The 57,472-nt window shown below is 62.0% G+C and carries 55 protein-coding genes and 1 tRNA gene (2 of these 56 cut by a window edge); 35 read left to right on the top strand and 21 right to left on the bottom strand.

Annotated features, from left to right (window positions below; genetic code table 11):
• From QM716_RS02825 to QM716_RS02795, 7 genes are all read left to right on the top strand, one after another.
• Positions 1 to 531, top strand: the end of a protein-coding gene (locus QM716_RS02825) for a sensor histidine kinase (RefSeq protein ID WP_283302245.1). 687 nt of this gene lie to the left of the window's left edge; only the last 531 of its 1,218 coding nucleotides appear in the window; the start codon falls outside the window, past its left edge; it ends in the stop codon at positions 529 to 531.
• 12 nt (positions 532 to 543) lie between these two features.
• Positions 544 to 1,374, top strand: a complete 831-nt coding sequence (locus QM716_RS02820) for a LytR/AlgR family response regulator transcription factor (protein ID WP_283302243.1) — start codon at positions 544 to 546, stop codon at positions 1,372 to 1,374.
• Entirely contained in the window at positions 1,371 to 1,742 is a 372-nt protein-coding gene (locus QM716_RS02815) for a hypothetical protein (RefSeq protein WP_283302241.1), read from the top strand. The genes QM716_RS02820 and QM716_RS02815 overlap by 4 nt, the downstream gene beginning before the upstream one ends.
• A 10-nt stretch (positions 1,743 to 1,752) precedes the next feature.
• Positions 1,753 to 3,504, top strand: coding sequence for a sodium/solute symporter (locus tag QM716_RS02810; RefSeq protein ID WP_283302239.1), 1,752 nt, complete (start codon positions 1,753 to 1,755; stop codon positions 3,502 to 3,504).
• A 162-nt stretch (positions 3,505 to 3,666) separates the two neighbouring features.
• Positions 3,667 to 4,029: a DUF485 domain-containing protein gene (locus tag QM716_RS02805; protein ID WP_283302237.1), complete on the top strand. Its 363-nt coding sequence runs from the start codon at positions 3,667 to 3,669 to the stop codon at positions 4,027 to 4,029.
• Positions 4,026 to 5,663, top strand: coding sequence for a monocarboxylic acid transporter (locus QM716_RS02800; RefSeq protein ID WP_283302235.1), 1,638 nt, complete (start codon positions 4,026 to 4,028; stop codon positions 5,661 to 5,663). The genes QM716_RS02805 and QM716_RS02800 overlap by 4 nt, the downstream gene beginning before the upstream one ends.
• A 73-nt stretch (positions 5,664 to 5,736) precedes the next feature.
• Positions 5,737 to 6,168, top strand: coding sequence for a type II toxin-antitoxin system Rv0910 family toxin (locus QM716_RS02795; RefSeq protein ID WP_283302234.1), 432 nt, complete (start codon positions 5,737 to 5,739; stop codon positions 6,166 to 6,168).
• A gap of 20 nt (positions 6,169 to 6,188) precedes the next feature.
• On the opposite strand, the gene QM716_RS02790 is transcribed toward QM716_RS02795, so the two are convergent.
• A complete protein-coding gene (locus tag QM716_RS02790) occupies positions 6,189 to 7,094 on the bottom strand; it encodes an ABC transporter substrate-binding protein (protein ID WP_283302233.1) in 906 nt (301 codons plus the stop codon).
• Between the two features lie 65 nt (positions 7,095 to 7,159).
• Positions 7,160 to 7,432 (bottom strand): WhiB family transcriptional regulator, encoded by a 273-nt coding sequence (locus tag QM716_RS02785; protein ID WP_283302232.1) that lies wholly within the window; start codon positions 7,430 to 7,432, stop codon positions 7,160 to 7,162.
• A 131-nt stretch (positions 7,433 to 7,563) separates the two neighbouring features.
• Here QM716_RS02785 and QM716_RS02780 point away from each other — a divergent pair, with 131 nt between their 5' ends.
• Positions 7,564 to 9,846: an ATP-dependent DNA ligase gene (locus QM716_RS02780; RefSeq protein ID WP_283302231.1), complete on the top strand. Its 2,283-nt coding sequence runs from the start codon at positions 7,564 to 7,566 to the stop codon at positions 9,844 to 9,846.
• On the opposite strand, the gene QM716_RS02775 is transcribed toward QM716_RS02780, so the two are convergent.
• Positions 9,746 to 11,284, bottom strand: coding sequence for an MFS transporter (locus tag QM716_RS02775; protein ID WP_283302230.1), 1,539 nt, complete (start codon positions 11,282 to 11,284; stop codon positions 9,746 to 9,748). The two genes, QM716_RS02780 and QM716_RS02775, sit on opposite strands and share 101 nt — an antisense overlap.
• Before the next feature lie 80 nt (positions 11,285 to 11,364).
• Here QM716_RS02775 and QM716_RS02770 point away from each other — a divergent pair, with 80 nt between their 5' ends.
• Positions 11,365 to 12,012 (top strand): TetR/AcrR family transcriptional regulator, encoded by a 648-nt coding sequence (locus QM716_RS02770; protein WP_283302229.1) that lies wholly within the window; start codon positions 11,365 to 11,367, stop codon positions 12,010 to 12,012.
• A gap of 31 nt (positions 12,013 to 12,043) precedes the next feature.
• On the opposite strand, the gene QM716_RS02765 is transcribed toward QM716_RS02770, so the two are convergent.
• On the bottom strand, positions 12,044 to 12,739 hold the full coding sequence (locus tag QM716_RS02765) for a MerR family transcriptional regulator (RefSeq protein WP_283302228.1): 696 nt from the start codon (positions 12,737 to 12,739) through the stop codon (positions 12,044 to 12,046).
• A gap of 113 nt (positions 12,740 to 12,852) precedes the next feature.
• Here QM716_RS02765 and QM716_RS02760 point away from each other — a divergent pair, with 113 nt between their 5' ends.
• Complete coding sequence (locus QM716_RS02760; RefSeq protein ID WP_283302227.1) at positions 12,853 to 14,070, top strand: erythromycin esterase family protein; 1,218 nt, start codon at positions 12,853 to 12,855, stop codon at positions 14,068 to 14,070.
• Between the two features lie 5 nt (positions 14,071 to 14,075).
• Here the strand turns inward: QM716_RS02760 and QM716_RS02755 are convergent, their stop codons facing one another.
• On the bottom strand, positions 14,076 to 15,170 hold the full coding sequence (locus tag QM716_RS02755) for a serine hydrolase domain-containing protein (protein WP_283302226.1): 1,095 nt from the start codon (positions 15,168 to 15,170) through the stop codon (positions 14,076 to 14,078).
• A gap of 251 nt (positions 15,171 to 15,421) precedes the next feature.
• Between QM716_RS02755 and QM716_RS02750 the strand changes: the two genes are divergently transcribed.
• From QM716_RS02750 to QM716_RS02735, 4 genes are all read left to right on the top strand, one after another.
• Positions 15,422 to 15,955, top strand: a complete 534-nt coding sequence (locus QM716_RS02750) for an NlpC/P60 family protein (RefSeq protein ID WP_283302225.1) — start codon at positions 15,422 to 15,424, stop codon at positions 15,953 to 15,955.
• Positions 15,956 to 16,020: 65 nt separating this feature from the next.
• Entirely contained in the window at positions 16,021 to 16,707 is a 687-nt protein-coding gene (locus QM716_RS02745) for a response regulator transcription factor (protein ID WP_058037854.1), read from the top strand.
• Positions 16,704 to 17,699, top strand: coding sequence for a HAMP domain-containing sensor histidine kinase (locus tag QM716_RS02740; protein ID WP_283302224.1), 996 nt, complete (start codon positions 16,704 to 16,706; stop codon positions 17,697 to 17,699). Before QM716_RS02745 ends, QM716_RS02740 begins: the two co-directional genes overlap by 4 nt.
• A gap of 108 nt (positions 17,700 to 17,807) precedes the next feature.
• Entirely contained in the window at positions 17,808 to 19,310 is a 1,503-nt protein-coding gene (locus QM716_RS02735) for a DUF4153 domain-containing protein (protein WP_349307340.1), read from the top strand.
• A gap of 73 nt (positions 19,311 to 19,383) precedes the next feature.
• Here the strand turns inward: QM716_RS02735 and QM716_RS02730 are convergent, their stop codons facing one another.
• A complete protein-coding gene (locus QM716_RS02730) occupies positions 19,384 to 21,720 on the bottom strand; it encodes an arylsulfatase (protein WP_283302223.1) in 2,337 nt (778 codons plus the stop codon).
• A gap of 204 nt (positions 21,721 to 21,924) precedes the next feature.
• Between QM716_RS02730 and QM716_RS02725 the strand changes: the two genes are divergently transcribed.
• The gene (locus QM716_RS02725; RefSeq protein WP_283302222.1) at positions 21,925 to 22,593 is read left to right on the top strand and encodes a TetR family transcriptional regulator; all 669 of its coding nucleotides are present in this window, start codon (positions 21,925 to 21,927) and stop codon (positions 22,591 to 22,593) included.
• 32 nt (positions 22,594 to 22,625) lie between these two features.
• Entirely contained in the window at positions 22,626 to 23,543 is a 918-nt protein-coding gene (locus QM716_RS02720) for a TauD/TfdA dioxygenase family protein (protein ID WP_283302221.1), read from the top strand.
• 53 nt (positions 23,544 to 23,596) lie between these two features.
• Here the strand turns inward: QM716_RS02720 and QM716_RS02715 are convergent, their stop codons facing one another.
• Entirely contained in the window at positions 23,597 to 24,499 is a 903-nt protein-coding gene (locus QM716_RS02715; RefSeq protein ID WP_283302220.1) for a proline iminopeptidase-family hydrolase, read from the bottom strand.
• Between the two features lie 361 nt (positions 24,500 to 24,860).
• On the opposite strand from QM716_RS02715, the gene QM716_RS02710 reads away from it, so the two are divergent.
• The 7 genes from QM716_RS02710 (at position 24,861) to QM716_RS02680 (ending at position 31,260) form a co-directional block, all read left to right on the top strand.
• A complete protein-coding gene (locus QM716_RS02710) occupies positions 24,861 to 25,520 on the top strand; it encodes an RraA family protein (RefSeq protein ID WP_283302219.1) in 660 nt (219 codons plus the stop codon).
• Entirely contained in the window at positions 25,517 to 26,359 is an 843-nt protein-coding gene (locus QM716_RS02705) for a carbon-nitrogen hydrolase family protein (RefSeq protein ID WP_283302218.1), read from the top strand. Before QM716_RS02710 ends, QM716_RS02705 begins: the two co-directional genes overlap by 4 nt.
• Positions 26,360 to 26,361: 2 nt before the next feature.
• The gene (locus QM716_RS02700) at positions 26,362 to 27,288 is read left to right on the top strand and encodes a transporter substrate-binding domain-containing protein (protein ID WP_283302217.1); all 927 of its coding nucleotides are present in this window, start codon (positions 26,362 to 26,364) and stop codon (positions 27,286 to 27,288) included.
• A gap of 1 nt (position 27,289) precedes the next feature.
• Positions 27,290 to 28,258, top strand: coding sequence for an amino acid ABC transporter permease (locus QM716_RS02695; protein ID WP_283302216.1), 969 nt, complete (start codon positions 27,290 to 27,292; stop codon positions 28,256 to 28,258).
• A complete protein-coding gene (locus QM716_RS02690) occupies positions 28,255 to 29,046 on the top strand; it encodes an amino acid ABC transporter ATP-binding protein (protein ID WP_283302215.1) in 792 nt (263 codons plus the stop codon). Before QM716_RS02695 ends, QM716_RS02690 begins: the two co-directional genes overlap by 4 nt.
• A gap of 64 nt (positions 29,047 to 29,110) precedes the next feature.
• Positions 29,111 to 30,436 (top strand): aminotransferase class I/II-fold pyridoxal phosphate-dependent enzyme, encoded by a 1,326-nt coding sequence (locus QM716_RS02685; protein WP_283302214.1) that lies wholly within the window; start codon positions 29,111 to 29,113, stop codon positions 30,434 to 30,436.
• A gap of 212 nt (positions 30,437 to 30,648) precedes the next feature.
• On the top strand, positions 30,649 to 31,260 hold the full coding sequence (locus QM716_RS02680; RefSeq protein WP_283302212.1) for a hypothetical protein: 612 nt from the start codon (positions 30,649 to 30,651) through the stop codon (positions 31,258 to 31,260).
• 9 nt (positions 31,261 to 31,269) lie between these two features.
• Here the strand turns inward: QM716_RS02680 and QM716_RS02675 are convergent, their stop codons facing one another.
• Positions 31,270 to 32,229 (bottom strand): formylglycine-generating enzyme family protein, encoded by a 960-nt coding sequence (locus tag QM716_RS02675; protein ID WP_283302211.1) that lies wholly within the window; start codon positions 32,227 to 32,229, stop codon positions 31,270 to 31,272.
• Between the two features lie 49 nt (positions 32,230 to 32,278).
• Positions 32,279 to 32,354, bottom strand: a tRNA-Arg gene (locus QM716_RS02670).
• A 243-nt stretch (positions 32,355 to 32,597) separates the two neighbouring features.
• Here QM716_RS02670 and QM716_RS02665 point away from each other — a divergent pair.
• A complete protein-coding gene (locus tag QM716_RS02665; RefSeq protein WP_283302210.1) occupies positions 32,598 to 33,977 on the top strand; it encodes an LLM class flavin-dependent oxidoreductase in 1,380 nt (459 codons plus the stop codon).
• A gap of 7 nt (positions 33,978 to 33,984) precedes the next feature.
• Here QM716_RS02665 and QM716_RS02660 read toward each other — a convergent pair whose 3' ends face one another.
• The 5 genes from QM716_RS02660 to QM716_RS02640 form a co-directional block, all read right to left on the bottom strand.
• The gene (locus QM716_RS02660; RefSeq protein WP_283302209.1) at positions 33,985 to 35,010 is read right to left on the bottom strand and encodes a winged helix-turn-helix transcriptional regulator; all 1,026 of its coding nucleotides are present in this window, start codon (positions 35,008 to 35,010) and stop codon (positions 33,985 to 33,987) included.
• An 81-nt stretch (positions 35,011 to 35,091) separates the two neighbouring features.
• Positions 35,092 to 35,958: an acyl-CoA thioesterase gene (locus QM716_RS02655; protein ID WP_283302208.1), complete on the bottom strand. Its 867-nt coding sequence runs from the start codon at positions 35,956 to 35,958 to the stop codon at positions 35,092 to 35,094.
• Positions 35,955 to 36,779 (bottom strand): DUF1295 domain-containing protein, encoded by an 825-nt coding sequence (locus QM716_RS02650; protein WP_283302207.1) that lies wholly within the window; start codon positions 36,777 to 36,779, stop codon positions 35,955 to 35,957. The genes QM716_RS02655 and QM716_RS02650 overlap by 4 nt, the downstream gene beginning before the upstream one ends.
• Positions 36,776 to 37,699 (bottom strand): SDR family NAD(P)-dependent oxidoreductase, encoded by a 924-nt coding sequence (locus QM716_RS02645; protein ID WP_283302206.1) that lies wholly within the window; start codon positions 37,697 to 37,699, stop codon positions 36,776 to 36,778. The genes QM716_RS02650 and QM716_RS02645 overlap by 4 nt, the downstream gene beginning before the upstream one ends.
• Positions 37,696 to 38,907 (bottom strand): acetyl-CoA C-acyltransferase, encoded by a 1,212-nt coding sequence (locus QM716_RS02640; RefSeq protein ID WP_283302205.1) that lies wholly within the window; start codon positions 38,905 to 38,907, stop codon positions 37,696 to 37,698. The genes QM716_RS02645 and QM716_RS02640 overlap by 4 nt, the downstream gene beginning before the upstream one ends.
• A gap of 124 nt (positions 38,908 to 39,031) precedes the next feature.
• Here QM716_RS02640 and QM716_RS02635 point away from each other — a divergent pair, with 124 nt between their 5' ends.
• From QM716_RS02635 to QM716_RS02625, 3 genes are read left to right on the top strand one after another with little or no spacing between them, the layout of a single operon-like run.
• Entirely contained in the window at positions 39,032 to 40,264 is a 1,233-nt protein-coding gene (locus QM716_RS02635) for an acetyl-CoA acetyltransferase (protein WP_283302204.1), read from the top strand.
• A gap of 42 nt (positions 40,265 to 40,306) precedes the next feature.
• Entirely contained in the window at positions 40,307 to 41,824 is a 1,518-nt protein-coding gene (locus QM716_RS02630; protein WP_283302202.1) for a carotenoid oxygenase family protein, read from the top strand.
• Complete coding sequence (locus tag QM716_RS02625; protein WP_283302201.1) at positions 41,821 to 42,552, top strand: VOC family protein; 732 nt, start codon at positions 41,821 to 41,823, stop codon at positions 42,550 to 42,552. The genes QM716_RS02630 and QM716_RS02625 overlap by 4 nt, the downstream gene beginning before the upstream one ends.
• Before the next feature lie 76 nt (positions 42,553 to 42,628).
• On the opposite strand, the gene gap is transcribed toward QM716_RS02625, so the two are convergent.
• The 7 genes from gap to QM716_RS02590 all read right to left on the bottom strand — a co-directional run bounded on the left by gap (position 42,629) and on the right by QM716_RS02590 (position 49,518).
• Complete coding sequence (gene gap, locus QM716_RS02620) at positions 42,629 to 43,624, bottom strand: type I glyceraldehyde-3-phosphate dehydrogenase (RefSeq protein ID WP_283302200.1); 996 nt, start codon at positions 43,622 to 43,624, stop codon at positions 42,629 to 42,631.
• A gap of 22 nt (positions 43,625 to 43,646) precedes the next feature.
• Entirely contained in the window at positions 43,647 to 44,225 is a 579-nt protein-coding gene (locus QM716_RS02615) for a TetR/AcrR family transcriptional regulator (RefSeq protein ID WP_283302199.1), read from the bottom strand.
• A gap of 145 nt (positions 44,226 to 44,370) precedes the next feature.
• The gene (locus tag QM716_RS02610; RefSeq protein WP_283302198.1) at positions 44,371 to 44,544 is read right to left on the bottom strand and encodes a hypothetical protein; all 174 of its coding nucleotides are present in this window, start codon (positions 44,542 to 44,544) and stop codon (positions 44,371 to 44,373) included.
• A gap of 921 nt (positions 44,545 to 45,465) precedes the next feature.
• Positions 45,466 to 47,097 carry an AMP-binding protein gene (locus QM716_RS02605; RefSeq protein WP_283302197.1) on the bottom strand — a complete coding sequence of 544 codons (1,632 nt, stop codon included), beginning with the start codon at positions 47,095 to 47,097 and terminating at the stop codon, positions 45,466 to 45,468.
• Positions 47,094 to 48,149, bottom strand: a complete 1,056-nt coding sequence (locus tag QM716_RS02600; RefSeq protein ID WP_283302196.1) for an NAD(P)H-dependent amine dehydrogenase family protein — start codon at positions 48,147 to 48,149, stop codon at positions 47,094 to 47,096. The genes QM716_RS02605 and QM716_RS02600 overlap by 4 nt, the downstream gene beginning before the upstream one ends.
• Entirely contained in the window at positions 48,146 to 48,916 is a 771-nt protein-coding gene (locus tag QM716_RS02595) for an SDR family oxidoreductase (protein ID WP_283302195.1), read from the bottom strand. Before QM716_RS02595 ends, QM716_RS02600 begins: the two co-directional genes overlap by 4 nt.
• Positions 48,913 to 49,518 carry a nuclear transport factor 2 family protein gene (locus tag QM716_RS02590; protein ID WP_283302194.1) on the bottom strand — a complete coding sequence of 202 codons (606 nt, stop codon included), beginning with the start codon at positions 49,516 to 49,518 and terminating at the stop codon, positions 48,913 to 48,915. The genes QM716_RS02595 and QM716_RS02590 overlap by 4 nt, the downstream gene beginning before the upstream one ends.
• 112 nt (positions 49,519 to 49,630) lie before the next feature.
• Between QM716_RS02590 and QM716_RS02585 the strand changes: the two genes are divergently transcribed.
• From QM716_RS02585 to QM716_RS02550, 8 genes are all read left to right on the top strand, one after another.
• Positions 49,631 to 50,434 (top strand): ABC transporter ATP-binding protein, encoded by an 804-nt coding sequence (locus QM716_RS02585; protein ID WP_283302193.1) that lies wholly within the window; start codon positions 49,631 to 49,633, stop codon positions 50,432 to 50,434.
• Positions 50,431 to 51,144, top strand: coding sequence for an ABC transporter ATP-binding protein (locus QM716_RS02580; RefSeq protein WP_283302192.1), 714 nt, complete (start codon positions 50,431 to 50,433; stop codon positions 51,142 to 51,144). Before QM716_RS02585 ends, QM716_RS02580 begins: the two co-directional genes overlap by 4 nt.
• Positions 51,145 to 51,147: 3 nt before the next feature.
• A complete protein-coding gene (locus tag QM716_RS02575) occupies positions 51,148 to 52,044 on the top strand; it encodes a branched-chain amino acid ABC transporter permease (RefSeq protein WP_230814402.1) in 897 nt (298 codons plus the stop codon).
• The gene (locus QM716_RS02570) at positions 52,041 to 53,129 is read left to right on the top strand and encodes a branched-chain amino acid ABC transporter permease (protein ID WP_283302190.1); all 1,089 of its coding nucleotides are present in this window, start codon (positions 52,041 to 52,043) and stop codon (positions 53,127 to 53,129) included. The genes QM716_RS02575 and QM716_RS02570 overlap by 4 nt, the downstream gene beginning before the upstream one ends.
• A 58-nt stretch (positions 53,130 to 53,187) precedes the next feature.
• Positions 53,188 to 54,471, top strand: a complete 1,284-nt coding sequence (locus tag QM716_RS02565; RefSeq protein ID WP_283302189.1) for an ABC transporter substrate-binding protein — start codon at positions 53,188 to 53,190, stop codon at positions 54,469 to 54,471.
• Between the two features lie 13 nt (positions 54,472 to 54,484).
• On the top strand, positions 54,485 to 56,203 hold the full coding sequence (locus QM716_RS02560) for a class I adenylate-forming enzyme family protein (protein WP_283302187.1): 1,719 nt from the start codon (positions 54,485 to 54,487) through the stop codon (positions 56,201 to 56,203).
• Positions 56,200 to 56,601, top strand: a complete 402-nt coding sequence (locus QM716_RS02555) for a nuclear transport factor 2 family protein (RefSeq protein WP_283302186.1) — start codon at positions 56,200 to 56,202, stop codon at positions 56,599 to 56,601. The genes QM716_RS02560 and QM716_RS02555 overlap by 4 nt, the downstream gene beginning before the upstream one ends.
• 64 nt (positions 56,602 to 56,665) lie before the next feature.
• A protein-coding gene (locus QM716_RS02550; RefSeq protein WP_283302185.1) for an LLM class F420-dependent oxidoreductase crosses the window boundary here: on the top strand, positions 56,666 to 57,472 show its 5' portion. 174 nt of this gene lie beyond the right edge of the window; only the first 807 of its 981 coding nucleotides appear in the window; its start codon is at positions 56,666 to 56,668; its stop codon lies off the right edge, out of view.

The raw sequence follows: 57,472 nt of genomic DNA, 5'->3' as shown, positions 1-57,472 counted from the left end.
GAGTTCGCGGACTTCACCCGGTACTCGTTCCGATCTGCGGGTGAATTCACTCTGCTCGCCGACGAGCTACGCAACATCGATCGGTATCTGACTCTCGAACGCGCGCGCTTCGGGGAGGCTCTGAACGTCCGCCTTCAGGTCGCACCCGAAGTGCTCAACGTGGTCCTTCCCTTCCTGGCTCTCCAGCCGCTGGTCGAGAACGCGGTTCGTCACGGCATTTCGAGTAAGCCGGAGGGCGGCACTGTCAGCATCGTGGCCGCGGACGAGGGACCGGACTGCATCATCAGCGTCGAGGACGACGGTGTGGGGATGGATCCCGAACTACTGCGTTCCGGTTCGCTCGACGCCATCGAGTCGGGATCGGGACGGCCCAGCGCGCGGGAAGCCGCTCACGTCGGCTTGGCCAACGTCGACGACAGGCTTCGCGCCGCGTTCGGAAACGACTACGGGCTGGTGGTGGAGACGGCGCCGGGTGCGGGAACGAAGGTCAGTATGCGTGTTCCCAAGTTCAAGCAGGGGATTCACGTCTGATTCTCGCCTTCGATGATCAGGCTGAAACCGTCGTGGGAACATGGACCTGTTGTGAACGAGACTGACACTGATGCCCAGCTGACCGTCCTTGCCGTCGACGACGAGAAACCAGCCCTCGACGAGCTGGCGTTCTTGCTGCGCGCAGAGGGCTCGGTCGCGCACGTGCACACTGCATCGGATGCGACGACCGCGTTGAGGATCCTGCGCGGTGGAAGCATCGACGCGGTATTTCTCGACATCAACATGCCCGGACTCGACGGTCTCGAACTGGCCGGCATTCTCTCCAACTTCGCCGCGCCGCCGCCCGTGGTGTTCGTGACAGCGCACGATGATCGAGCGGTTGCGGCATTCGATCTCGGCGCCGTCGACTACCTACTCAAACCGCTCCGGGAGGAGCGTCTCGCTCAGGCCGTTCAACGGATCGTGGGGTTGGCCGGGCGCACCAAGAGCGAGAGCAAGCCCGAAGCTGCGTCCACCGACGAGGTGATCCCGGTGGAACTGGGCGGTGTCACGACGCTCGTTCAGCGGTCCTCGGTGGAGTGGGTGGAAGCCGACGGGGACTACGCGCGTTTGCACACTGCAGGGAAGTCGCACCTCGTGCGCATCCCGATCTCGACGCTCGAATCACGCTGGGCGGACGCCGGCTTCCTACGCGTGCACCGCTCCTATTTGGTGTCTCTGGCGCTGGTGACCGGTATCCGCACGGTGGGCAGTGGCTTGGTTGTCTGTCTGCGCCCGCACGGTGACAAGCCGCCCGTCGAGCTTCCGGTCAGCCGTAGACACACCCGTGAACTCAAGGATCGTCTGGTTCGTGCGCCCAAGCAGAGTTGGTTGTCGCGGTGAACTCGCAGTCCGATCCTCCTCAGCGTCAGCGTGTGGTGTTGGCGCAACGCAGTGGCGCTCGGATCGTGCGGACACGGGTGGAGGTGCAGGAACAGACCGAAGTCGGTGACGCCATGATTCGGGGTCTCGTTCGCGCGCAGTTGGGGCTGGCGATCCGCCTTGCCGTCGTCGCAGCCGGGCTCCTGTGTGCAGTACCGCTTCTGACGCACCTCTTCCCGACGCTGTCGGAGGTCGCAGTCCTGGGAATCAGGTTGCCGTGGCTTGTGATGGGCGGCGCCGTGTATCCCTTGTTGTTGATCACCGGCTGGGTGTTCGTGCGTCGAGCGGAACGAAACGAGCAGGACTTCACCGACATCGTGGACGACTGAGCGCGGCGCTGTGGGAGGACAACCTATCCCGGTGTTGACGGTGCTCGGCATCGTGGCAGCGGCTGTGGCGACGGTGGCGATCGGTATCTACGGAGTTCGGCTCGCTCGCACCACCTCGGACTTTCTCGTTGCGTCCAGAACCGTCAGCGCGCGGTGGAATGCGGCGGCCATCTCCGGCGAGTACCTCTCTGCTGCTTCGTTTCTCGGCGTGGCCGGGCTGGTCGCGAAATACGGCGCCGACGCGCTCTGGTATCCCATCGGATTCACCGCCGGATACCTCGCACTGCTGCTGTTCGTCGCAGCGCCGCTTCGGCGTTCGGGAGCGTACACCGTCCCCGATTTTGCCGAATTCCGTCTCGGCTCACCGCGATTGCGCAAGCTCGCGATGCTCGTGGTCGCGATGGTGTGCATCCTGTATCTGATTCCGCAGTTCCAAGGCGCGGGCCTGACGCTCAACATCCTGCTCGGTGTTCCCAGTTGGATCGGCGGCGTTGCGGTCGGGGTCATCGTCATCGCCAACGTCGTGGGCGGCGGGATGCGCTCGATCACCTTCGTTCAGGCCTTCCAGTACTGGCTCAAACTGACCGCCGTCGCGATTCCCGCTGTGGCACTTACCTTCTACTTCTTCGGCGATCACCACGACGTCGGCGCGTCGATGCCGCCGACGGTCACCACTGCGACGACCGTGGACATCACCACCGACGTCGTGGTCCAGGTGTCCGAGCCGGTGACGGTCAGCGGCGGCACAGTCGACGGGGGAGCGGTCGAAGGTACCGTCACCCTGGGGCCGGGGGAGCACACCCTCGGTGAAGGCATGTCCATGGTCCTCGACGCGGGAGCCTCGGTCCCCGTCGTCGCCGGAGCGCCTGCGCAGAACTCGGACTGGATCACCCCGGGTTGGGGTTTCGGTGGGCCGCACCCGATGTATCAGGTGTACTCGCTGATGCTCGCCACATTCCTCGGAACCCTCGGCCTGCCTCACGTTCTCGTCCGCTTCTACACCAACCCCGACGGTCGGGCCGCTCGTCTCACGTCGCTCGCAGTTGTCGGTCTGGTCAGCGTGTTCTACCTGTTTCCGACACTCCTGGGTGTCTTCGCTCGCCTGTATGTTCCGCAACTTCTGATCACGGGTACCTCGGATGCCGCGGTGCTGCTTCTGCCGGGGTCGGTGTTCTCGGGGTGGGGCGGACAACTGCTGGCAGCGCTCGTGGCGTCCGGTGCCATTGCGGCCTTCCTGTCGACGTCGTCCGGATTGCTCGTCAGCATCGCAGGGGTCGTCAGCACCGATGTTCTCCGCGGGCGAGTTCGGGATTTCCGCATTGCCGCACTCCTGGCGGGTGTCGTTCCGCTCGTGCTGTCGCTGGCGGTGGTGTCGGTCGACCTCTCGAGAACCGTCGGTTTGGTGTTCGCGGTCGCGGCGTCGACGCTCTGCCCTCTGCTCGTGTTGGGCATCTGGTGGCGCGGTTTGACCGCGGTCGGCGCTGCGGCGGGGATGGTGGTCGGTGGGTTCGTCGCGGGTACCGCCGCTACCGTCGCAGTTCTGGGCGGATTGTCGGAGAACGTCCTCGGTGGCTGGCCGGCAGCCATTTTTGCGTTCCCGGCCGCGGTGAGCGTGCCGCTGGCGTTCCTCACGATGATCGTCGTGAGCAAGGCGTCGGCGAAGCAGGTACCGGCAGACATTGCGCGAATCTTCACGCGGATGCACGCCCCTGAGCGGCTGGGAATGGGCTCCGATCGCGAAGACGATCTGCGCCAACCCTGACTTTCATCGCCCAAGGGTCATGCCGTTGGTCGCGCCTGCCGGACCGTTCGGCGCAGGGCTCGACTGCTCGGCGTGTGACTGGCACCACAGCATCTTCATGTGACTCCGATCTCACTAACGTCTGTGGGTAGTTCACTTCACACGCGAGGCGAGGAGCCGGCAGTGTCCACAGCAGAAATCAGTGAGGGGTCGCCGCAAGAGCGACGCACCCCGGATGCCCAGGCATTCATAGACATGCAAGCGAGTCCCGAATTCCAGGAACTCCGAACGCGTCTGCGCAAGTTCGTTTTCCCCATCACTGCATTCTTCCTGGTCTGGTATGCGGTGTACGTCGTCCTGGCTACCTATGCCCACGACTTCATGGCCACCAAGGTTCTCGGAAACATCAATCTCGGCATCATCCTCGGCCTCGGGCAGTTCGTCACCACGTTCGCCATCACCGCGTGGTATGTGAAGTTCGCCGGCCGTGAGCTCGATCCCCGCTCCGCCGCAATCCGCGAAGAACTGGAAGGTCCCGCACAGTGATCACCACACTCGCCGCGTCCGGAACGGACGTAGGAAACCCCGCCTTCAACATCGCGATCTTCCTCGCGTTTGTGGTCGTGACGATGACGCTGGTCATCCGCGCCAGCCGGACCACCAAGACGGCATCCGACTTCTACACCGGCGGTGGACAGTTCACCGGCCCGCAGAACGGCTTCGCCATCGCCGGCGACTACCTGTCGGCGGCGTCGTTCCTCGGTATCGCGGGCGCTATCGCCGTGTACGGCTACGACGGTTTCCTGTACTCCATCGGATTCCTTGTCGCCTGGTTGGTTGCGCTGCTTCTGGTGGCCGAATTGCTCAGGAACACCGGCAGATTCACGATGGCCGACGTCCTGAGCTTCAGGCTCAATCAGCGTCCGGTGCGCATGGCGGCAGCCCTGTCCACTCTGGCAGTTTCCCTCTTCTACCTCCTTGCTCAGATGGCCGGCGCCGGTGGACTTGTCGCGCTGCTGCTCAACATCGACGGCAAGGTGGGACAGTCGATCGTCGTCGCGATCGTCGGTGTGCTGATGATCGTGTACGTCTTGGTCGGCGGCATGAAGGGCACCACCTACGTACAGATGGTCAAGGCGGTTCTGCTGGTCGCCGGAGCCGGCATCATGTTCGTGCTCGTACTGTGGGCAGTGCGCGGCAACTTCTCTCAGCTGCTCGCCAATGCGCAGGACATGGTCAACAGTTCCACCACCAAGGGTGTGCAGGGACGCGACATCCTCGGACCCGGTGCGAAGTACGGACTCTCCGGAATGACGAAGCTCGACTTCATCTCTCTCGGAATCGCTTTGGTGCTCGGCACCGCGGGCCTGCCGCACGTGCTGATGCGCTTCTACACGGTGCCCACCGCCAAGGAAGCTCGCCGCTCGGTGACCTGGGCGATCGCGCTGATCGGCGCCTTCTACCTGTTCACACTGGTTCTCGGCTACGGCGCGGCCAGCATGGTCGGACCGGACAAGATCTTGGCGGCACCCGGTAAGGAGAACGCGGCAGCTCCGCTTCTCGCCTTCGAGCTCGGTGGCACCATCTTCCTCGGCATCATTTCCGCAGTGGCGTTCGCGACCATCCTCGCCGTCGTTGCCGGCCTCGCGATCACTGCGTCGGCGTCGTTCGCTCACGACATCTACGCCAGTGTCATCAAGCGCGGCAACGCAACCGAGGAGCAGCAGGTTCGAGTTTCTCGAATCACCGTCGTGGTCATCGGACTCGTCTCCATCGTTCTCGGCATCATGGCGATGGGACAGAACATCGCCTTCCTGGTGGCTCTCGCCTTCGCAGTGGCGGCCTCGGCGAACCTGCCCACCCTGCTGTACTCGCTGTTCTGGAAGAAGTTCAACACCACCGGTGCGCTCTTCAGCATCTACGGCGGTTTGATCAGCTGCTTGACGCTGATCGTGTTCTCCCCGGCCGTGTCGGGCAAGGCGTCGTCGATGTTCCCGAATTCCGACTTCGCCTGGTTCCCGCTCTCGAACCCCGGCATCGTCTCGATCCCGCTGGCATTCGTCCTCGGCATCGTCGGTACGTACATCGGACGCAACAAGATCGAAGATCCGGCAAAGCAGGCCGAGATGGAAGTTCGCTCCCTCACCGGCGTCGGCGTCGAAAAGGCCGTCAGCCACTAAGAGGAGCAAAGCCCCGTGCGCCGTTCTGGTACCTCTGGTTACGGAAAAGGCGCACGGGGCTTATTGTTCTGCCATGGCAAAGCTCACAGTGAAAATCGATGTCCCGCTTCCTCCGCAGGAAGTGTGGGACAAGGCCTCCGATCTCAGCGGCTACGAAAACTGGCTCGTGGTTCACGACGGATGGCGCAGTGAACTTCCCGATCAATTGGGTGTCGGCACCGAGATCAGCTCGGTCGTGACCGTGAAGGGCCTGCGCAACCGCGTTCGGTGGACCATCAAGAAGTACGACGTCCCGAAGGCTATCTCGCTCAAGGGAGACGGCAAGGGCGGGGTCAAGCTCGGTCTCGAACTCGACGTGAAGGCAAAGGGCGACGGGTCGGAACTCGCGCTGACGGTCGAGTTGGGCGGCGCGCCGTTGTTCGGCCCGATCGGTTCGAGTGTGGCTCGGGCACTCAAGGGCGATGTGGAGAAGTCGCTGGCCCAGTTCGTCGAGATTTATACATAGATCTCCTTCGACCGGCTGAACTACTCGAGAACGGGTGCGTCCGCGCTGTCCGTGATCCATTCGGTCGCGAGCTTCTCGAGGGTGCCGTCGGCGTAGAGCGCATCCACGGCGGCGGAGACACACGCGGTCAGCGGACTGTTCTTCTCGAGCACCAAACCGAAGAATTCGGTGACCGCGTTGGGCCGCGGAAACTGGCCCACGATGACGGACCCGGGGAGTTCGTTCTCGGTGATGTGGAATCCCGTCGGGATGTCGACGACCAGCGCGTCGATCTCGCCCGCGGCCAGCGCTGCTTTCGCGTCGTCCGTGGTCGCGAACTCGCGTGGCGCAGTGGTCGGAACAATCGTGTCGGTGATCGCCGCGAGGCTGGTGGAACCCGTCTGAGCGCCCAAGCGGTAGCCGGAAAGATCCGCAAGATTCTTTGCACCAGCGGCTTTGCTTCCGCGTGAGGCGATCACCGACTGCGCCACTGCGTAGTACGGCGAGCTGAAGTCGACGTTCTCGCGGCGTTCCCCGGAAATCGTGAACTGATTGGCGTCGAAGTCGAAATCCTTGGGGCCCGGTCTGAACGCGTCGTTGAAGGCGACCGTGGTGAAGCGAACCTGCTCGGTGGTGTATCCGAGTTTCTCGACGACGGCGCGGGCCACCGCGCCCTCGAAGCCCTTGCCGTTCGACGGATTGTTGTCGACGAACCACGGTGCGTACGCCGGTGAATCGGTGGCGATGGTCAAGACACCGTCTTCGAGGGTGGTCCCGCTCTGGGGTCCGCACTTGTCCACTGCGGTGGTCGAGGGCAGTTTGGTGAAGGCCTCGGGAACCGTGGTCGTGGTGTCCGCTGCCGCAGGTGCCTCCGGCTGCGACGAACACGAGCCCAACAAGATCGAGGAAGCGAAGATCGCGGTCACGGCAACAGCGCGTCGTGTCATAGGCACAAGGCCATCTTGCCTGTTTGTCCGGTACGGACGTGACGGGGGTCTCGTGTGAGGCCAGTTCACGCAGCTGAGCGTCGTAGTGCAAGTCGCTCCGACGGGGTGGTCCCACCCCAGACTCCGTGCGGTTCAGCCGTCTCGAGTGCAAACGTCAGGCAGTCCCGGATGACGGGGCAGCGGAAGCACACCTGTTTCGCGGTACTTTCCCGTGCTGCCCGATTGCGTCCGCGTTCTTCACCCGGAGAATAGAACACCGCCGGGTCCACCGTCTTACAGGTGGCGAACATCCGCCAGTTGTTTTCCACTAACGGCCCCGGGGAACTGCGAACTGTCATCGTGGTCTCCTCTCCCATCGAAAATCCAGTCTCGCCCGTGGCCCTGCGCTGCGGCAGGTTTCCGATCCACCAGATTTCTACTGCCAGACGCACCGGTATCCAGACACAGCGGTTTCCAGCACAATGAGGAAATGGCAACGACGGATCGGGGTCAGATCACACTCGACGGCACGACCGTGCCCGTAACCAATCTGGGCAAGATTCTCTACCCCGAGAGTGGGACCACGAAGGCCGAAGTCATCGACTACTACACCCGTATCGCCGCAGTCATGCTTCCGCACGTCGTCGGTAGGCCGGGTACTCGTAAGCGTTGGCCGAACGGTGTCGATGGCCAGTCCTTCTTCGAAAAGAACCTTGCGTCGTCTGCGCCGCAGTGGCTTACCCGAGCGTCGCTGCAACATTCGGATCGTGTTGTCACGTACCCGATTTTCGATTCCGTTGCATCGCTGGCGTGGTTGGGGCAGCAGGCGGCCCTCGAATTGCACGTTCCTCAATGGCGGTTCGACGGTTCCGAGCGTGGCCCGGCGACACGACTGGTGTTCGATCTCGACCCGGGCGAGGGCGTGGGGTTGACCGAGTGTGCCGAAGTGGCGAGGTCGATTCGAGATCTGGTCGCAACTCTGGGGTGGACTGCTTATCCGGTAACCAGTGGTAGCAAGGGAATCCACCTCTACGTTCCGCTGGATCGAGTTTTGGACGGTAGTGGTGCGTCGACCGTCGCCAAACAGATCGCCACCGGACTCGAGAAGCTTCACCCGGATCTCGTTACCGCAACGATGGCTCGAAATGTCCGGGCCGGCAAGATTTTCGTGGACTGGAGTCAGAACAACGCAGCCAAGACCACCATTGCGCCCTATTCGATGCGCGGTCGCGATCAACCCTATGTTGCCGCGCCGCGTAGTTGGGACGAACTCGACGATCCGAAGCTGCGCCACCTACTGTTCGACGAGGTTCTGGAGCGCGTCGAATCAGACGGTGATCTGCTGGCCGATCTGGATCCGCCGGTCTCGGCGGCTGTGGCCGACACGTTGACGCACTATCGAAACAAGCGATCGGCTGATCGGACTCCCGAGCCGATCCCTGCCGCGGTGGCCAAGGAGACAGCGGGCAATACCTTTGTGATTCAAGAACATCACGCCAGACGATTGCATTACGACGTACGTCTCGAGCGGGACGGTGTGCTCGTATCCTGGGCAGTCCCGAAGGGCGTGCCGATCAGTGCCGGAGAGAATCGGTTGGCCGTGCACACCGAGGATCATCCGCTCGAATACGCTACGTTCTCGGGCACGATTCCGAAGGGGGAGTACGGCGGCGGTTCGATGACGATCTGGGATTCCGGAACATACGAGACCGAGAAGTGGCGTGAAGACGAGGTGATCGTGCGCTTGAGCGGGGAGCGGGTGCAGGGACGCTTCGCGCTGATCCGGACAAAGGGTGACCAGTGGCTGATGCATCTGATGAAGGATCAGAACGCAAGCTTCGGAACGGAGTTTCCCAAGAATCTCGAGCCGATGCTTGCCACCGCTGGAACGCTCGAGGGTCTCGACCCGCAGGAGTGGGCTTTCGAAGGAAAGTGGGACGGTATTCGGGTGATTCTCGAATATCATTCGGGCGCAATGTCACTCCGCAGTCGCGCGGGTAACGACAAGACTCGGGACTATCCCGCCCTTTCCGGGTTGGCTGAGATCCTGGACGGTCATGACGTGGTTCTGGACGGTGAAGTGGTGGCGTACAACGACGCGGGTGTCACTGATTTCGGTCTGCTCCAGCGCGGTGGGGAACCGGTTTTTCTGGCCTTCGATCTTCTGTACCTCGACGGAGTGTCTTTGCTGCGGAAGTCCTATTCGGATCGCCGTACCGTGTTGAATGCATTGGCGGGCAAAGTCGGTGAACTCGAGGTGCCCCCACAGATCGAGGGTACGGCGGAGAACGCGTTGGAGGTGAGTACCGATGCCGGGTGGGAAGGGGTTGTCGCCAAACGTCGTGCATCGGTCTACCTTCCGGGTCGGCGTGGGTCGAGTTGGATCAAAGTGAAGAACTGGCGCACCCAGGAGGTGGTGATCTGTGGGTGGCGCACCGGACAGGGCAATCGAGCGCAGGGAATCGGCGCGCTGCTCATGGGCATTCCGGGCGAGCACGGGTTGACCTACGTGGGGCGCGTCGGCACCGGCTTCAGTGATCGCGACTTGGAGTCGTTACTTGCGATACTGGAACCGCTGCGTCAGAAGGAAAGTTCGTTCGAGGAGGAACTGCCCGCTGACGACCGTAAGGGAGCGGTGTGGGTGAAACCGGAACTCGTCGGTGAGGTGCGGTTCATGGATTGGACGAAGACCGGGCGCCTGCGTCATCCGAGTTGGCGGGGTCTGCGGGAGGACAAGAAGCCGGGCGACGTGGTGCGGGAAACAGTGCAATGACGGCCAACGCACCGATGAACGCGACTGTGGCACAGATCTGGATTCCGGTACTCATCGCCGAGGTGTAAGCCTGGTTCGCTGCGTCGGTCAAGGCACTCGCTGGGGGACCGTCGGCATGGATCTGCGCCAGATCGGCTGTGGAAGTGTCGACTCCGGGTTCGAAGCGGGACCGGAAAACGGTGGCTACGACCGTCCCGATGACGGCGACGCCCAGAACTCCACCCAACTCCCGCACGACACTGTTGATCGAACTTGCCATCGAAGCCTGTTGGGGTACAACCGACGACATTGACGCAGTTGTGGCCGGAGCCATGACCAGCCCCATCCCCGCGCCGACCAGTGCCATGATCGCAGCCAGGATTCCGAACGGTGCGTACCTACCCGCTGCGATCGACAGGACCAACAGTCCCACGGACATGACTGCGAGGCCGCTCGCGATCGAACTGCGCTCACCCAGTCTGCCGACCACGCGATCGCTGCTCGACGCGACGGCCGCCATCACCAGTGCAAACGGAACTGCACCGACGCCGGCAACCAATGGACCGTAACCACGGACGAATTGGAGGTATTGCGTGTACGTGAAGAGAACTCCGAAGAGGGAGAAGAACGTTACGGCCAAGATGGCATTGGAGATGCTGAACACCCGACTGGTGAAGATGCGCACGTCGGTCATCGGCGCCGGAGCCCGCAGCTCCCACCAGACGAATCCGGCGAGAAGTGCTGTTGCGCTGACGATCTCCAGCAGCGTGACGGGCGACGACCATCCGCGAAGGCTTGCCTGGGTGAGGGCATCGACGATCAAGGCCAGTCCGCCGGTGGACAACAGGAGTCCGGGGATGTCGAACGAACCCTTCGTGATTCCTCTTGCCGGGGGCACAAGAAGAACCGTCGCGGCGATCACACCGGCGACCAGTGGGAGGTTGATCCAGAAGACACTTCCCCAGTTGAAATGTTCGAGTAGTACGCCACCGGCTACCGGGCCGATCGCGATTCCGAGTCCGGCGGTTGCAGACCAGATGCCTATCGCCCGACCTCTCTCGTGCGGGGCGAACATCGAGACGACAAGTGACAGCGTCGCGGGCATGACCAGTGCGGCTGCTGCTCCCATGACTGTTCTCCAACCGATCAGCTGCAATGACGTGTGAGAGAGGGCAGCGCAGGCAGACCCGAGGGCAAAGAGTGTGAGGCCGGTCAGAAGTATTCGCCGGTGACCGAATCTCGCGCCCAGTCCACCTGCAGTGATGAGCAAGGCGGCGAACGCCAGTGTGTACGCGTTGTTGATCCATTGCAGGTCGACGGTGGTGGCGTGCAGTTCGCGGGCAAGGGTGGGGATGGCGGTGTTGAGGACGGTGTTGTCGATCGTGACGACGACGAGGGAAGTGCAGAGGGCGCCCAGCGCTGCCCATCGTCGCCGCTCCGTGGGTTCCAGAGAATTCATTATGTCCTTACGAATGTAACCTTACGGGAGTTTAGTGATGAGAACGTACCGCTTCGCCTTACATGTGTAAAGTTTGTCTGGTGAGTGATGTTCCCGAGGAAGCCGATGAAACTGGAACCAGTGGTTCTCGGAGTTCTCGCGCCCGAAATCCACGAGGAAGCGGCGCACGACTGCGCGGAGAGATCGTTGCCGCAGCGGCGACGCTCATCGCCCGCACCGGATCGGATCAGGCGGTGACGCTTCGATCGGTCGCTCGCGAGGTCGGGATCTCTGCCCCTTCCATCTACGGACATTTTTCCGATCGCGACGCCATTGTCGAAGCGGTTGTCTCCGAATCGCTGGAGCAGTTGCATCTCGCCGTGGCCGACGCGGTGGCTGCGCATTCCGACCCTGTCGAGGGCCTGTATGCCGGTTGCTCGGCGTACGTCGAGTTCGGCATTTCCGAGCCTGCTCGGTATCGGGTCTTGTTCGGGTGGTCCAGGCCGAAAGGTCAATCACCACAATCAGATACGCGAGGGCTGGCCGCGTTCAACACTCTGGTGACCAACCTCGACGCGTGTGTCGAGGCTGGGAAGTCAACCAGCACAGACACTTTTGTCGATGCCGTGTCGATCTGGACCTCGCTGCACGGACAGGTGATGTTGCGTGCCGATCTTCCGGAATTCCCGTGGCCGTCGACCGACACCGTCAGCGAGATGGTGAGGAGCCTTGCGCGGCTTGTGAACTGACGCCTTGGCCATTTGTCGATCGGCAACCTTGCTAGGTCTGCTCGAGCATAGTGAGGTAGACGTCGAGTTGCGCCGCGCCGGCGAGAAGTTTGCGACTGCGCGTGGTCAGCCGGTCTTGCCAGGAGTCGAGGAACGCCGCCAATGCGTCCGCTCCTCCGGCGTCGCGCAGCGAATCGACGAATTGAGTGACCTGTGACAGTCGGTAGCCGCCGCGCCGCAGTTGCCTTGCGATCTCGGCGTCGCGCACACACTCCGGGCCGTATTCGCGATAACCCGTTGCTCGTTCGCGCTCGGGGCGCAGAATGCCGTGCTCCTCCCACATGCGCAGTGTGGCTGGATGCACGCCGAGACGGCGCGCGAGCTCACCCACCGTCAATGCTGGACCATGCACGCGTGCCGGTGCTGTGGTGGACAGAGTCCCCAGCGCTGTGGACACCTCGGTGCGAGTGCCACGCTCGGCGAGCAGCGTCACGTGAGCACTGTCGATCAGGCGGTAGGCGGACTCGGTGTCGCCCTGATTGGTCGCCCGCATGATTTCCACAGCTTGCTGGTGTCCGTGACCGCCGCGCAACGCAAGGAAAGAACGCAGGGCCTGCGCGTGCAGAGGCGTGTATCGCCGGTAGCCCGTGTTGCTGCGCTCGGTCGGAGGAAGGATGCCCGCATCGTCGTAATTGCGGATCGCCTGTGCGGATAGCCCGTGTTCACGGGCAAGGTCGATGGGCCGCACTGATCACCTCCGATTGAGGCTTTCGTCGATCTGCCCCAGGTAATTGGTGTGAAAGTTTCACTCGAATCTTCAACGATACTGTCGAAGGCAGTCCACCTTCGAAAGGGATATCCATGTCTACTGCCTCGACACTGAGTGAGATCGGCCGCCAACTCGAAGACTCGGCAAGTCTTGGTCGTGCTGTCGACGAACTGCTCGCAGCGCGAACCGAGGCGCCGACTCTGCTCGCCCTCGGCGAGCCGACTCATGGGATCAAGGCTTTTCCGTTGCTGCGCAACGAACTTCTCGTCCAGCTGGTCGAACGAGGGTATCGGTCGATCGTGCTCGAAGCAGATGTCTTTGCGGCATTCCTTGTCGACGACTACGTGAGCGGGGGAGAGGCGGACATCGAGAAAGTGCTCGTCACTGGCTTCAGCCACGGATTCGGTGCGGTACCGGGTAACCGCGAACTCGTCGAATGGCTACGCGAGTACAACCACGGCCGCGCTCCGGCTGACCGAGTTCGCTTCTACGGCTTCGATGCTCCGGTCGAGTATTCCGGCGCACCGAGCCCACGCCGCGCACTGTCAGCGGTAGGTGACTTCCTGCCCGCCGCGTTGCAGCCGCAAGCTCACGACGACGTCGACCTTCTGCTCGGGCAGGACACCGACTGGAGCAACCCAGCGGCGATGTTCGATCCGGCTGCGTCCATCGGTGACTCCGATCAGGCTCGCCTCCTGCGCATCATTGCGGACGACCTCGGCAGCATCCTTCGGCGCGCCGCACCCGTGTTGCGGCCCGCTGACCCGGGCGGGTACGACCGGGCCCTGGCACAGGCACGCACCGCTCTCGGGCTTCTGCGATACCACGCCGCGATGGCGAGTTCCGCTCCTGATCGCATCGGAACCCTGCTCAGCCTGCGCGCCGAGATGATGGCGGAGAACCTGCTGGCCATCGTTGCCCAGGAGCAGCGACGCGGGCCGAGCCTGCTGTTCGCCCACAACGCTCATCTCCTGCGAGTGCAGTCCGAGATGCCGGTCAGCGAGGATGTGGTCAGTTGGGGGAGCGCCGGTTCACTCGTCGGACTTGTCCTCGGGGAGCGTTACGTGTTCTTGGCAACCGACGCCAACCCAGACAGTGATCCGGGCACTCTGCAAGGAGCGTTAGCCGATGCGACCACCCGCCGGGCCCTGTTTCCGACTCCGGCCCTGCGAGCCGCGCTCGGCCCTTCGATCGCCGCGGGCGAACCGATCCTGCCAGGCCATCTGCCGCTGAAACCGTCGGAGTTGGACGGCGCCGACGCGGTCATCTTCGTCGCAGACACCGACGGGCAGCGTCATCGGTACTGGTAGCCGTTTCAGGGGCAGAGAGCATGCGAGAGCATCGCGACGGTGTCGGGTTGGTCCTTCGGCGTCGACGTCAGCGTCACGGTGAATGCACGATCCGGCGTCGCACCGGACAGGGTGTAGTACCCGTAGATCCCGCCGCTGTGGCCGATATAGGTGACGCCGCAGGGAAGTTCGGTGGCGCTGACGCCCATCCCGTACCCGATCCCCTCGGCTTCGGTGGCGGCGACCTGCGGGGTAGTCATCTCGGCAAGCTGCGCGGCCGGCACCACCTGCCCGTCGAGTAGTGCCCGCCAGAAGGCGTTCAGGTCGGTGCCCGTCGACACCATCGCTCCGGCAGCCCAAGGGATCGACGGTTCGGTCCGCGAGACATCGGTCAGCCCACCGCCGAGATCCTGATAGCCGGTCAGATGATCGCCCCTGATGTCGCGCTCACCCGCCGGGGGTAAGTACGTGTCTTCCAGGTGCAACGGATCGAGTACTCGCGACTGTAGTTCGTCTGCGTAGCTGCGGCCGGTCACCGATTCGACGAGCATTCCGAGAACGATGTAGTTGGTGTTGGTGTAGACGAACGAGGTTCCGGGGACGAATTGCGCCGGTTTGCCGAGGGCGATGGCGACCGCGGCGGAAGGCGTCAGCGTTCGGTTCTCGTTTGCGGCAATCCATTCGTCGGCGCCGGGTTCTCCGGCGAACTCGGGAAGGCCGCTGCGATGTTGCAGCAGTTGCCGCACGGTGATTGCGGTGCCGTTTTTGCCGCTCCCGTGTATCAGGCCCGGAAGGTACTGCTCGATTGGTGCGTCGAGGTCGACCTTGCCTTCGGCCACCAACTGCAGAACGAGTGAAGCGGTGAATGTTTTTGTCACACTTCCGATCCGGACGCGATCGTTCTTTCCGATCGAATCGCCGTTTGTCCGGTTGGGCACGCCGCTGGTCATCACAGCCGACGTGGTGGCGTCGTCGAGTGTTGCGATCGACCCGACGACGCCCGACCGGGTGAGCCCGTCGAGATCCGATTGAATCTCCACCGCGCGCTGGAGCGTCGAGCAACCGACGAGCGCCGTGGTGGCTCCGATGATGACCGCGGCGACGAGGAGGTATGAACGCATGAGTCGAATCTATGGATTTCGTCGTGCCACGGGATCCAGGAAATCCCCCATCATTCCCTGATCTTTCTGCCAGGCCGGGACGTAAGGCCTGTTTGTTGAAAACCGACAAATCGGATCAATCATTCCTGTCCGGACACCACGTCTACGCCGTTAACATCCGAACGAAGTGTTTGTTTTCACGTGTCATACCAGTTCACGGCTATCGAGGTGCGCTGCCGCGCGCCGGAACGACTCCCACGAAGGACGGATGCATGAAGAAGTCGACACTCCGCAAGGGAACGGTCGCGGCTCTGTTGGCCGGAAGTGTTCTGTTGCTCTCCGCTGCCCCTGCCTCGGCCGACCCGGGAAGCCTCGGCAGCGGCGGCAGTAGTGGGAGTTCCGGCAGCCTGGGAAGCGCAGGCAGCATCAGCAGCGGATCAGCCGCCTTGCCTATTCCGAGTCCGGCAGGCCTGATCGCGCTGGCGGCAGCGAGCACTCAAACCGGAAAGCCCTACCAGTGGGGCGGCGTCGGGCCGAACTCGTGGGACTGCTCTGGGCTGGTGCAATGGGCGTTTCGGCAGGCCGGGGTGAAGCTGCCACGGACCAGCCAGCAGCAGGCCAACGTCGGACAGCCGGTTCCGCGGTGGGCCCTCGCTCCCGGCGACGTCATCACCTTCTATCCCGGAGCGACGCACGTCGGTATCTACGCGGGTTTCGGAATGGTGTTCAACGCCTACGGAGTTGGTGTTCCGACCGGACTGACACCGCTCACGGATCTGCCGATCAACAACATCCGCAGGTTCTAGAACCTGCACAGAACCTTCACAAGTCCTCCCAGGTTCATCCACGACGGCCGAATACAGTCAGTTCCATGAGTCAGCGAAGAGTGCTCGTGGTCGACGACGAGGTCAGTATCTGCGAGTCCATCGCGGCGAGGCTGCGCGCCGAGGGCTACGACGTCGAGCTGGCGTTCGACGGTCCCAGTGCGGTGACCCGCTGCGAGCAGATGGATGCCGACCTGGTGGTGCTCGACGTCATGATGCCGGGATTCGACGGCCTCGAAGTGTGCCGCCGCATCCAGGCCGTGCGCCCGGTGCCTGTGCTGATGCTGACCGCTCGCGCCGATGAAACCGACATGCTGATCGGTCTCGGCGTCGGGGCCGACGATTACCTGAGCAAGCCGTTCAGCATGCGTGTCCTCGTCGCCCGTGTACAGGCATTGCTTCGGCGTGCTGATCGAGCGGAGCACGCTGCTCGCCCCGTGGCCGACCTCCTCGAGTTCGGCGACGTCGTGATCGACCTGACCGAGCGTCGAGTACGCCGTGATGCCCAAGAAGTCCACCTGACCCGCACCGAATTCGATCTCATCGCCTATCTGGCGGAACGGCCGCGAGCCGCCATCCCGCGAGAGTCGCTGCTCGAGGAGATCTGGGGCTGGGGCGAGGGAGCGGGTAGTCGGACCGTCGACAGCCACGTCAAGGCGCTACGACGCAAGCTCGGACCTTCTGTGATCCGGACCGTTCACGGCGTCGGGTACGCCTGGGACGTGCCGCGATGAGCGTCGTCGACCGACTTTTTGCACGGTGGCCGCGGCCGCTGGACCCGATGCGGTCCTTCAAAGTGAAGGTCGGCCTCCTGGTTGTCGCAGCACTGTTGTTCGCCTCGGGTGGTTTCTGGCTGACGTCGCAACAACCGTATCGATTCGCACTGTTGACGGCATTGGTTGTTGCATTGGCTGTTACGCAGGTGCTCGCACACGGAATGACCTCGCCGCTTCGCGAGATGACGGCCGCGGCGAAGGCAATGGCGCAAGGTGACTATTCACGGCGAGTGCGAGCGACTTCTCGTGACGAAGTAGGCGAACTCGCCCACGCGTTCAATCGGATGGCCGAGGACCTCGGGGCCGACGACCGGTACCGCCGCGAGCTGATCGGCAACGTCTCCCACGAATTACGCACGCCCATCACCGCTTTGCAGGCCATGCTCGAGAACGTCGTCGACGGTGTCGAAGAACCAGATCCTGCGATGATGAAATCGGCGCTGCGGCAGACGGAACGATTGGGCGCTCTGGTAGCCGACCTTCTCGACCTCTCGAAACTCGAAGGCGGCGCAATGCCGTTGAAGCGCCGCCGTTTCGAGGTCGAGCCATTCCTACGGGAGCTGTCGAGTGTGAGTGCGGGCGACATCGAGATAGACGTGAAGCCTCCGCAATTGTCCGTGCTAGCCGATCCGGATCGCCTCCACCAGGTGGTGACCAACTTGGTGGACAACGCGGTTCAGCACGGGAACGTCGACACCAAAGTTGCCATCCGAGTACGTACCGGCAGCGCGGGGGAGGTGGTGCTCGACGTCCACGACGACGGCCCCGGCATCGAACCACAAGCCCGAGAGCGAGTGTTCGACCGCTTCATCCGCGGCGGATCGACCGACGGGGGCACCGGGCTCGGTCTCGCGATCGCGAAGTGGGCAGTCGAATTACATGACGGCAGGATCGCCGTCGTCGATGCCCCGTCGGGATGCTGCATTCGAGTAGTGCTGCCGCAGAACTGAATCAAAGTCCCTGACGAGATCGAGAGATCTCGCGATGGCGCATGCCTTCATCGGCATTCGTCTGTATTGCCGAACCCGAAAATTTGAACCCGAAACATGGGAGATCACATGAGCGCTCCGATAGTAGTTCCACCGAAAGCGCCGATGCCGGCCGTAAAATCCAAGCGTCCCAGCCGGTTCTGGCGTCCCGATCGAACGTCGATGGCCACCCGCTCGATGCTGGTCGGCGCAGGCATAGTGGGGGTGCTTGCGGCCCTGATCCTCGATCCAGGGTTGGCGAGTATCGCGTACGTGATCGTGGGTGTCGTCGTGGTGATCGTCTTCGGGATTCTGACGCCGCCGCGGATGACCGTGACGCAGTGGGTCGCCGCCATCGGGACGCTTGCACTGCTGGGCGTTGCCGCCGTCCGCGGTGCGGAGTGGTTGGTGTTCATCTGCGTCGTGGCGGCTTGGGTTCTGTTCACGTGGACTCTGATCGGCGGGCGGACGTGGACCGGGATACTCCTGGGAACGGTGGCTCCCTGGCGGGCACCCCACCGGACGGTGAACTTCGTTCGTCGTCGCAAACTCGCTACCCGCTCTGCTCCGCGGGTGCCGGCCGCGCGAGTTGTCGTCGTGAGCGCAGTTTCTGTCGTCCTCTTGCTGATCTTCGGATCTTTGTTCGTAAGTGCGGATCCGGAGTTCGCGAAGATCTTCGGCGGCTTCGCTCCTGACATCGCGGTATCGAACCCGCTGGCACGGATCTTCGCCGGCGTCGTGATGACGTTCGGCACGCTGGTTGCGGTGTATCTGCGTCGCAGAACGCCGACGGTGGACGCATTCGCACCTGCGCCGGCGACGCCGTTGCCGATGTGGGAATGGGCGGTCCCGCTCGGAGTGCTCAATGTCCTGTTCCTCGGTTTTGTTGCAGTGCAGACGAAGACACTGTTCGGGGGAGACGAGCACGTTCAGGTGACCGACGGACTGACCTATGCGGACTACGCGCGTGAGGGTTTCTGGCAGCTCATGGCAGTAACCGTGCTGACGCTGCTCGTCATCGCCGTCGCAGTGCGGTTCATCGACCGTCGCGATGCTGGATCGAAGCGTCTGGCCCGCGGTCTGTTGGGTGCACTGTGCCTCTTCAGCCTGGTGATCGTGGCATCAGCAGTGCACCGGATGTGGTTGTACGAAAATCAGTACGGTTTCACGGTGCTGCGGGTCAGCGTCTTCGCGACAGAGCTGCTCCTGGGATTCGTGTTCGTGTTGTTGCTCATCGCAGGTATCCGGATGTCCGGGAAGTGGCTGCCCACAGCTGTTCTCGCCACCTCTGCCCTTGCTCTGCTGGCATTCGCGGTGTTCAACCCCGACGCGTACATTGCGCAAAAGAACGTGGAACGGTTCGAGGGCGGTAAGAGCATCGATGTCTCCTACCTACATGGGCTCTCCGTCGACGCAGTGCCTGCCTTGGATCGTCTACCGGAACCGCAGCGCTCATGTGCGTTGAGTAGGTATCGATTCGGAGTGCCAGGTACCAGTGCGCCCTGGGAGTTCAACGCGGCGCGTGAGAAGGCCCGCGACATCGTGGAGACTCGCCCGGTTGGGCCATGCCTGCAGATGTACACGGTCGGATAGACGCAGGGTAATTGTGCAGCCGCGCGGCAGATATCGCGCGCGGCTGCACAATCGGCGAGCATCGCCGGGTCGATCAATGCACGGCGAGTGAGATCTTCTCCCGTTCTTCCGCGGACACGACGTCGCGTGTGGAGCGCAAGTCGATGGTCACGCTGCGCAACGTGCCGCGGTAACGGAAGGTGCCGTGCTCGGCGAACTCCTCCGCGACCGGGCTTCCCCGGTTGATGCCGACGTCCAGTTGTTCGTTCATGCTGAAGATCGCCCGCGTGGTCTTCTCGATCCGGCCCTCGGAGACCACCTCGCCGTCGACACTCAGGGTGGCGATTCCGCCCTTGCCGATTCCGCCGCCGTCGTACTCGAAGTGAACGGATACCTCGCTGGCGTCGGCACTCAGCTGACCCGGCCCGCGAACGTAGGTTCGGCCTCCACCGCTGAAGTTGTAGCAGTAGACCGGGACGGAATCGAGTACATACAAAGCGAATCCGCCGAACCGACCACCGAGGCTGACCAGCATGCCGTCGGCGACGCTACCCAGACTCGCGGTCAGCGTGTACGAGCGGTTGAAGAACGTCGGCGCGGCTTTCTCGACCAGGCCGTTCATGTGTGGGTACAGCGTGAGGGTCTTGCGGCCCATCATCGGATGTGGTGGTCGTGATTCCGCGGTGGCGTGGCGGCCGACCGTTCTGTCGTCCAGCGGCAGTACTTGATACTTGGCGGCCTCGACGAGGAATTTTTCCTTGAGCCGGGCCAGGATCTCGGGATGCTCGTCCGCGAGATCGCGGGCCTGCGACCAGTCGACCGAGGTGTCGTACAGCTCCCAGCGGTCTTCGCTCATCGGTGTGAGCTCGAGGCCGTGAGTGGCCATCAGCCAGGGTGCGCGGTGCGCTGTGACCGCGGTCCAGCCGTGATCGTAGATTCCGCGATTGCCGAAGATCTCGAAATACTGTGTGGTGTGGCGCTCTTCGGCGTCAGGCTTGGTGAAGGTGTAGTTCATCGCCACACCCTCCATCGGTTTCTGGGTGACGCCGTCGACGCTGGTCGGTGCCGGAATTCCGGCAGCTTCCAGAATTGTCGGCGTGATGTCGACGCAGTGGTGCCACTGTTCCCTGATTCCGGGCTTGTCGATCCCCTTGGGCCAGTGGGCGATCAGGCCGTTTCGGGTACCGCCGTAGTGGGACGCGACCTGCTTGGCCCACTGGTACGGGGTGTCGAGGGCCAGAGCCCACGACGCCGGGTAGTGCGGGTAGCTGGATTCGGTTCCCAATTCGTCGTAGCGCGCCAGCACGTCGGATGTCGCACTCTTGTAACCGTTGAGGCCGGCGAGGTAGTTGAACGAGCCCTCCATTCCACCTTCGGCGGAGGCGCCGTTGTCACCCATCATGTAGAGCACCAGGGTGTTGTCGAAGACACCCATTTCCTGCAACCGGTCGACGAGCCTGCCGACCTCGTCGTCGGTGTGCTCGAGGAACGCCGCGTACAACTCCATCAGACGGGTCGAAACCTTCTTCTGGTCGTCGTCGAGTTCGTCCCAGTGCGGGAGCCCTGGAGCCCACGGGGCCAACTCGGTATCAGGAGCGACGACGCCCAGTTCCTTCTGCTTTTCGAGGGTGATCTCGCGTTGGCGATCCCACCCGTGATCGAATTCGCCGACGTACTTGTCCAGGTAGCGGTCCGGGACCTGGAGTGGAGCGTGGCACGCGCCGAAGGGGAGGTAGCAGAACCACGGCTTGTCGGGGTCCATCGTGTTGACACCCTCGACCCATTCGATCGCGTGGTCGACGAGATCTTCGGACAGGTGGTAACCCTCCTGTGGCGTCTTGGGTAAGTCGACCATCGTGAAGTCCTCGTAGAGAACCGGGGTGAACTGATCGGACTCGGCACCGAGAAAACCGTAGAACTTGTCGAAACCTTCACGGACCGGCCACCGATCGAACGGCCCGGCAGCGGTGGTCTCCCACGTCGGGGTCTGGTGCATCTTGCCGAAAGCGCCCGTCGCATAGCCGTTTCCCTGCAGGACGCGTGCGACCGTGGCGGCAGAGGCAGGGCGGGTACCGTTGTATCCCGGTGCCGCGTTGGCCATTTCGGAGATGACTCCCATGCCGACGCTGTGGTGATTGCGCCCGGTCAACGTGGCAGCGCGCGTCGGTGAGCACAGAGCGGTGGTATGGAATCGGCTGTACTTCACGCCGGTCTCGGCCAAACGTTCGGCGGTGGGTGTGCGGCACGGGCCACCGAACGCGGAGGGCGCCCCGAATCCGACGTCGTCGATCATGATCAGCAGCACGTTCGGCGCACCGACGGGTGGGCGAAGCGGTTCCGGGCGGGTGTTCGGGGGATTTTGATCGGGGTAGTACACGGCGGCCGCGACGTTCGGCGTCTCGGGAATGATCGGGATGGAATGGCGATTCACCAGCAGGCTCCTTGGCGTGTGCAAGATCGGGTCGATTAAGCAGTTGGCTTAATTGGAGCGTATCGGCCCGGATTCAGTTGACGCCGTAGGTCTCGCTGGCTGGGACAATCACCCCTGTGCGTGGTTGAGGAGTGCCTGGACTCCCTAACCGCGCACAGGGGTTGGGTCTTGCGAAATTAAGTCAGTGACTTATATGGTCGGTTTATGCCCGCCTCGTTGGATGCCAAGAACGCCATGATCGCCGTCGCCGAACGGATGTTTGCCGCGCACGGTATTCACGAAGTGTCCATGAGGGACGTGGCGACTGCGGCCGGGCAGCGAAACAACTCTGCGGTTCAGTATCACTTCGGTGGGCGCGACGGTCTGGTGCTGGCAGTATTCCGCCATCGGATGGATCAGATCAATGCAGCGCGACTGACGTATCTCGACGACATCGACGCCAATGGGCGAACTGACCTGGTCCGCGCGTTGGTCGAAGCCTTTCTGTATCCGCTGGCCGATTTCATGGCGACGGTTGACGGTTCCAACTATGCGAGGTTCATTGCCAGGATCTCGCCGTCGGTGGATACGCAGAGCGCCGAGTTCCGTGAGGTCAGCGAGGGGATCAACGAAGTTGTCGGCAGACTGACGCGGGCATTGCCGCATCTGCCCCGCCGCGTCGCCGTCGAACGGATCGACCTGTCGTTCAACATGAGTGTGTCCGCGCTGGCCATCTTCGAGCAGCGCCGCGAAGACGAAAACCCGGTTGTGCAGGCAGATTTCGATACGACGGTGGATCATCTGGTTGATCTCGCGGTAGGAGCACTGACCGCACCCCACAGCGCGCACAAACGCACACGAGCAAAGCGGGTGCACGCGTCGACTGACGTGTGACCCCTTCAGGCCCGACAGGACGGAGTCATCCGATGGCTATCCTTGCATCATCACGCACAGTTCAAATCGGCAATCACACAATCGAATTCGGACCACGTGGCATGTGCCGCAATCCGGCAGGCGTTGAATCGATGCCGTACGAGCGGTTCACTCTGACGCCCGTCACACCGTTCATCGGTGCGGAGATCACCAACATCGACTTGCGTGATCCGTCGGCCGAGCAGATCGAGGATCTACGTCGGGCACTGCTCGAATGGAAGGTGGTTTTCTTCCGCGACCAGCCGATCTCGAGTCTGAATCATCGTGACTTCGCCGCTCACTGGGGCGAACTCGAGGTTCATCCGCTCCTCCCACAGGGAGACGTCCCGGCCGTCGTCAGATTCGAACGCGGAGAAGACAGTCCAGGCATCGAGAACATCTGGCACGTCGACGTCACGTGGACCAAGACACCGCCTCTCGGTTCGGTCCTTCGGGCGATCGACGTACCGCCTGCCGGTGGTGACACTTTGTGGGCCGATATGGGTAACGCCTTCGACTGCCTCCCCGACGAGATCAAGGACTTGATCGACGGCAAGGACGCCATCCACGATTTTGTACCGTCCTTCGGACGCGGCATGAACCCGGAGAAGTTGGAGCAGATGAAGGAGCAGTACCCGCCGGTTGTGCATCCGATGGTGCGCAAGCATCCGGAAACCGGGCGTAAGACTCTGTTCGTCAACAGCCTCTTCACTACCCACATTCCGGATATGGATCCTGCCGAAGGCAACGATCTGCTCAACCTGTTGTTCGCGCAGGTCAAGGTCCCGGACTTCCAGTGCCGTTTCAAGTGGGCGCCGAATTCCATTGCATTCTGGGACAACCGGGCAACCCAGCACTATGCGGCGAGCGACTACTTCCCTCATCGCCGCGTGATGGAGCGGGTGGCAATCCTCGGAGACGTGCCCTTCTGATTGTGTACTCCACCCGCGCAGGCCTGGCGGCGGTCGGCGACGACCGGGCGAAATCACGTATCTTTGCCATCGAGGAAGTCGGCGACCACCTTCATGAACAATTCCCGCTCTTCGATGTGCGGCATGTGGCTCGAATGTTCGAATCGGACCCACCGTGCTCCGCTGATCTCGCGGACAAAAGGTTCGACAGTGCGATCGGTTGCTTCGTCGTAGGCACCGTTGATTACCAGCGTTCGAGTCTGAATCCGGGAAAGACGTTCTTTCACAGACCAATTGCGTAGGGATCCGATGACGTGAAACTCGCTTGGACCGTTCATCGTGTGATAGACAGTCGGATCGGTGTCGATCCACTCGAATGTCGCCGCCACTTCCGGTGGGGTCGGAATCGAGCGGCATACATGTCGATCGTAGAACTCCGACATCGCCGCCCGATACTCCTGTGAGTCCGTCGTACCTGCATGTTCGTTGCGCAGCAACGCTTCTTGGACCTCAGGTGGCAAGGCGCTCCGCAGTTCGGCTGCTGCGTCCACCCAATCCTGCATCGATGCTGGTGAATTCGCGATCACCAGATTCCGAAGCCCTGATGGTCGGCGTAGCGCATGCTCAGCCGCCAGCATGCCACCCCATGAGTGCCCCAAGAGGTCGTACTCGCAGATTCCGAGCTCCGAGATTAGATTCTCGAGCTCGCGGAGGAACAGGTCGACGGTCCAGAAATCGTAGGGAGCTTCGGGCATATGCGTCGAGCGTCCGTTTCCCAATTGGTCGTAGTGTATGACGGATCGGTTGCCGCTGACCAAATCGCTCAGGCTGACCAGATAGTCGTGGGTGCAACCAGGCCCACCGTGTAGCACCAACAGCGGACGACCACGTTCTGGAGGCCCTTCGCTTTCAGCTGTCCAGCGGTAGTAGGTACTCCATTGTTCGATTCCGACTACCGATTCTTCGACAGTATGCACAGCCGTATCTCCTTGCAGCTCGTGGGCGATGCTCTGATCCTCGACTCCAGCAACGGCGTTGCCAACCTGTTCTGTGTCTGAACAAAACTCGCGTGAGCGCCCGCCGCGGACAAAACTATGATCTGCATCTCAAGGTTGCTTTCGATGAATTCTTCCTGTGTAACAGCTGGATTAACTGTCGCATGTCGGATGGGAAGGTCACTCGTTCCTGCTCAGGGGTGCGGCCGCAATCGACATACTCGCGATCTTCGGCTTATCCGGGTTGCGCTTTTTGTTCAGTAACAAATGCTATTGCACCTGAACTATCTCACCCTGCATGCTCGGCTGACCAACCGATAACGTCCAAGGAGGTGAGTTCGAGATGACTTTCTCAGTCGGCCCGCAGTTTCCCAGGCCGGATGCTCAGTTGATGGAGAGATTTACCCGAGTTACCGCAGCAACACTCGGCCACACAACAGATTTCGGGTTTCCTCGTGGATTGAAGCCAGTTGGTCCTTCGGGCCGATTCGCGGGTCCGGCCCTGACAGTCAAGATCCCCCATCTCGATTCGACCGCTGTTCATCGTGCGATGAGTTTGGTTCAACCGGGGGATGTTGTTGTGATCGATCAGTCCGGCGACGATCACCGTTCCAGTTTTGGTGGCACGCTTGCCGCAATCGCCGCAGATGCGGGAGCAGTCGCAGCGGTGTCGAACGGTTCGACCAATGATGCGGCCGAAATTCGTGAACTGGGGTTCCCAGTGTTCTCTCGCGGTCTTACGGCTTTGACGACACGAATCTTGATGTTGGAAGGGCAGATCAACGTCCCAGTCAGCGTCGGTGGCGTTGTCGTGATGCCTGGTGACATCGTATTCGGCGATGACGACGGTATCGCCGTCGTGCCGGCCGCGCAGGCTCAGGAGGTAGCAGATCGATTGTCGCTCATGGAGATCGACTTCGAGCGTTCGGACCTTCGCGGCACTGTGGCCAGGGGTACTGACCTAGCCGAGTTGACCGGTGCGTCCGGTCAAGGTCCACGATGACTACGGGAGGCAGCCTCGCGATCAGATTGGCTCAAGTGTCCTCGGTGCGCGATGTATCGACGAACGCGGAGCTGTGCCAGTCGTTGGTCGACCATGCGGTGCAGGAAGGAATCGACCTCCTGGTGTTTCCCGAATCAGCGTCGAGTCGGGCCGATGCCGTCGACGAATCTCCCCTGGATGAACGGCTCGATGGATTCTTTGTTCGTAGGTTGGCCGAATCCACGCGCGGGACTGAGCTGACCGTCATCGTGGGAGTCACCGAAACCGCCGATACGGGAAGGCCTTTCAACACTATCGTGGCGCTTCGCGACGGCGAGATCATATCCACGTACCGGAAGATACACCTGTACGACGCCTTTGCCTTCCGCGAATCAGACTCCGTTACTGCAGGAGACGGAACTCTCAGTACCTTTGCGGTCAAGGGGTTCTCGATCGGAATGCTGACCTGTTACGACGTACGATTCCCGGAGGTTGCCAGACTGCTGGCGGACAAAGGCGTCGATGTTCTGGTGCTTCCGACATCATGGGTTTCCGGACCGCTCAAGGAAGAGCACTGGGAAACCCTGTGCAAAGCCCGCGCCTTGGAGAACACATGCTTCCTCGCTGCCGCCGGTCAAACAGGAGGCAACCGAATCGGACGCAGCATGATCGTCGGTCCGGACGGTGTGGTGCGAGCGATGGCTGGAATCGAGGAAGGCACTGTGTCCGTCAGCCTTTCGATGGACCTCCTTCACTCTGCCCGGCACGTGATGCCGGTCCTGAAGCAACGACGCTTCTTCGTCGATCCACGAGCAACAGATGTCGTATCGGCATCCGATTGCCAGTACAGCAGGAGCTGACAATGACTAGATTCATACGACGTCGACACACGATCGCGGCAGTGCTGTGCGCAGGTTCGGTCCTTGCAGGATCGGCCTGTAGTAGCGGCGCCACTGCCGACAGTTCAAGTGCCGCGCAACCCTCGGTTCAGATGGACTCGGCACTTCACGACGCTCTTCCACAGAAGATTCGTGACGCAGGCAAGCTCGTGATCGTCATGCCGGGTGTGAACCCGCCGTGGTGGCAGAAGGCAGGTGACTCCTATAGTGGTGCGGCTGCTGAACTCACCGGCCAACTCGGCGAAGTGCTGGGCATAAACGTCGAGTACGTACCGATGAACGATCTGGCTGGGGCGTTCGCTGCAGTTTCGTCCGGTCGATACGACGCTGGGTTCAATCCCTACGGAGACACCGGCAAATCGGAGAATGTTCAGTTGGTGGACGTGGTGCGTGAGATCGTTCCATTTCTCGTTCCCAAAGGAAATCCAAAGGGTGTGAGCGGTCTCGACGACGTTTGCGGGATCTCGGTGTCCGCGTTGGGCCCCGCCGGTACCGGGTCTGCCTACAAAATTCTAACCGATCGTTCCGATCGTTGTGTGGCCGAGGGTAAGTCGGCGATCAATGTGGTGGGTCTCAAGTCGGTTCCTGATGGGGTTTTGTCCGTCAAGTCGGGGCGCGCTGATGCATTCTTCGCCTCCGGCGCACCACTTTCCTACTATGCAAAGACTTCGGACGGTGCGCTGGAGATCACCGGAAAAGATGCCGACAACGGATTCTCGAATCTTTACCAGGGCATGATTCTTCCGTTGAACTCTCCGTTGACGCCGACAATTCTGGCGGGATTTCAGAAGGTATTCGACAGCGGCGCCTACGACGAGATCATGAACCGTTACGAACTCCAGGCTCAAATGCTCGACGCTCCTGGCGTCGACCTCGCCAGGGCGAAGTGACATGACCGCCAGCGACATGCGTGATCTCGGGACTGCCCGCGTGACCCCTGACGGTGACGACATGATCGATGTGTCGATCGCAAAGCGTCCGCCGAGGCCGTGGACGTGGTTCACGGCAGTTGTCGTCGGAGTTCTTCTCGCTCAACTCGTCAACATGATGGTCCGAAACCCCAACTTCGAATGGGATGTCGTCGCCGAATATCTGACCAGTGAACAAATATTGAAGGGTCTGGTGGTGACGTGCTATTTGACGATTCTGGCGATGTTCATCGGAGTCGTGTTCGGTGGAGTACTCGCCGCGTTCCGAATCGCGGACAACCCGGTGCTCCGCGCGATCGCATCGGGATACATCTGGGTCTTTCGTGGAACTCCGCAGCTTGTTCAGTTGATCTTCTGGTTCAATATCGCACTGTTGATTCCGGTTCTCGGGATCGGAATTCCCTTCGGACCGACATTCCTTCAATCCGAGGCGAATTCGGTGATAACCCCATTTCTTGCTGCGGTGGTAGGTCTCGGTCTTCACGAGGCCGCATATCAGGCCGAGATCTATCGGGCGGGCCTTCTATCCGTCGACGAGGGACAGATAGACGCTGCCAAGTCGGTCGGCATGAAACCGATGTCGATCTTCCTGAGAATTCAACTGCCGCAAGCGATGCGGTTCATTGTCCCGCCGACATTCAGTCAGATCATCGGCATGACGAAGGCTACGTCCATCGTGAGCGTCATCGGCGGCGCGGAACTGTTGTTCTCGGCTCAGGAAATCTACAGTGACACATTCCAAACGATTCCATTGTTGATCGTGGCCTGTATCTGGTATCTCGTTCTGACCACCGTACTCAACTTCTTCCAGTATTTCATCGAAGCGCACTACGCCAAGGGCGCCACCCGAAGCGCATCGACCAATGCCGGCACCTGGTTTGCACAGTGGGTGTCGAAGGGTTTGCGCAAGAATCGAACGAGGACGTCATGACGGATCGAACCAGAAGTACGGGACAACCGCTGCTCTCCATTCGCAATTTGCGAAAGAGCTACGGCGACAATGAAGTGTTGCGCGGAGTCAGCCTGGACCTACACCGCGGCGAAACAGTGGCAATTCTCGGAGCATCCGGTTCGGGAAAATCGACGATGTTGCGTTGTGTCAACTATCTGGAACGGCCAGACGGTGGCTCCATCACTCTCGGTGGTGAGTTGCTCGGGTGTGAACTGAGTTCGCGCGGTCTGCGGATGCTCGGTGAGGGAAAGATTTCCAGACAGCGCCAGAAGACGGGGATGGTCTTTCAGAGCTTCAATCTGTTTCCACATTGGACCGTGCTTCGGAACGTGATCGACGCGCCGATCCACGTTCGAGGCCTGGACAAGGGTAAGGCTCGCGAACTCGGTCTGAGGTTGTTGTCGAGGGTGGGATTGGAAGATCGTGCGGACTCGTACCCGAAGCACCTTTCCGGTGGGCAACAGCAGCGTGTGTCAATTGCGCGCGCGTTGGCGATGGAACCGGAGTTGTTGCTCTTCGACGAGCCGACCTCGGCCTTGGACCCGGCTAACGTCGGCGAGGTGACCTCGGTGATGAAGCAGTTGGCCGACGAAGGGTCGACCATGATGGTTGTCACTCACGAGGTCGGCTTTGCACGTGCCGCGGCATCCCGGGTCGTTGTGGTGGCGAACGGTTCGATCGTCGAGGACGGTCATACCGAGCAAGTGCTGCAGGCGCCGCGGAGTCCGATCACCGAGTCCTTCTTGGAGAACACCCTGCACCGATGATTCGATTCAGGAGCAGACGATGCAGACGCGAGGGACTTGAAGGACGGAGAACATTGTGGGTCGGGTGACCAAGTTCGATGCGGCCCTGTTGGGCAGAAAAATCGAGGACCCATCCTCCCGGGGAATCGCCTCCTACGTAGCTGAACTGATCAGGACAGGTGAACTGACGCCGGGGGACGCACTGCCCCACGTGCGTTCGTTGGCCGAGGTTCTCCGGGTCAGTCCGGCGACGGTCTCCTCGGCGTGGAGTCTGCTCAAGAAACGAGGGCTGATCATGGGCAGCGGTAAGTCGGGAACCCGAGTCAGCAGCCCGGTGGGATTGGTGACGCGAATCGAACCGGCATCGATCATCCCGGCCCGGTTCGACATGCGGTTGCTTTATCCCGACCCTGACCTGTTGCCCTCGCTGAAACCGGCGTTGGTCAGTGCATCGGAGATGCCGGGACTCGACCAGTACTACGATTCGCCCATCCTTCCCGCGCTCAGAGATGTCGTGGAACCCGAGTGGCCTTACCCCGCTGAGGCATTCGCAGTGGCGAACGGCGCATCTGATGCTATATGGACTGTCTTACAGTCACTTTCGGTTCCCGGCGATCGAATTGTGGTTGAATCCCCGACGCAACCTCAGTTGCTCAACCTCATGTCGGATCTGGGTCTGACCGTGGTGCCCGTGCCGTACGTCGAGGGCGGGTTGTCACTGATGCATCTCGAGGAAGCAATGAAGACACGTCCTGTTGTGGTCTTCTACCAGCCGAGAGCTCAGGTGCCGACGGGTAATGCAACAGCTTCGGACCGCGCATGGCGGATCGCGGAAGTACTGAAGCGCAATACTTCCGCGATGCTCGTGGAGTACGACGATCTGAATGCTCTGTCGTTGGTGGATATCAACAGTGTGGGCGAGTATCTCCCCAAACGGACGATCCACATCAAGTCCTATGAGAAGTCGTACGGGCCTGATCTGCGGCTGGCAGTGATCGGAACGACTCTTGCTCGGATGGCCACTGTCCATGCGCAGATCCGATTGACAAGGCAGTGGACATCACGGATCTTGCAGAGTGCCTTGGCGTGGTTGCTGCAGGACGAAGTGACGGCTGAGGGCGTCGCTCGCGCCCGAGGCATTTACGCAGAAAGGCTCTTCGCGTTGACGTCGATGTTGCACGCCAACGGCATTGATGCGCCCGCCAGGGACGGGTTCTGCGTCTGGATTCCCGTGACCGACGAGGCAAAGGCGATCGAGCATCTCACGGCGCACGGGATCCTGGCTCTTGCCGGCGAGACGTCGTATTCGACGGGGGCGTTACCGCATATCCGTGTTGCCACGTCGAGAATGGAGCCGGGGATGAGCAGTCAATTGGCGGAGATTCTCCGTCAGTCCGCGCTCGCACTGTAAACGAGAACTGTTGAATGGAGTTGGAAGTGAAATACCCACGTAGCGGACGGATTCCGGGGACTGCGTGTTCGAAGGACCAGCGGTTCAGCCACTTCAGTTTCATCCCTTCTCGTCCTAATGGTCGTGTTGCTGTGCTCGTACACGGGAGCGACCGGGCCGCCGAGTCCCTGCGCGAGTTGTTTTTGGAATGGGCGGAAACGACGGGAACCACATTGCTTGCGCCACTATTCCCCGCAGGGATCGGCAATCCGGCGGACAGTGACAATTACAAATCCCTCGAGTACGAAGGAATTAGGTTCGACCGCGTTTTGATCGACATGCTCGACGATCTTGCCGGCTGGGTGGAACTGGAGCTCGATCCCGAAGTATTACTGTTCGGATTCTCCGGGGGCGCTCAGTTCGCTCATCGGTTCTTCCTTGTCCACCCGCAACGAGTTCTTGCGGTCTCGATCGGTGCACCCGGCAATGTGACGTTGTTGGATCGCGCGCGCGATTGGTGGGTGGGCATCGGAAACGCCTCGACTGTGTTTGGTCACGACATCGACCTCGAACGTCTTGCCTCGGTACCGGTTCAGACTGTCCTCGGTGGAAACGACGACGGTCGAGACGTCATCGCTGTCACACCCGAGCAGCCCAGATGGATGCCAGGAGCGAACGACGCCGGCGTGACCCGGGGTGATCGAATTGCGTCATTGCAGAACAACTATCGCCGGGCAGGAATCGATGTACAAGAAGTGGTGATCGACTCGGTGTCACATCATCTAGCGCCGATGGTCACTCACGTTCAGGGATTCTTCGATTCTGTGCTCCAGCGGGCTGCCTGACGCGTCCTTCTACTGCGGAATGCGGATGATGCACCGGAAGCCGACGTGGCAGGTCGAGGACTCCTCGGATTCGCCCTGCCGCGCGGCAGGGCGGTAGCGCAAGCAGTAGTTCGGTGCACACAGATGTGAGCCGCCCTTGATCACCCGTCGTGCGTAGGGTTCGCCAGCCAAGGCCTCCGTGGCGAACTCCGCTCGGGGATTGCGAGGAATGCAGCACGAAGAGGCAGGCGCGAGATTCTTCGAACTGTGGGCGTGGTCGGACGTGTAGTGATCGGCCGTCCATTCCCACACGTTCCCGGCCATGTCGAGCAGTCCGTAGCCGTTGGGCCGGAACTTTCCGACCGGAGCGGTGCGCTCGTACCCGTCCTCGAGCAGGTTCTCCCAGGGGAACTGGCCCTGCCAGACATTCCCGCCAGGCCGCCCGCCCGGAGAGTCGTGATCGCCCCACACGTAGGCCTGGCGATCGAGTCCGCCGCGGGCGGCGCACTCCCACTCGGCCTCGGTCGGGAGTTCCTTGCCGGCCCATGCGGCGTAGGCCTGGGCGTCGAAGTACGACACGTGGGTAACGGGGTGCCGTTCACGTCCCCCGATATTGCTGTCGGCGCCCTCGGGATGGCGCCAGTCGGCGCCGGGAGTGAACGACCACCACTGGGTGTAGTCGTCGAGTGGAACAGGGCCGGGTGGTGAGTTGAAGACCAACGATCCCGGAACGAGGAGGGCTGGATCGGCGTCGGGATAGTCGGCGGGATCCGGGGCGATTTCCGCAGTGGTGACGTGGCCGGTTGCTTTCACGAAGCGTCGGAACTCGGCGACGGTCACCGCCGTCGTGTCCATCCAGAATCCGTCGACTGTGACCTGGTGAACTGGGCGTTCTTCCGGATAGAAGTCTTCGGAGCCCATCCAGTACGTCCCACCCGGGATCAAAGACATGTTCTTCGGGGGAGTAGCAGTGGAGTGAGGCGTCGTCATGAATTCAAGAATGGCACGTTGGTCGCGCCGATGTGGGGAGAGTCCCACCTGGTGCCCTCGGCAGGATTCGAACCTGCGACCCTTCCTTTAGGAGAGGAATGCTCTATCCCCTGAGCTACGAGGGCGGGGAGCATACCGACAAGCACTGAAAACCCTGTGCTGCGGGGGTTTTCGCTTCCCGATACTGCTGTTGCATCCGCTCGACCTGTCGGCACGAAGCCCCAGACGTCACAGCTGCGCTAGTCAGTGTAGCGGCCCGCCGACGAGGTGGCGAAGTCGACGGTATCGCCGGGTGCAAGCAGGAGGCCGAACCGATCGCACTGATCGCAATGGTGGTCACCGCGGAGCGGGCACGGCATGGTGCGGGAATGACCCGCAGAATCCGCTTCAACGCCTTTGCCATGAACTGCGTCGCCCACCAATCGCCAGGTCTGTGGCGCCACCCCGAGGACCAGTCGTCCAGGTACACGGATCTGAGGTACTGGACGGAATTGGCCAAGCTCCTCGAGCGTGGACGATTCGACGGACTCTTCCTGGCAGATGTCCTGGGAACGTACGACGTGTACGGCGGGAACCACGACGCAGCGTTGCGGCAGGGCGCGCAGGTACCGGTCTCGGACCCGCTACTGCTAGCGTCGGCGATGGCTGCCGTGACGGAGCACTTGGGCTTCGGTATCACCGCAGGTACGGCGTTTGAGCATCCGTACCCGTTCGCTCGGCGCTTGAGCACCCTCGATCACCTGACGAACGGGCGAATCGGCTGGAACGTGGTCACCGGATACCTCCCGTCGGCCGCACGGAACATGGGCGAGGACGACCAACTCCAACACGACGATCGCTACGACCACGCGGACGAGTACCTCGAGGTTCTCTACAAGTTGTGGGAAACGTCGTGGGAAGACGATGCGGTGGTGCGTGACAGGACCACAGGGGTCTACACGGACCCGTCCAAAGTTCATCCGATCGAACATGAAGGCAAGCACTTCACGGTTCCGGGCATCCACATCTCGGAACCGTCCCCGCAGCGGACGCCGGTCATCTTCCAGGCCGGCGCGTCGCCTCGCGGGGTTCGATTCGCCGCCGAGAATGCCGAGGCAATTTTTGTCGGTGCGCCGACCAAGGCGATTCTCAAAGACACCGTTGCCCGAATCCGAAACGAGCTGACCAAGGTGGGCCGCGATCCGTACTCGGCCCGGATTTACACTCTGTTGACGATCATCACCGACCGAACCTCCGAATTGGCTCAGGCGAAGCTCGAGGATTACCGCAGTTACGCCAGCAGCGAAGGTGCACTCGTCTTCACCTCGGGATGGATGGGGATCGACCTGTCCGGATACCGAGCCGACGAGCCGATCGGAAACGTCGAGAGCAATGCCATTCAATCCGCGGTCGCATCATTCAGTCAGGCCGACGAGAAGGGCCGTGAATGGACGGTGGGGGACATCGCGGAGTGGGCGGGTATCGGCGGGCTGGGTCCGATCGTCGTCGGTTCCGGCGCCGAGGTCGCGGATGAGTTGCAGGAGTGGGTTGCCGAAACCGACGTCGACGGGTTCAATCTCGCGTACGCGGTGACTCCAGGAACCTTCGAAGACATTGTGGAGCATGTGATTCCGGAGCTGACGAAGAGGGGCGCCTACCAGAGCGACTACGACGAGGGGACACTGCGCAACAAGTTGTTCGGGCGAGGCGACAGGCTGCCACTCGAACACCGTGGCCGGAGTTTCGACCGGATCCGCACTGCCGGCTGAGCGGACCTCAGGACCAGCCGGACCCGGGCACGTGGACCGAGGTGGTGAGGTCGATCGCCTCGATGTCCGAAGACCTCAATTCCTCACCGCACACACTGCACCCGAGCCTTGCTTCGAACCGCTTTCCGCAAGCGTTGTGATGGAGAACGATGTCCGGACCGTCCGCGGATCTGAACCAACGCTGACCCCAGGAGATCATGCACATCACGACGGGGAAGTAGGCCGTCCCCTTGGCGGTGAGTCGATACTCCGACCACTGGGGACGATCCGGAAGCGGCCGCGTTTCCATCACACCGATCTCGGTGAGGTGCTTCAAGCGATCCGCGACTATCGCCGGTGGTGCGCCGGTGATCTCGGCGAACTCTCCGTAACGGCGGGCGCCTCGGAAAGCCGCACCGATGATCGCCGCTGACCAGCGATTGCCGACGAGTTCCATCGTGTGAGCCAGAATTTCCGGTCGGCGTTCGGACTTGGTGGAGCGTCGCCGAGATGTTGCTTCGGGGACACTGCGTGAGAAGTCGCCACTCGGGCCCATTTCGGAGTCCAGAGACCGCACGTCCACGTCCTCGCCGCACTCCTTGCACCGCAGGATCGGGGTGAAGTCGTTTCCGCATGTGCTGTGCCGCAGTGGTGGTAGCGGCGCGGTTTCATTGGGCGCCCACTGCTTCTCCCACGACCACATGGTGATGAGGACGGGCCAGATCGACTGCCCTTTGCGAGTGACCGAGTACTCGTGTCGCGGCGGATTCTGCTGATACTCACGACGCTCGAGCATTCCGCCGGCCGTCAGGATTGCCAACCGTGCGGACAACACGGAGTTGGAGATTCCCCCCAGTGCCAGCCAGTCGTTGTAGCGCCGCGACCCCAACAAGGCGAACCGCAGAATCCAGAGGTTCCACTCGTCCCCCAACAACCCGAGCGTGACGGCCAGTGCGTTGGGTCCGCCTGCGGGCAACTCGGTGACGCCCACCGACGCCGTGGGTGTCAAAGATCCGGCCGACGCCGTGGGTGTCGAAGCGCCGGTTGCATTCACTCGTACCACCCCGAAATCATAGGCCGCGAACCCTGAGGCACCGCGAGAGCGTACCGAGTGGTCTGCAGAAAGAGTCGGGAATCACTCGATACGGGCAATGAGTAACGCTTCCTGGGTGATCTGGCAGATCTGGAGTCCGGATCGATCGAAGACCGCGGCGTTCACGACCGCTCTGCCGGCATGAGCTGTGGGAGTCGAATGTTCGAAGAGCAGCCACTCGTCTGCTCGCACGGGGCGCTGAAACCACATCGTGTGATCGAGGGATACACCCGTCCAATCCGTATCGAGCGAGTGCTCCTGCCCGATGTCGTATCCGTGCGGAGTCAGAGCGGTGGCCATCAGCATCAAATCGCTGGCATAGGCAAGAGCAGCGACGTGAATCAGCGGATCTTCGCTCAATCGCTGCGCCGAACGCATCCAGATGTTGCGCGGAGGCGCCGCCGAATGTGTCGTGGGGCACTGCGAATCGAGCGGTGACACACGAATCTCGATGGCGGAGAACTCCTCCCACACTTCTCCTAGTTCACCGTCTGTCTCGGCCAACTCTTTCAACGTCGCGCACTCTTCGGGTGAGAGTGCTGCAGGAACGGCTCGACTGTGAGTGATGCCCTCGTCGATCGAAGAGGCCGAGACCGTCGAGCGGCAGACGAGTCGTCCGTCCTGGTGGACGTCGACGCCTCTGGTGGACAGGCGCTTTCCGTCGCGAAGACGATCCACCGAGAACTCGGTCGCGCGATTCGTCGACCCGGGGCGCAGGAAGTGCGTGTGGACGGAACTTATCGTTTTGCCGTCGGTGACCGTGTGTCCGGCTGCGAGAATCGACTGGGCGACCAGTTGGCCGCCGAACAACTGAGGTAGTCGAACACCGTCGTTCGACCCTTGCCACCGGTCCGGGCCGGTCGATTCCAGGTCGAAGACGTCGGCGAGGCCACTCGTGGGGGCAGTCACGACGCGTGGTTTCGGGCCGGGCGGGGCGGACGGGGAAAGAATCCGCTGGTCCGGGCGACGTAGTCGTCGTAAGCCTGCCCCTTGCTCTTTCGCATGCCACGTTCGAGCAACGCCTTACCGCTGTAGCTCAACAGCAGTTTGATCATCACGATCGGCGAGATGATCGTGATCAGCGTCAGCGGATCACCGAGTGCGAGGATGAACAGTCCGACCCAGACGCACGCATCGCCGAAGTAGTTGGGGTGCCGAGTCCAGGCCCACAATCCACGATCCATCACTTTTCCGGTATTGGCAGGATCAGCCTTGAAGCGGGAAAGTTGGTAGTCGCCAACCGATTCGAAGGCGAAGCCGATGGCCCAGATGGCGATACCGATCGCGCCGACGACGCCGAGGGCACGAAACTCGTACATCGCGAACTGGACGGGCAGCGACACCACGAGAATGAGGACGCCCTGGAGTCCGTAGATCTTACGAATCAGGAACGGAATCAACGGTCCCTGTTGATGTTTGAGCAGGGCAGTGTAGCGCTTGTCCTGCCCGTGCCCACGGTTTCTGAAGCCGATGTACAACCCCAGTCGCATCCCCCACACCACGGTCAGGACAAGGACAACGAGGCGACGCAGATCGTTTCCTTCCGATCCGATGGACGTCAGGTACGAGACGACGGCGACGACGGCGAAGCCCGGCCCCCAGCAGATATCGATGATCGAGTGATTGTTCATTCGGATGGCGACGGCCATCACTGCAGCGATGAAGAGGAGTACGGCGAGTGTACTCACACCGAAGTTCAGTGCTAGATCGCCCAGTGGGATGTCGGTCATGCGTGCGCTTTCTGATTGTGGTGGTCGAGCAGTTCGGAAGCGAAGTCCGCGAAGGCTTCCTGTGCGCTCGGATAGGTGTGAGGTGTGCCGAGTCGACTGGCTACGAGCAGTGCATCGAGCGCCGTGGCATCGAGTTCGGTGGTGGTAGGTAAGAATTCGGTCGATCCCTCGACGGCGTCGGCCGAACGCACGCCGTTGCCTGCCGTGACGATCACCTGACCGTTGGTAGTGGACTCGGGATCGACAAGGGCGGTGACTACCGGTGCGACCAAGTCGGCTCCCATAATGTCGATGAATTCGGGGTTCATTCCGGATTCGGTCATCTGCGTAGTGGCATAGGGAAGAAGGACATTGGTGAAGACGTTGCGGTTCGCACCTTCTGCCGCTGCGGTGCGACCCAGGGCGATCACGGCTCCCTTGCTTGCGGCATAGGCGGATACGGTGGGCTCACCGTGCAGTCCTGCGGTCGAGGCGATCATCACGATGCGTCCGAACCCGGCTTCGCGCATCACGCGGGAGGCTTCGGCTGCAACCAGCGCGGTCCCGACGACGTTTGTCGTGATGACGGTACTGAGGTTCTCGGCAGTGGTGCGGTGGAGCATCTGCGGACCGCTGACCGCGGCGCTGGTGATGCAGAAATCGAGTCGTCCGAACCGAGTGAGAGCGTCGTTCAACAACTTTCGACCGACTTCGGGGTCGGTGACGTCGTCATGGTTGGCAACGGCCTGTCCACCGGCTTCGAGGATTTCGTCGACAACCTGATCTGCGGGGCCTCGGCCGCTCGAATCGAGTGTGCGATTTCGATTGTTGACGATCACCGTGACGCCTCGGCTTGCCAGATGCAGCGCGACGGCGCGGCCGAGGCCCTTGCCACCTCCGGTGACGACGGCAACGCGGCCGGAGAGTGCACTGGCGGTCATGATGCGATCCGTTCGACGAGCACGGCAACTCCGACGCCTGCAGCGCCACTGACCGCGGCCACGCCGTATCGTCCATCGCTTCGAACCAGTTCGTCGACGCACGCGCCCACGAGAATTGCTCCGGTCGCGCCGAATGCATGGCCCATCGCCATCGTTCCGCCGTTGGGGTTCATCCGGTCCGGCCCGGCGTCGAGATCGCGACGGAACCGCAGGCAGAGCGCGGAGAAGGCTTCCGCGAACTCGAACACGTCGATGTCCTGCGGACGCAGCCCGGCTCGCGCGATGACGGCCTCCACGGCGCTCTGACCTGCCGTGAGCATGAGAACCGGATTCACCGATGTCGACGCGGACCCGATGATCCGTGCGCGAGGTGTCAAACCGGCTCGGGCAGCGGCTTTCTCGGACCCGAGGAGTAGGAGTGCAGCTCCGTCGGCCATGGCGGGAGAGGATCCGACGGTGTGCAGGTGTTCGATCTTTCCGACCTCTGGGTAGGCAGCGAGCGCGAGAGCATCCTGACCGCCGGCGCCGAGTCCCTCGAATGCGGCCGGAAGTGCTGCGAGTCCCTCTGCGCTCGTGTCTGCCCTGACCAGTTCGTCGTGCGCGATTCCAGCCTCACCGTTTCTGCCGGGAACAGGTACAACCGACCGCTCGAACGCCCCGTTGCGCCACGCTTCGGCAGCTTTGTGCTGGGTTTCGACGCCGTAGGCATCCAACTCGTCGCGGGAGTATCCCTCGATCGTGGCATTCAAGTCGGCGGCAACACCCATGTGGATGGAACCGATCTGCGCGATAGTCGCCGGGTCGGTCCACAGCGGTCCGCGATCACTGAACATCGGAGTGCGGGAGACGCTTTCGACGCCTCCTGCCACGACGAGAGAGACGTCGTCACTTCGGATGCGGGCTGCGCTCTGGCCGACTGCGTCGACACCGGATGCGCAGAAACGATTGAGGGTCGCGCCGGGAACGGAGTCGCCCCAACCTGCCAGGAGTGCGGCAGTTCTCGCGATGTTCGCGCCCTGCTCGTCCACCTGTGATGCGCAACCGAGAACTACGTCGTCGATCTGTTCTGCGGCGAGGTTTGTTCGACCTTGCAGAGCCTTGGCCAGGTGGACGACCAGATTCACGGGGCTGTGTTCGTGGAGGGCGCCTCGCGCCGATGCTCGACCGCGCGGGGTGCGCACGTAGTCGAGGACAAAAGCATCAGTCATTTTCAACCCTTCAATTAGTAGAGTTACTCTGCTAGTTGTAGTACGGTTGCGATGAAATTACAACCGCCGATACACGGGTATCCCGGTGACGTCACCGAGGCCCGGATCGGCAAGGGGAGAGGTCATGACTGTTTCGAACATTTGGATTCTCGGCGGGTACCAATCCGACTTCGCGCGAAACTTCACCCGTGAGGAACTCGATTTCGCGAACCTTGCCGAAGAGGTGGTGAACCACACGCTGGCCGCGGCGAAGGTTCCTGCCGCCGACATCGAGGTGATTCACGTCGGTAATGCCTTCGGTCAGTTGTTTGCCGGCCAAGGTCAGCTGGGTGCGATGCCCGCCACCGTCCATCCAGATCTCTGGGGTGTGCCCTCGTCCAGGCATGAGGCGGCATGCGCATCGGGCAGTATCGCGGTACTCGCCGCAATGGCAGACCTGCGTGCCGGCAACTACGACGCGGCTCTGGTGATGGGTATCGAACTGGAGAAGACAGTTCCGGGTGACGACGCAGCGGGCCATCTGGGTGCCGCAGCCTGGGTCGGGCATGAAGGTCAGGAAGCGAAATTCATGTGGCCGTACATGTTCGATCGTGTGTCGAAGGAGTACGGGCGCCGTTACGGGATCGACGAATCTCACCTTCGCGCGATCTCGCAGATCAATTTCGCGAACGCGAAGAACAACCCCAACGCACAGACACGCGGTTGGTCGGTGCCCGATCTGCTCAGGAACAGCGGTGGCGACGACACCACCAATCCTGTTGTGGAAGGTGGTGTTCGACGATTCGATTGCAGTCAGGTGACCGACGGTGGTGCCGGGGTGGTGCTCGTGACGGACAAGTACCTTCGTGAGCATCCTGGTGCCGCGGCGACTCCTCTGGCTCAGATCGCGGGCTGGGGCCACCGCACCGTCGGTTTGGGCCTTGAACAGAAACTGGCGCGTGACGCGGAGAATCCCTACGTGATGCCACACGTTCGGGATGCGGTGATGCACGCCTTCTCCCGGGCCGGCGTCGATCTGGCCGGGATAGACGGGATCGAAACACATGATTGTTTCACTGCGAGTGAGTATCTTGCGATCGACCACATCGGTCTGACAGCGCCCGGCGAGTCCTGGAAAGCCATCGAGAGTGGCGACATCGCCATGGGCGGCAAGCTGCCGATCAACCCCAGCGGCGGTCTGATCGGCGGCGGTCATCCGGTGGGCGCCAGCGGTGTCCGCATGCTTCTCGATGCGGCGCATCAGGTGACGGGAACGGCCGGCGGCTTCCAAGTCGAGGGCGCAAACCGCTTTGCGACGCTCAACTTCGGCGGAAGTACGGCCACCACCGTCAGTTTTGTCGTCGACGCCGTTTCCTGAATTGCAGACCAGTCTTTCCCCATCAGTCGAAAAGAGAAATCCATGGACGTCGAAATCGTAGGCAAGTTGTTGTCCACCCTTCCCGCCGATGACGATCACCCGTATCGCACCGGCCCGTGGCAACCGCAGACCACCGAGTTCAAAGCGGACAATCTCGAAGTCGTGTTCGGTGAGGTTCCGAAAGACCTCGACGGTGTCTACCTGCGTAACACCGAGAATCCGCTTCATCCCTCGATGAAGGCGTATCACCCCTTCGACGGTGACGGCATGGTCCACATCGTGGGCTTTCGCGACGGAGAGTCGTTCTACCGCAATCGATTCGTACGTACGGACGGATTGGCGGCCGAGCAGGATGCCGGCGCTGCCTTGTGGGCCGGGCTTGCCGAGTCTCCCAAACTCAGTCGACCCGAGGGCGGCAAAGGTGCACGCACCCGGATGAAGGATGCGTCCAGCACCGACGTCGTGGTTCACCGGGGAACCGCTCTCACCAGCTTCTACCAGTGTGGGGATCTGTATCGCCTCGATCCGATGTCGGCGGAGACACTCGGAAAGGAAAGCTGGAACGGCAAGTTCCCCTTCGAATGGGGCGTGTCCGCGCATCCGAAGGTGGACGACAAAACCGGAGAAATGCTGTTCTTCAACTACAGCAAGGAAGCTCCGTACATGCATTACGGCGTCGTGGACTCGACCAACGAGTTGGTCCACTACGTCGACGTCCCACTCCCCGGTCCGCGCTTGCCGCACGACATGGCCTTCACGGAGAACTACGCGATCCTCAACGATTGCCCCCTGTTCTGGGATCCGGTTCTGCTCGAGAAGGGCGCGCACGTCGCGAATTTTCATCCCGAAATCCCGCTGCGCCTCGGAGTCATCCCACGCCGCGGAAACACCGCTGACATCAAGTGGTTCGAGGCCGATCCGACTTACGTCTTACACTTCGTGAACGCCTACGAAGAGGGTGACGAAATAGTTCTCGACGGTTTCTACCAAGGTGATCCGGAGCCGTCGGACAACGGCATGGGCAATCAGTGGGAACGTGCCTTCCGCTTCCTCGCTCTCGATCGCATGCAGACCAGGCTGCACCGCTGGCGATTGAACCTGGTCACCGGAGCTACGCGTGAAGAGCAGCTCAGTGACTCGATCACCGAATTCGGCATGATGAACGGGAATTTCGCGGGCGAGAAGTACCGATACGCATACGCGGCTTCGGGTAAGCCGTCATGGTTCCTGTTCGACGGATTGGTCAAACACGACCTGTTGACGGGCAACGAGGAACGATTCTCCTTCGGTGACGGTGTGTACGGCAGCGAGACTTCGATGGCGCCGCGCGTGGGTGGTACCGCTGAAGACGACGGCTACCTCATCACGTTGACCACTGACATGAACGAGGATGCGTCCTTCTGCCTGATCTTCGACGCTGCCCGCGTCGGAGATGGTCCACTGTGCAAACTTCGCCTTCCCGAAAGGATTTCGAGTGGTACTCACTCGACGTGGGCTCCGGGTGCCGAGCTCCGACGCTGGCAGAGTGCCGACACCGCAGCCGAAGCGGTCGGATTGTGACGGCCACGCCCGACTCGGGCTCCTGGGAGATCTTGCGGCAGGTGGTGATCGGTGCACGAGACCTGGACAAGACCGGTCGGCAACTCCGTGAAGCGCTGAATCTCGCTGCCGGATTCGCGGATCCGCTGCTCGAAGACATCGGATTGGCCGACGAGACCCTGGCCGTCGGGCCGCAAGCCTTTCTGGAGATCGTCGCACCGCTCGACGAGACGGTCTCGTTGGCACGATGGATCCGAAAGGGCGGAGGGGAGGGCGGTTATGCACTCTCGATCCAGGTATCGAACATCGAGCCCTATCTGGAACGTGCAGCTGCGGCCGATGTTCGGACGGTGACCGATCTCGAGGCCTATGGTCACCGGATCATCCAGCTCCATCCCGGTGATCTCGGACTGCTCGTGGAACTCGACGAGATTCCCGACGCCGACGAGTGGTTCTGGGATGAGACGGAGAAGGAGGTTTCGGTCGATCCATGGGTTGACGACATCCTCGGTGTCGACGTGTCTTCTCCCGATCCGCCCAAGACGGCGGCACTGTGGGCCGAAGTGTTCGGAAAGAAACCGGTTTCGGGGCAAACACTCTCGATCAAGCTGGGATCGCGCGTCGTGTCGTTCGTTCCGGGGGAGCGGTCGATGCTCAGTGCAATCGATCTGGCGGCGTCGAGCGGCGCGTCTGCCGTCGAGCCGGGTCTGAGTCTCGGCGGCGTCGAGTTCCGGATTCACCCGCGCTGACCGTGATCGCCTGGAAGGCTGGGACGCGGACTGCAACGGTGCACGATAGATAGTGTGCGTACGCGCCGTCAGTGTCCTAGGTGCCTATACGCTGCGAGAGCTCCACTAGCCGATTGGAGAAGCCCCATTCGTTGTCGTACCAGGCGAAAATCTTCACTTGGTCCCCGATTGCTTGTGTGAGGGGCGCGTCGAAGATCGCCGAGTGGGGATTACCGACGATATCGGCGGAGACGAGCGGCGCCTCCGAGTAGGCAAGGTAAGGCGACAACCCGGGAGTCTGTGCCGCAGTGTGGAACGCTTCGTTGACCTCCTCGACGGTCGCCGGACGTGTGAGTTGTGCGGTGAGGTCCGTAATCGATCCGACGGGGACGGGCACACGCAGCGAGAGCCCGGTTAGTTTTCCATCCAGTTCTGGGATGATGCGCCCGATAGTGCTGGCGGCGCCGGAGGAAGTAGGGATCGTGGACAGTGCCGCGGCGCGGGCACGCCGGAGATCGCTGTGTGGAGCGTCATGGAGGCGCTGGTCACTGGTGTAGGCGTGGATCGTCGTCATGAGCCCGGACTCGATGCCGAACGCCTCGTGGAGTACCTTCGCCATCGGGGCGAGGCAGTTAGTGGTGCAGGACCCGTTCGAGAACACGTCTTCCGGCACGTCGATCGCACCGTCGTTGACCCCGAGCACGATCGCGGGGACATCACGGTCGGCAGGCGCCGAGATGATGACCTTGCGCGCTCCTGCGGTCAAGTGTTGGCGGGCACTGCCGGAGTCCGTGAACCGGCCGGTCGACTCGATGACGACATCAACGCGCTCGTCACCCCAGGGGATGTGGGACGGTTCGCGCTCAGATGTGACGCGGATGTGTTCCCCCGCAACGACAATCGTGTCGCCGTCGACCTGCACGCCGTCCAAGTGTCCAGACAGCGAATCCCACTCCAGGAGCGAAGCGAGCGTCGCGGCGTCGGCGATATCGTTGATCGCGACGACCGCGACATCTGCCTTGCTGAGCAGTGCGGCGCGCAGGTAGCTGCGGCCGATGCGGCCGAAACCGTTGATTCCGATTCGAACAGTCAAGTGATTCTCCTTCTCGGGTTGGTTAGTGGTCGGTGCCGACAGCGGACTGGGCGGTGTCGAGTAGCGAGACGACGCCCCGGATCGCTGCATCCATCGGACCCTGCTCGCCCTTCGCCCGGGCGAGCACATAGCCGCCCTGAATGACAGCGGCTAGCGTTCGTGCGAGTTCTGTCGGGACGATGGTCGTAGGAAGTTCTCCTGCGGCGATCGCGGAGGCGATCGCCTGCTCCCAACGGTCCAGCATTGTGTCGAAGGTGCCTGAGACAATGGCGATGAGCTCTGCATCCACCACAACTTGTGGGTCCTGGGTCATCCGACCTACCCGGCATCCCTGTGTTCCGGGGCGCGGAACCAGGAGGTAACGCTTTATCCGCTCGAGTGGTGAACCTTCTCCCTCCAGCAACGAGGATTCGCCGGTTAATTCTTGGGTGACGGTTGACAGTGCCTCGACCGCAAGCTCGTGCTTCCCACTGAAGTGGTGGTACATGCTCCCCTGGCCGACCCCGGCGCGCGCCATCACATCGCGCGGGCTCGTTGCGGCGTAGCCGCGTTCCCATAGAAGCTCTGTCATAGCTTCCGTCAGTTGTTCTCGTGCGTTCACGTTATTACTGTAACAACTAGTATGTACATTTCGTCATCTGATTGCGACTCGTCGCAGCGGAATCGGAATGAAGAACCGCGACCCTCAGAACCTGGGCGGGCGCCGTGCCGGCCGCCTCGCTACCCGCTAGCGAGGCTGGTTTACGTCAGAACGAGCCGACCGGCGTCGTCAACTTCACGTCACCCCTCGAGCACTGCGACCCGTAACCGAGCTCCCGAGACATGACAGCGGTTGGTGCGCTGCAGTTCCAGCCGTCGAACTCACGAATGTTCGCATTGCCGTAATTCCCGTCGGCAGGCAGGTTCCAGTACGAATCCATCACAGCGATTGCGTCGGCGCATGAAATTATGCCGCTAACCACAGTGACGACCCGTCGGCCGGTCGCTGCCCCGCAGGTCGTCCCTGGCGAGGCAGGTGTGGTGCTGTCCGAGTAGACGTCCATGGGGGCGGCGTTTGTAGCTGGTGTTGTGGTTACGGAAATCGTCACTGGCACTTCCATTTTCGCGCCAGGTGTGGTCACCCGTTCGCCGGTTAACGTAACCTTGCTGTCGACGTACTGAACCCCGGTGCTGCCGACGGAGCACTCGAATCCACCGATGATTGCGGTACAAGTCGTGTTCTCTACCGTGAGGCGAGAATTGACCGGCAACACGGCCGCCCCGGGTTGACCAGACTCGGTGATCGTCAGGTAATAACCCCGTGATCCCAGTACGACTGCGTTCGGCGGACCACTGCCAAACGGTGGCACGTTGACCTCCGGAGTTTCGGAGGGAAACGACACCGAGCAAGTTGCGGTCCGGCCGGAGTCAACGAAATCGCGTGACAGCACGCACTCGCGTCGAGGAGTGCCTTCGACGGCGAAGCGGTAAATACCCGATGCGAATTGGAACTGTCCGGGGTCGACGTCTGTGACGGTGGCCGGCAGGGTCGTCGAAGTCGTAGTGACCGCGGAGGTCGTGTTGTCCGCTGTCGTGGATGTGGATTCAGTGGAGTCTGAAGCAGTGCCGCACGCAACCAGAATGGTTGCGACGGCAACTGCGAGTCCCCCCCCGAATGACCGTTGTCAGCGATCGTTGCATTCGCTGATGAAACCACACCTGCCTCGTTTGACCACATCTCGGTGACTATCCATGTGTCATTTGGTAGCTAGTAGTCAGTGCGATAGGTGCGCCGCGGGGGCGGTGCCGGATGCAGTAATCAGAGTGATCACCCGCGGTCGTGAGTGGCTATCGCTGGGGTGTCACCCCGCGAAGTCCTGTCGCAAGCGAGTCTTGAGAAGCTTTCCACTCGCGTTGCGTGGCAGCTCCTCGACGAACCGAACTGCACTGGGGCACTTGAAGTGAGCCAGCCGCTCGCGTGACCACTCGATGATCTCAGCTTCGGTGGCACCAGAGTCGCCGGCTCGAACGACCACCGCAATGGGAGTCTCACCCCAGCGATCGGAGTGAACGCCGACAACTGCGACTTCCCGGATTCCGGGGTGCCCCGAAAGAACGCTCTCCACCTCGGCGGGGTAGACGTTCTCACCGCCGGAGACGATCATGTCCTTGAGGCGGTCGTGGAGGTAGAGGTATCCGTCCTCGTCGAACGATCCTCCGTCTCCAGTGCGGAGCCAGTCTCCGTCCAACATGGTGGCCGCCGTCGCTGCCTCGTTGCGCCAGTAGCGCTTCATGATATGTGCGCCGCCGATGACGACCTCGCCGCGGCTACCGACCGGGACGTCCTCGAGCGTCACGGGATCGACGATGCGGATGGGTACTCCGAACATCGGCTGCCCGACGGACTTCAACCGATGCGCGGTCGACTCGTCGGTCGCCCGATGATCTTCGGGCGTCAGCATGGTGACACCGCCGGTTGACTCGGTGAGTCCGTATGCCTGCAGGAAACTACATCCGAAGACCTTGGTCGCGTCTTGCAACAGGGGCAGTGGCATCGGCGCGGCTCCGTAGACCAGGAACTGCAGGGCACTCCAATCTGCCTCGCGCACAGCAGGAAGGGAGGTGAGGACACTGATCACCGCGGGAACGGCGACCGCATGCGTGACCTTGTACTCCTGCATCAGCGCGACGAGTTCGAGAGGTCCGGCGATCGTCTCGAGAAGTAGAGCGCCACCGCCGAGAGTCGTGACGAGGGCAAGACCGAGCCCCGCGACGTGGAAGAACGGAACCGGGCACATAGCCACGGAATCGGTGTCGAGATCGAGCAGGTGATACATGGTGGCAAGTGCTCGGCCGAGGTTAGCGCCGGTGAGCTCGATTCCCTTGGGGTGACCGGTGGTTCCGGACGAGTAGAAGATCAGCGAGGTGTCGTCGGGACGGCGCGACGACCCCGGATCGTCGTCCCCGACACCGGAAAGCCAGTCGTTCCACGAGACCGAGTTTCCGACGCCGTCCACTGTGACGACGGTTCGGACGCTACCGACCGCCGCTGCGACGTCGGAGAGGCCCTCATCGCCTGCTCCGAGGACGACGACGGTCGGCTCGCTGTTGCTCAGGATGTAGTCGACCTCGCCCGGTGCCAGCCGATTGTTGACGGCCGTCAGAATCGAGCCCATCTTCGAAGATCCGTACAAGGCGGAGAGGAAGGACGGTGCGTTGGCGCCGATGTACGCCACCCGGTCGCCGGGGCGAACACCATCGCGCAGAAGTGCATTCGCCACTCGGTTGGCTTCGATGTCCAGCTCGCGAAAACTGGTTCGACCATCATCGGAGATGACGGCGGTGTTGTCCGGGCTGGCAATGGCCCGGCTGCGGAGAAGGTCTTCCAGATTCTGTACGGGGCGTCCGTCCGGCAGGAGCGCATTCACGGAAGGTTCACGGGTGGCAGGTTCACGGGTGGCAGTCGAACCTACGGCCGTCGGCTGAGTTGTCATGCTGAATGCTCCAATCTGAAGGGGGCAAAGACAGGGGGTTCGAAAATGCCGGCGGGAGCAGCGAGTACATGCTCGACGGCGCGTAGTGCCGGGCCTGCGGTGATGAACTGACCGGCTGTTGTGCGACTGTTCGGATCTTGCGGTTCGACCAGATTGACGGTCATCACGATCTCGGGTTTGCCGAAGAGGTGGACTTCCCATTGGTCCCGTCCCGCGTATTCCTCGCGATCAGGCTCCATTGTCCAGATGATGGCGAGGGTGAGGAACTGCTTCCCGTCAACCATTGCGTGCCAGCGCCATTCGGTGGTTCCGATGGTTCCGGCCGCAATGCGTCCGGCAGCGACGTCGAGATCCGTACGCGCCGGAAGCGCCTTGTGATCGGAGACGACCTCGTCGTAGGCGACGCCTAGGCGCTCGCACATGAACGCGATGGTCTCGAGGTACAGCGACGCGTAGAGCGAGGGCAACGGCCCCGTTCCGTCCAGTTCCTCCGGGAGCGAGCCCATCCCCATGACGGTGAACGCGAAGTCGGGGTCGGGCATGCCGCGGGCGTCGAGCACCTCGTCGATCGTGATTCGGTCTAGTTCGATCGATGTTCCCGTCAGAGCCAACGCCAATCGCTCGCCGATGACACCTGGGCTCACACCAACCCCGAAGAGCGTCGAATCGCCTTCCTTGCATGCTTGGGCGAACATGTGCTCGCGCTCGGTGCCGTGTGCGCGGGGGAAGTGCTGCCCGGCCGTCGTGATCACGTTGATCCCGGCTCGAAGCAGACGGCACAGATCGTCGTCGTGGCGTTCGTACGGAATCTGCAACCGCGGACTGTGGATGAGAACGTGTGGGCGCGAGCGGATGATCTCGTCCACGTCACGTGTAGCGATCACCCCCGTCGGTGCGCGTCTGGCGATGTCACCGGCGTCTCGACCTGCCTTGGCGTCGCTGTACACGTACAGGCCGACCAACTCGAGGTCGGGACGATCGATGATTCCGCGTAGCGCCGTCTTGCCGATGGCGCCGGTCGCCCACTGGGCAACACGAATCGGATCGCTCATGATCGGGTGGTCAGTTCGCCGGCGAAGAGGAGCTTGCCCAGCCCGCGTTCGTACCGAATCGGATCGCGGGCCAGGCGCGCACGTGCGTCGATTGCCATGAAATCGGTGTCGCACGTCCACTCGCCGCGTTGCATGGCGGCGAGTCCGGTTGCCGCGATGTCGAGGGGGTTTTCCTTGTGGCCCTGCACATGTGACGCCATGCGAGTGTCGACGCTGCCGACGATCAACGACGTGACGGTGATGCCGTGTGGTTCGAGTTCGGCGCGAGCGATGCCACCGAGCGACAGGGCAGCCGCTTTGGCCGGTGAATAGCCACCCATGAAGGCGGTCGGAGCGATTGCGGCCACCGACAGGACGTTGACTATCGATCCTCCGCCGCGGGCGGCGAGCACCGGCGCGAAGGCTCGGATCATCGTCAGAGGCCCGAAGTAGTTGACCTCCATCTCGGCTCGCGCAGCCGCTTCGTCGTCGGCCTCGATCAATCGATTCGCGGTGAACAGTCCGGCGTTGTTGACGACGACCGTGGTGTCACCGCACTTCGCGGCAGCAGTGTCGACGAGGCCCGGATCGGTCACGTCGAGTTCGACGATGTGCGCACCGGTGGCTCGGAGCTCCGCCGGCACCTCGTCGGGATTTCTCACCCCCGCATAGATTTTGGCAGCACCCATCAACTTCGCCTGTTGGACGAAAGCCAGGCCGAGTCCCCGATTGGCGCCGGTGACGAGGACGGTCGCGCCCTCTATCGGAGTTCCGCGAAACGTTGTCATGAGTGCTCCTGTGCCTGTCGGGTGTCGGCGGCTTGTCGGGTGTAGATGAGGTCGTCGGGAAATTTCTTGCTCTTCTTCAATGACGATTCGGGCGCGAGCATCCCGAAGATCCATCCTTCGGCTGTGGCCATGTCGTGGTTCCAGTCCCACCGCAATGCGCGGTGGCGGATTCCCCACCTGCCGTCCTCGAAGCCGAAGCGGTCGATCAGGCGCGCCGGGGTGAGTGTGTCGGCTATGCCGTCCGAGTTCTTGATTCGCGCGAAGGCAAGCACGTAGGACTCGACGTGTGCTGTGCCCCCGTCGAGTTCGATCAGGACGTTGGTCAGGGCGTGGGTCGTCAGCGACCGTGGGTGCGTGATGGCCCCGGCGATGTGGTCGATGTAGTCGTCGGCAGTGCCGGTGAACACCCCGCCGTGGTCTTCGGTTGCGCCGGGGAGGTAGCACTGCCGGGCGTCCTCGACGTCGCCGCGATCTGCGGCTCGGAGGAAACGCGCCAGAACTTCGTAGATTTCCTGCTTGGCGACGAGGGCTTCGATCGGGCTGTACTCCCGAGTGCACGGGCCCCCGCCGGATTCTACTGCGCGAATGTCGTTGGACCTCACGATGATGTCCCTTCTCGGCTCCGGAGAGGAGCCGCACGTTGACGGAGTGCCTCTGCTTACTGTAGTAATCTCTATCACACTGTTAATTGAAGTGTCACGAGGAGGTGAACCAATGCTTGGAACCACACCACCCGCACAACCCGCGAATGACCCGGTCGTACTCACGCTTTCCGGCGTATCGATCGAATTCGGCGGAGTCACCGCTCTCGACGACGTCGGCTTCGACGTCCGCGCCGGACAGATCTGCGGGCTCATCGGGCCCAACGGCGCTGGTAAGACCACGCTGTTCAACTGCATCACAAGGATTTACGAGCCGAGCCGGGGCGTCATCACCTGGCAGGGAACCGACCTGCTCGGGCTGCGCCCCTATGCGCTCGCCTCGGCCGGGATCGCTCGAACCTTCCAGAATCTCGCACTGTTCAGCGGCATGAGCGTCTTCGACAACACCATGGTCGGTGGATCGTCTCGGGGCCGCTTCGGACTGGCGAGCGGGCTTCTCGGCTGGCCTCCAGCGCGCGCCCGAGTCCGAGAATTGCGAGAGAAGGCCTGGTACCTGCTCGAACGCCTCGAACTCGTCGACGTCGCGAATGCACCTGCGGCAGGCCTTCCGTTCGGAACACTCAAGCGCGTCGAACTGGCGCGAGCATTGATGTCCGAGCCGTCGCTACTCCTGCTGGACGAACCGGCTGGTGGGCTCACGCACAGTGAGGTCAAGGAACTGGGAGAACTGATCGTCTCCCTCCGCGACGACTTCGGCTTCGGTGCGCTTCTGGTCGAACACCACATGGGATTGGTGCTCGGGATCTCCGATCACGTTGTCGCCCTGAACTTCGGCCACAAGATTGCCGAGGGAACTCCGGCGGAGATCCAGCAGGATGACGCCGTGATCAACGCGTATCTGGGACGTGCCGCGTGACGCTGTTGAAGGTCGACGACCTGCATGCCGGCTACGGGCGCGGCAATGTACTGCACGGGATTTCGCTCGACGTGGAACCTGGCGGGGTCGCTGTCGTTCTCGGCGCGAACGGCGCCGGAAAGACCACCATGATGCGTGCGCTGGCCGGTTTGATTCCGCATCAGGGAACGATCACCTTCAACGGTTCGCCGTTGGGGTCGAAACCGGAACGCGCCGTGGCTGCCGGCGTGAGCCTCGTCCCGCAAGGCCGCGGAACTCTCGGTCAACTGTCCGTCCGCGACAACCTGCTCGTCGGCGCTGCGTTGCGTAAGGACAAGGCCGAGATCGCAGCCGACATCGAGCGGTGGTGCGAGACGTTTCCGGTGCTCGGTCGTCGCTCGACGCAACTGGCGGGCTCACTCTCGGGCGGCGAACAGCAGATGCTCGCGGTCGCGCGCGCATTGATGAGCCGTCCCACACTCCTTCTGTGCGACGAACCCAGCCTGGGTCTCGCACCCATCGTCATTGCCGAATTGTTCGACACGCTCGGTGCGATCAACCGCAGCGACGGAACTGCACTGCTGATCGTGGAACAGAATGCCGATCTCGCAATGAAACTCGCGTCGAAGGTCTTCCTACTCGACGTAGGCACCATCGTCGCTGCCGGAACGACCGAGGAATTTCGTTCCGACGACGTCGTGCGCAGCGCTTACCTCGGGTACCAGGAGTAAACGGTGACACTCTTTCTCGAACGACTCATCTCCGGATTGACCAACGGGTCCATCTACGCAATTCTTGCCCTCGCACTGGTGGTAGTGTTCCGCGCCACCGGCACGATCAACTTCGCTCAGGGCGAGTTGGCCCTGTTCACGACCTTCGTGGCGTGGTGGCTCACGACGATGTCCTGGCCGATCTGGGCCGCGATCGGAGCGGCACTCGCTCTCGGCTTCTTGCTCGGTGCATTGATGGAGCGTCTGCTGATCCGGCCAGTTCAGCGTAGAAGCGACATGGCAGTGCTGATCGTGGCACTGGGATTGTTCACCGGGCTCAACTCGTTGGCCGGAATGCTGTGGGGGAGCGACACGAAGATCATGCCGAGTCCGTTCCCCAACGGTCCGACCGACTACATCTCGGTGGGCGGTGCGCGTGTGTACGGCGACGCGCTGGGTGTACTCGTGGCGCTGGTTGTCCTACTTGTGTTGATGTCCTTGCTCTTTCGCAAGACCAGGGTTGGTCTGCACATGCGCGCTGTCGCGGACAACGCCGAATCGGCAACCCTCGCCGGAGTTCCGACCAGCCGGATACTCGCAATCGGTTGGGGTGTTGCGGCAGCGATCGGCGCACTGGCCGGTGTCCTGGTCACTCCGCTCTCGCCGCAGCAACTCGGTCTCACGACCATGTTTCCGATCTTCATCGCAGCATCTGCGGCCGCATTGTTCGGAGGACTCGACAGTCTTGTCGGTGCCGTGGTCGGCGGGTTGACGATCGGTGTCCTGGAATCGATGCTCAGCGGCTACATTTCGGCCATCGGTGGTTCGCTTCAGCAGACATCCGCTCTGCTGATCATCGTGGTGATCCTCTTCGTCAGACCCAATGGACTGTTCGGAACCAAGAAGCTGGAGCGGGTATGACGACGCTTGCCGAGAGAAATGAACCCGCCGTCGCCGAAAAGGCGGTCAGGCAGCCGCGTGTGGTGGTCGCCGGATCGACGTCGTACCGGTTACTCCAGATAGTTCTGTTGGTGGCAGCCGTCTGTGCATTGCTTCTCGCGTCACAGAGTGCACCGTTTCGCGTGGGGCAGTTCACGAGCGTCTTCATCATCGCGATTGCCATTGCAGGACTGAATATCGTCAGCGGATACACCGGACTGCTGTCGATCGGCCATTCCGCCTTCTTCGGCCTCGGCGCGTACACGACCGGCGTGCTGGTCGTCGATCGCGGATACTCGCCGTTGACCACGATCCCGATGGCAGTCGTATTATGTTTTGTACTAGGGCTTCTCGTCGGGCTTCCGTCGTTGCGGATCAAGGGGCTGTATCTGGCTCTCGTGACACTCGCCGTCGCTGTGGCGTTTCCCGAAGTGATCCGCAAGACCGGGGATCTGACCGGTGGTGCCGCCGGAATGGTGGTTCGTGCAAATCTGCTGGTCCCGCCGAAATGGACGGGTTTGACTCGCGCGGACACCTATCTCTGGATCTTCTGGGTGTCGGTCGTGACGCTGGCGATTGTCATGCTCCTGATTCGCAATCTCGTCAAGAGTCGATTCGGTCTGGCTATGGTCGCGGTGCGCGACAACGAGATTGCGGCGAGCGCAAACGGCATCAACGTCGCGCGGGTCAAGATTCTCGCTTTCGGGCTTTCCGGCGCGATCACCGGCCTGGGAGGTTCGCTGTTCACGATGTACATCGGCGCGCTCTCGCCCGAGTCCTTCTCGCTGATGAAGTCGATCGAGTTCATCACCGGGCTGGTATTGGGCGGAATCGCAACCCAATTCGGCCCGATCGTGGGGGCAACTGCAGTGGTGTTCCTGCCGTACTACACCGGAAGCGTCACCGACGGCCCCGTGTCGGGAGTGGTGTTCGGCGCGGTGCTGATCGCGATCGTGTTCTTGATGCCGGACGGAATCGTCGGCCGGATCAACAGCGTCCTACGACGATTCATCCTCGTGGTTCCCGCAGATCATCCCAAGTATCGCGAAGGCGAGCCTCGCACCTGATCAACATCTCCCTCGCCCACTCTCGTTTCTCTCAACTCACAGCAAGGAACTGGACGACATGAAAAGGCAGAGCACGATTCCCGCAGTCATCGCCGCTGCGGCACTACTCCTTTCGGCCTGCGGAGGTAGCTCCGATGCAGAGAGCAACACGTCGACATCAGCCGGTGCAGTCTCGGTCGACGACTGCAGCGATCCCAGCGGTGCCGCAGCGCCGATCACCGACAAACTCACGGTGGGATGGAGCGGGCCGACGTCAGGCCCGCTCGCCGACGCCGTCGGCAACGTGATCGAAGGAATGCGAGCACGGTTCGAGGTGGCGAACGCGGCCGGCGGTGTCGGCGGTGTCAAACTCGACGTCGTGGTCAAGGACGATGCCTTCTCCCCGGAGCGCGCCAAAGCCAATGTCGGAGAGTTTATTCAGAAGGACAAGGTCGACGTTCTGGGCACGTTCGGAGCCGGCCAGTTGAACGCCATCGCGGACGATCAGACCACTGCCTGTGTGCCACTACTCTTTGCACAGGCAGGGATGCCAGAGTTCCGGGTCATCGAAGACTTCCCGTGGACCACGGAGTATCTGCCTGATCCTGGCATCGAGATGGAGGTAGTGGTCGAGAGCCTGAAGAAAAAGTATCCGGACGGCGCCAAGGTCGCATTGGCCACGAACCAGACCGAGTCGGGACAGGGAATCGCCAACGGCTTCAAATCCGCGATCGAAGGAACCAACTTCGAGATCGCAGCCGAGGAGGCCTTGACCGACCCCAAGACGGCGGCATCGACCCTCAAGGCCAGTGGCGCCGAGGTATTGGTGGTAGCCGGTGTCACCACTGACTGCCTCGCGATCACCCAGGCGATCGGACGTGTCGGATGGAAGCCCGACACCGTGATTCAGCCGTCGAACTGCGTGGACGGTGCGACTCTGTATGCACCCGCCGGTGAAGCTGCAGACGGGCAGCAGGTGATGGTGTGGCTCAAGGATCCCAACAACGCTCTCTACAAGGACGACGCGGCGGTACGTGACTACCTTGCCGGAGCGGCGGCTCACGGTGCCGATTCCCCGACCAACAGCTACACCGTGAACGGCTGGGCCATCGGTGACCTGTTGGTGGACAACTTCACTCGGGCCTCGGAGTCATCTGACGGACTCTCCCGCGCCACCATCATGAGTGCCGCGCGGACGCAGGACTACCACCCGCCGATGTTCATCGACGGAATCAAGTTCACGATGACCGCCGATCACGCGCTGGGAATCCTGGCATTCCAGCCGTTCGAGTGGAATGCCGCTACCCAGGCCTTCGAGAAGCAGGGCGACGTGATCGACATTTCCGGCCGTTACGAGAACTGAAGAGAGCGCGCGAATGAACAAGACACACAGGGGATTGCATCCTCGCGGCAAGGTGGACGAATATACCTCGAAGGGGTGGTGGTCCGACGAGACGATCGATCAGGTGTTCCGGGCGCAGGTGCGGGTCCGCGGCGACGAACTCGCGGTAGTTGATCCGGCGAACCGGAGCGAGTTGTCCGGCGGAGATCCACGGCGCCTCAGTTGGAACCAACTGGAGAGCGAAGTCATCTCGCTCGCTGCCCGCTTCACCGAGGCGGGCTTGGGCCGGGGAGATGTTCTGGGCGTGCAGATGCCCAACACCGTCGAACTGGTCGAGGTTTACCTTGCAGCGTGGTCGCTGGGGATCGTGGTCTCACCCTTACCCATGCAGTACCGCGAACGTGAAGTGGAAGGAATGGCAAACCAGGCGGCGTTTGCAGCGTTTGTCACCGTACCCAGCTTCGGTGACAGACTCCCCGCTACGGAGATCGCTGCAATCAGATCCCGGATTTCCTCTCTGAGATCGGTATTCGCCTACGCTCCCGCGTCCGAGCTTCCGGCTCAGCTTCCAGCCGGCGTCGTGGGGCTGAGTCCTCGGGCAGCCACCGAAGCGCAGCGCGAACTGGATGAACGAAACACCGAAGATCCCAACGACCCGAACGACGCGATGACGATCTGTTGGACCTCCGGAACAGAAAGCGAGCCGAAGGGGGTCCCACGTTCGCACTACGAGTGGCTGGCCATCTGCTGGGCCACGATCGACGCTCCCGACATCGTCGTCGACGACGTCCTGCTGAACCCGTTCCCGATGGTCAACATGGCCGGAATCAACGGAATGTTTTTGCCCTGGCTCCGTACGGGATGTGTACTGGTACAGCACCACCCGTTCGATCTTCGAGTGTTCCTCGGGCAGATCGAGGCCGAGCGAGTGACGTACACAGTAGCGCCGCCTGCGCTGTTGTGGATGCTGCTCGCCGACGAGTCGATGCTCGCGGCCGTCGACCTGTCGAGCCTGACGCGGATCGGTTCGGGTTCGGTGCCGCTGCAACCTCCGATGGTGCGGGGATGGCAGGAGCGATACGGAATCGGAGTCATCAACTTCTTCGGATCCAACGAAGGGATCAGTCTGCTCTCTTCGCCTGCGGACATGCCGGATCCGGACGACCGCGCACGGTACTTCCCTCGCTTCGGTGTCGAGAACTTTCGCTGGAGCACCAGGATCTCGGATTGGATGGACGTTCGCTTGGTCGACGTGGTCACCGGCGAGGACATCACCGAAGTCGGGCACCCGGGTGAGTTGCGGGTCAGCGGACCCACGGTCTTTGCCGGCTATCTCGGCGATCGGCCGTCACCGTTCGACGAACGCGGATTCCTTTGCACCGGAGACATCTTCGAAATCGCCGGTGATCACGGACAATTCCTCCGCTACCTGGATCGAGGCAAAGACCTTGTAATCCGCGGCGGAATGAACATCGCTCCAGCCGAATTGGAGGGGTTGATCGCCGAGCATCCGTCCGTCGCGGACGTCGCCGTCATCGGTGACCCCGACGAAGTGCTCGGTGAGCGCGTCGCAGCAGTGGTGACACTGCGACCCGAGACGGAACTCGAGCTGGATGCTCTGGTTGCGTTCCTGAAGGACAAGCGCATCGCGTCGTACAAGCTTCCCGAGCGGCTGGAGGTTCGGAAAGAGTTGCCGCGCAATTCGACCGGAAAGATCCTCAAGCGTGAGCTTCGACAGAAGAGTGTGGCATGAGTGTGATGAACGACAGTGACAAGCTTGCACTGGCGCGTGAGATGTTCCAGGCCTGGGACGTCATGGACTGGGCTCGCGTCGTCAACCTGTTCGCCGAGGACGGTGTGCTCCACAGCGTGATGCAGGAACCTCTTGTCGGCAAGGAGGCTGTTGCGGGCCGAATCGCGTTGCTGGCAAGCAAGTGTGAACGGATCACCCTGAAGATCGAGTCTCTCGGTGTGATCGACGGCAGGGTTTTCGTGCAGCGAGTGGACGATTTCCACTTCGACGGTACCCACGGCGTCGTGCCGGTTGTCGGAATCCTCAGCATGGCAGACGGGCTGGTTACCGAGTGGCTCGAATACTACGACCGCCCGACACTGTTGAAGGGAATGGGTCTTGTCTCCGATTTCGAGTAGCGGGATTTCGAGTAGCGGGATTTCGAGTAGCGGGACTTCGAGTGGCGGGATTTCGCCTAGAGGATTGCCGACAATCGACATCTCCCTGGGTTTGTGGCAGGACCGTCCGCCGCGCGAGGTGACCGTCACTGCGCGCCTTGCCGGCAAACTGGGGTTCGGCCGAGTGTGGGTGGGGGAGATGGCGACGTACGACGCCTTTGCGTTGGCTACGTCGGTTGGCGCCGGCTTCGAGCACTCCGAGTTGGTGGTCGGCCCGCTGGCAGTGACGGTTCGTGATCCGGCGATGATCGCGATCGGGGCGGCGTCGGTAGCGGACTTGACCGGGCGTCACGTGTCGATCGCGTTGGGTACGTCCAGTACTGTCGTGGTCGAAAAATGGCATGGGCGAAGCAGATCCGGAGCGGCACGTGCACTCGCGGAGTCCGCCCGCGGTGTGCGAGCGCTGATGAACGGCGAGCGGGGCGAAGTCGCCGGCACAGTAATGCGCACCAGTGGATACCGACTGCGCCTTCAGCCGCCAGGTGGGCGGCTGATCGTTGCAGCTTTCGGAGACAAGGCTCTTCGCGCCGCGGTGGAGTTGGGTGACGAACTGGTGCTCAATCTGGTGAGTGCGGAGCAGGCCGGTCGTCTGATCTCGCGATGCAAGGAGATCGCGGCCGAGTTGAAAACGGGCATGCCCGTCGTGTCGGTGTGGGCACCGGCTGCTGTCGCCGAGAACGGACCGTCGCAGGTGTCGATCGATCAACTCAGACGTGGGCTTGTGCCGTATCTCGCTGCCCCCGGATACTCGGACATGTTCGTCCGCGCCGGCTTCGCGGACGTGATCGAGGCAGCGAGGGCCGGGGCCGCACCGCGAGAGCTCTTGAGTCAG

Origin of the sequence: Rhodococcus sp. IEGM 1409, assembly GCF_030056735.1 — a bacterium.
Classification (GTDB): domain Bacteria; phylum Actinomycetota; class Actinomycetes; order Mycobacteriales; family Mycobacteriaceae; genus Rhodococcus_F.
The sequence above is the reverse complement of the archived record's forward strand: the minus strand, read 5'-3'. Positions and strand labels throughout refer to the sequence as shown.

Excerpts from the sequence above, each read along its gene's own strand:
- QM716_RS02820 (WP_283302243.1), top strand. The coding sequence starts at position 544 with ATGATCAGGCTGAAACCGTCGTGGGAACATGGACCTGTTGTGAACGAG.
- QM716_RS02795 (WP_283302234.1), top strand. The coding sequence starts at position 5,737 with ATGGCAAAGCTCACAGTGAAAATCGATGTCCCGCTTCCTCCGCAGGAA.
- QM716_RS02790 (WP_283302233.1), bottom strand. The coding sequence starts at position 7,094 with ATGACACGACGCGCTGTTGCCGTGACCGCGATCTTCGCTTCCTCGATC.
- QM716_RS02785 (WP_283302232.1), bottom strand. The coding sequence starts at position 7,432 with ATGACAGTTCGCAGTTCCCCGGGGCCGTTAGTGGAAAACAACTGGCGG.
- QM716_RS02780 (WP_283302231.1), top strand. The coding sequence starts at position 7,564 with ATGGCAACGACGGATCGGGGTCAGATCACACTCGACGGCACGACCGTG.
- QM716_RS02775 (WP_283302230.1), bottom strand. The coding sequence starts at position 11,284 with ATGAATTCTCTGGAACCCACGGAGCGGCGACGATGGGCAGCGCTGGGC.
- QM716_RS02760 (WP_283302227.1), top strand. The coding sequence starts at position 12,853 with ATGTCTACTGCCTCGACACTGAGTGAGATCGGCCGCCAACTCGAAGAC.
- QM716_RS02755 (WP_283302226.1), bottom strand. The coding sequence starts at position 15,170 with ATGCGTTCATACCTCCTCGTCGCCGCGGTCATCATCGGAGCCACCACG.
- QM716_RS02750 (WP_283302225.1), top strand. The coding sequence starts at position 15,422 with ATGAAGAAGTCGACACTCCGCAAGGGAACGGTCGCGGCTCTGTTGGCC.
- QM716_RS02745 (WP_058037854.1), top strand. The coding sequence starts at position 16,021 with ATGAGTCAGCGAAGAGTGCTCGTGGTCGACGACGAGGTCAGTATCTGC.
- QM716_RS02740 (WP_283302224.1), top strand. The coding sequence starts at position 16,704 with ATGAGCGTCGTCGACCGACTTTTTGCACGGTGGCCGCGGCCGCTGGAC.
- QM716_RS02735 (WP_349307340.1), top strand. The coding sequence starts at position 17,808 with ATGAGCGCTCCGATAGTAGTTCCACCGAAAGCGCCGATGCCGGCCGTA.
- QM716_RS02725 (WP_283302222.1), top strand. The coding sequence starts at position 21,925 with ATGCCCGCCTCGTTGGATGCCAAGAACGCCATGATCGCCGTCGCCGAA.
- QM716_RS02720 (WP_283302221.1), top strand. The coding sequence starts at position 22,626 with ATGGCTATCCTTGCATCATCACGCACAGTTCAAATCGGCAATCACACA.
- QM716_RS02710 (WP_283302219.1), top strand. The coding sequence starts at position 24,861 with ATGACTTTCTCAGTCGGCCCGCAGTTTCCCAGGCCGGATGCTCAGTTG.
- QM716_RS02705 (WP_283302218.1), top strand. The coding sequence starts at position 25,517 with ATGACTACGGGAGGCAGCCTCGCGATCAGATTGGCTCAAGTGTCCTCG.
- QM716_RS02700 (WP_283302217.1), top strand. The coding sequence starts at position 26,362 with ATGACTAGATTCATACGACGTCGACACACGATCGCGGCAGTGCTGTGC.
- QM716_RS02695 (WP_283302216.1), top strand. The coding sequence starts at position 27,290 with ATGACCGCCAGCGACATGCGTGATCTCGGGACTGCCCGCGTGACCCCT.
- QM716_RS02690 (WP_283302215.1), top strand. The coding sequence starts at position 28,255 with ATGACGGATCGAACCAGAAGTACGGGACAACCGCTGCTCTCCATTCGC.
- QM716_RS02675 (WP_283302211.1), bottom strand. The coding sequence starts at position 32,229 with ATGACGACGCCTCACTCCACTGCTACTCCCCCGAAGAACATGTCTTTG.
- QM716_RS02665 (WP_283302210.1), top strand. The coding sequence starts at position 32,598 with ATGACCCGCAGAATCCGCTTCAACGCCTTTGCCATGAACTGCGTCGCC.
- QM716_RS02650 (WP_283302207.1), bottom strand. The coding sequence starts at position 36,779 with ATGACCGACATCCCACTGGGCGATCTAGCACTGAACTTCGGTGTGAGT.
- QM716_RS02645 (WP_283302206.1), bottom strand. The coding sequence starts at position 37,699 with ATGACCGCCAGTGCACTCTCCGGCCGCGTTGCCGTCGTCACCGGAGGT.
- QM716_RS02640 (WP_283302205.1), bottom strand. The coding sequence starts at position 38,907 with ATGACTGATGCTTTTGTCCTCGACTACGTGCGCACCCCGCGCGGTCGA.
- QM716_RS02635 (WP_283302204.1), top strand. The coding sequence starts at position 39,032 with ATGACTGTTTCGAACATTTGGATTCTCGGCGGGTACCAATCCGACTTC.
- QM716_RS02630 (WP_283302202.1), top strand. The coding sequence starts at position 40,307 with ATGGACGTCGAAATCGTAGGCAAGTTGTTGTCCACCCTTCCCGCCGAT.
- QM716_RS02610 (WP_283302198.1), bottom strand. The coding sequence starts at position 44,544 with ATGGATTCGTACTGGAACCTGCCTGCCGACGGGAATTACGGCAATGCG.
- QM716_RS02605 (WP_283302197.1), bottom strand. The coding sequence starts at position 47,097 with ATGACAACTCAGCCGACGGCCGTAGGTTCGACTGCCACCCGTGAACCT.
- QM716_RS02600 (WP_283302196.1), bottom strand. The coding sequence starts at position 48,149 with ATGAGCGATCCGATTCGTGTTGCCCAGTGGGCGACCGGCGCCATCGGC.
- QM716_RS02595 (WP_283302195.1), bottom strand. The coding sequence starts at position 48,916 with ATGACAACGTTTCGCGGAACTCCGATAGAGGGCGCGACCGTCCTCGTC.
- QM716_RS02585 (WP_283302193.1), top strand. The coding sequence starts at position 49,631 with ATGCTTGGAACCACACCACCCGCACAACCCGCGAATGACCCGGTCGTA.
- QM716_RS02570 (WP_283302190.1), top strand. The coding sequence starts at position 52,041 with ATGACGACGCTTGCCGAGAGAAATGAACCCGCCGTCGCCGAAAAGGCG.
- QM716_RS02565 (WP_283302189.1), top strand. The coding sequence starts at position 53,188 with ATGAAAAGGCAGAGCACGATTCCCGCAGTCATCGCCGCTGCGGCACTA.
- QM716_RS02560 (WP_283302187.1), top strand. The coding sequence starts at position 54,485 with ATGAACAAGACACACAGGGGATTGCATCCTCGCGGCAAGGTGGACGAA.
- QM716_RS02555 (WP_283302186.1), top strand. The coding sequence starts at position 56,200 with ATGAGTGTGATGAACGACAGTGACAAGCTTGCACTGGCGCGTGAGATG.